The organism is Sphingopyxis sp. FD7, assembly GCF_003609835.1.
Lineage (GTDB): Bacteria > Pseudomonadota > Alphaproteobacteria > Sphingomonadales > Sphingomonadaceae > Sphingopyxis.
The window spans coordinates 171,087-228,757 of record NZ_AP017899.1 but is presented as its reverse complement, the minus strand read 5'-3'; the positions used below and the strand labels follow the sequence as shown (position 1 = coordinate 228,757).

At 62.7% G+C, this 57,671-nt stretch carries 47 protein-coding genes and 3 pseudogenes (1 of these 50 only partly in view); 20 read left to right on the top strand and 30 right to left on the bottom strand.

Features of this window, described 5'->3' with window-relative positions; genetic code table 11:
- Positions 1-2,104, bottom strand: the 5' portion of a protein-coding gene (locus SPYCA_RS18890; protein WP_120222576.1) for a TonB-dependent receptor domain-containing protein. Its footprint begins 752 nt before the window's first position; 2,104 of the gene's 2,856 nt are visible here — the first part of the coding sequence; it begins with the start codon at positions 2,102-2,104; its stop codon lies beyond the left edge, outside the window.
- Positions 2,105-2,328: 224 nt separating this feature from the next.
- Between SPYCA_RS18890 and SPYCA_RS18885 the strand changes: the two genes are divergently transcribed.
- The 7 genes from SPYCA_RS18885 (at position 2,329) to SPYCA_RS18850 (ending at position 8,719) form a co-directional block, all read left to right on the top strand.
- The gene (locus tag SPYCA_RS18885) at positions 2,329-3,384 is read left to right on the top strand and encodes an L-idonate 5-dehydrogenase (protein ID WP_120222575.1); all 1,056 of its coding nucleotides are present in this window, start codon (positions 2,329-2,331) and stop codon (positions 3,382-3,384) included.
- Positions 3,381-3,704 (top strand): hypothetical protein, encoded by a 324-nt coding sequence (locus tag SPYCA_RS18880; RefSeq protein WP_120222574.1) that lies wholly within the window; start codon positions 3,381-3,383, stop codon positions 3,702-3,704. Before SPYCA_RS18885 ends, SPYCA_RS18880 begins: the two co-directional genes overlap by 4 nt.
- 126 nt (positions 3,705-3,830) lie before the next feature.
- Entirely contained in the window at positions 3,831-4,841 is a 1,011-nt protein-coding gene (locus SPYCA_RS18875) for a LacI family DNA-binding transcriptional regulator (protein ID WP_120222597.1), read from the top strand.
- Positions 4,838-5,719, top strand: coding sequence for an NAD(P)-dependent oxidoreductase (locus SPYCA_RS18870; protein ID WP_120222573.1), 882 nt, complete (start codon positions 4,838-4,840; stop codon positions 5,717-5,719). The genes SPYCA_RS18875 and SPYCA_RS18870 overlap by 4 nt, the downstream gene beginning before the upstream one ends.
- The gene (locus SPYCA_RS18865; protein WP_120222572.1) at positions 5,716-6,243 is read left to right on the top strand and encodes a gluconokinase; all 528 of its coding nucleotides are present in this window, start codon (positions 5,716-5,718) and stop codon (positions 6,241-6,243) included. Before SPYCA_RS18870 ends, SPYCA_RS18865 begins: the two co-directional genes overlap by 4 nt.
- A gap of 40 nt (positions 6,244-6,283) precedes the next feature.
- The gene (locus tag SPYCA_RS18860; protein WP_172595178.1) at positions 6,284-7,615 is read left to right on the top strand and encodes a spinster family MFS transporter; all 1,332 of its coding nucleotides are present in this window, start codon (positions 6,284-6,286) and stop codon (positions 7,613-7,615) included.
- 369 nt (positions 7,616-7,984) lie between these two features.
- A complete protein-coding gene (locus SPYCA_RS18850) occupies positions 7,985-8,719 on the top strand; it encodes a sulfite exporter TauE/SafE family protein (RefSeq protein WP_172595177.1) in 735 nt (244 codons plus the stop codon).
- Here SPYCA_RS18850 and SPYCA_RS18845 read toward each other — a convergent pair.
- The 3 genes from SPYCA_RS18845 to SPYCA_RS18835 form a co-directional block, all read right to left on the bottom strand.
- Complete coding sequence (locus SPYCA_RS18845) at positions 8,716-10,062, bottom strand: sigma-54-dependent transcriptional regulator (protein WP_120222568.1); 1,347 nt, start codon at positions 10,060-10,062, stop codon at positions 8,716-8,718. The two genes, SPYCA_RS18850 and SPYCA_RS18845, sit on opposite strands and share 4 nt — an antisense overlap.
- Positions 10,059-11,729 carry a sensor histidine kinase gene (locus SPYCA_RS18840; RefSeq protein WP_120222567.1) on the bottom strand — a complete coding sequence of 557 codons (1,671 nt, stop codon included), beginning with the start codon at positions 11,727-11,729 and terminating at the stop codon, positions 10,059-10,061. The genes SPYCA_RS18845 and SPYCA_RS18840 overlap by 4 nt, the downstream gene beginning before the upstream one ends.
- 338 nt (positions 11,730-12,067) lie before the next feature.
- On the bottom strand, positions 12,068-12,832 hold the full coding sequence (locus tag SPYCA_RS18835) for an IS6 family transposase (protein WP_006949122.1): 765 nt from the start codon (positions 12,830-12,832) through the stop codon (positions 12,068-12,070).
- Between the two features lie 68 nt (positions 12,833-12,900).
- On the opposite strand from SPYCA_RS18835, the pseudogene SPYCA_RS18830 reads away from it, so the two are divergent.
- The 3 genes and pseudogenes from SPYCA_RS18830 to SPYCA_RS18820 all read left to right on the top strand — a co-directional run.
- Positions 12,901-13,230: pseudogene (locus SPYCA_RS18830) on the top strand (recombinase family protein); the annotation flags it as partial.
- Positions 13,231-13,249: 19 nt separating this feature from the next.
- A complete protein-coding gene (locus tag SPYCA_RS18825; RefSeq protein WP_232003707.1) occupies positions 13,250-13,696 on the top strand; it encodes a GNAT family N-acetyltransferase in 447 nt (148 codons plus the stop codon).
- Between the two features lie 4 nt (positions 13,697-13,700).
- Positions 13,701-14,081 carry a GFA family protein gene (locus SPYCA_RS18820; protein WP_120222565.1) on the top strand — a complete coding sequence of 127 codons (381 nt, stop codon included), beginning with the start codon at positions 13,701-13,703 and terminating at the stop codon, positions 14,079-14,081.
- 241 nt (positions 14,082-14,322) lie between these two features.
- Here the strand turns inward: SPYCA_RS18820 and SPYCA_RS18815 are convergent, their stop codons facing one another.
- Positions 14,323-16,044 (bottom strand): MFS transporter, encoded by a 1,722-nt coding sequence (locus tag SPYCA_RS18815; RefSeq protein ID WP_120222564.1) that lies wholly within the window; start codon positions 16,042-16,044, stop codon positions 14,323-14,325.
- A gap of 29 nt (positions 16,045-16,073) precedes the next feature.
- Entirely contained in the window at positions 16,074-17,405 is a 1,332-nt protein-coding gene (locus SPYCA_RS18810; RefSeq protein ID WP_232003705.1) for a DcaP family trimeric outer membrane transporter, read from the bottom strand.
- A 259-nt stretch (positions 17,406-17,664) separates the two neighbouring features.
- Here SPYCA_RS18810 and acs point away from each other — a divergent pair, with 259 nt between their 5' ends.
- Both acs and SPYCA_RS18800 read left to right on the top strand, forming a co-directional pair.
- Positions 17,665-19,602, top strand: coding sequence for an acetate--CoA ligase (acs, locus tag SPYCA_RS18805; protein WP_120222562.1), 1,938 nt, complete (start codon positions 17,665-17,667; stop codon positions 19,600-19,602).
- Complete coding sequence (locus tag SPYCA_RS18800) at positions 19,599-20,222, top strand: response regulator transcription factor (RefSeq protein WP_120222561.1); 624 nt, start codon at positions 19,599-19,601, stop codon at positions 20,220-20,222. The genes acs and SPYCA_RS18800 overlap by 4 nt, the downstream gene beginning before the upstream one ends.
- A gap of 3 nt (positions 20,223-20,225) precedes the next feature.
- On the opposite strand, the gene SPYCA_RS18795 is transcribed toward SPYCA_RS18800, so the two are convergent.
- Entirely contained in the window at positions 20,226-23,450 is a 3,225-nt protein-coding gene (locus SPYCA_RS18795) for a hybrid sensor histidine kinase/response regulator (protein ID WP_172595176.1), read from the bottom strand.
- Between the two features lie 356 nt (positions 23,451-23,806).
- Between SPYCA_RS18795 and SPYCA_RS18790 the strand changes: the two are divergent.
- The 3 genes and pseudogenes from SPYCA_RS18790 to SPYCA_RS19370 form a co-directional block, all read left to right on the top strand.
- Positions 23,807-24,667: pseudogene (locus SPYCA_RS18790) on the top strand (IS3 family transposase); the annotation flags it as partial.
- Positions 24,668-24,702: 35 nt separating this feature from the next.
- Positions 24,703-25,383 (top strand): annotated as a pseudogene (locus SPYCA_RS18785) (IS3 family transposase); the annotation flags it as partial.
- 674 nt (positions 25,384-26,057) lie between these two features.
- Positions 26,058-26,207: a hypothetical protein gene (locus tag SPYCA_RS19370; protein WP_155644913.1), complete on the top strand. Its 150-nt coding sequence runs from the start codon at positions 26,058-26,060 to the stop codon at positions 26,205-26,207.
- 85 nt (positions 26,208-26,292) lie between these two features.
- On the opposite strand, the gene SPYCA_RS18780 is transcribed toward SPYCA_RS19370, so the two are convergent.
- The 8 genes from SPYCA_RS18780 to SPYCA_RS18745 form a co-directional block, all read right to left on the bottom strand.
- On the bottom strand, positions 26,293-26,691 hold the full coding sequence (locus SPYCA_RS18780; RefSeq protein ID WP_120222559.1) for a MerR family transcriptional regulator: 399 nt from the start codon (positions 26,689-26,691) through the stop codon (positions 26,293-26,295).
- Between the two features lie 168 nt (positions 26,692-26,859).
- A protein-coding gene (locus SPYCA_RS18775) for an IS3 family transposase (protein ID WP_120222558.1) occupies positions 26,860-28,031 on the bottom strand; the annotation gives its coding sequence in 2 pieces (ribosomal slippage) (positions 26,860-27,767 and positions 27,767-28,031; 1,173 coding nt in all).
- A 256-nt stretch (positions 28,032-28,287) separates the two neighbouring features.
- Positions 28,288-29,562: an MFS transporter gene (locus SPYCA_RS18770; protein WP_172595175.1), complete on the bottom strand. Its 1,275-nt coding sequence runs from the start codon at positions 29,560-29,562 to the stop codon at positions 28,288-28,290.
- Positions 29,563-29,576: 14 nt separating this feature from the next.
- Positions 29,577-30,557, bottom strand: a complete 981-nt coding sequence (locus SPYCA_RS18765) for an alpha/beta hydrolase (RefSeq protein WP_120222556.1) — start codon at positions 30,555-30,557, stop codon at positions 29,577-29,579.
- Positions 30,558-30,567: 10 nt separating this feature from the next.
- Entirely contained in the window at positions 30,568-33,048 is a 2,481-nt protein-coding gene (locus SPYCA_RS18760) for a TonB-dependent receptor (RefSeq protein ID WP_120222555.1), read from the bottom strand.
- 142 nt (positions 33,049-33,190) lie between these two features.
- Positions 33,191-33,844, bottom strand: coding sequence for a TetR/AcrR family transcriptional regulator (locus tag SPYCA_RS18755; RefSeq protein WP_120222554.1), 654 nt, complete (start codon positions 33,842-33,844; stop codon positions 33,191-33,193).
- 83 nt (positions 33,845-33,927) lie between these two features.
- On the bottom strand, positions 33,928-34,680 hold the full coding sequence (locus SPYCA_RS18750; RefSeq protein WP_120222553.1) for an SDR family oxidoreductase: 753 nt from the start codon (positions 34,678-34,680) through the stop codon (positions 33,928-33,930).
- On the bottom strand, positions 34,677-36,374 hold the full coding sequence (locus SPYCA_RS18745) for an AMP-binding protein (RefSeq protein ID WP_120222552.1): 1,698 nt from the start codon (positions 36,372-36,374) through the stop codon (positions 34,677-34,679). The genes SPYCA_RS18750 and SPYCA_RS18745 overlap by 4 nt, the downstream gene beginning before the upstream one ends.
- A 260-nt stretch (positions 36,375-36,634) precedes the next feature.
- Here SPYCA_RS18745 and SPYCA_RS18740 point away from each other — a divergent pair, with 260 nt between their 5' ends.
- A complete protein-coding gene (locus tag SPYCA_RS18740; protein WP_120222551.1) occupies positions 36,635-38,242 on the top strand; it encodes a flavin-containing monooxygenase in 1,608 nt (535 codons plus the stop codon).
- A 156-nt stretch (positions 38,243-38,398) separates the two neighbouring features.
- Here SPYCA_RS18740 and SPYCA_RS18735 read toward each other — a convergent pair whose 3' ends face one another.
- The 4 genes from SPYCA_RS18735 to SPYCA_RS18720 are packed head-to-tail and all read right to left on the bottom strand — an operon-like array spanning position 38,399 to position 41,155.
- The gene (locus tag SPYCA_RS18735; protein WP_120222550.1) at positions 38,399-39,589 is read right to left on the bottom strand and encodes a lipid-transfer protein; all 1,191 of its coding nucleotides are present in this window, start codon (positions 39,587-39,589) and stop codon (positions 38,399-38,401) included.
- Positions 39,589-40,023 carry a Zn-ribbon domain-containing OB-fold protein gene (locus tag SPYCA_RS18730; protein ID WP_120222549.1) on the bottom strand — a complete coding sequence of 145 codons (435 nt, stop codon included), beginning with the start codon at positions 40,021-40,023 and terminating at the stop codon, positions 39,589-39,591. The genes SPYCA_RS18735 and SPYCA_RS18730 overlap by 1 nt, the downstream gene beginning before the upstream one ends.
- Positions 40,020-40,553 carry a MaoC family dehydratase gene (locus SPYCA_RS18725; RefSeq protein ID WP_120222548.1) on the bottom strand — a complete coding sequence of 178 codons (534 nt, stop codon included), beginning with the start codon at positions 40,551-40,553 and terminating at the stop codon, positions 40,020-40,022. The genes SPYCA_RS18730 and SPYCA_RS18725 overlap by 4 nt, the downstream gene beginning before the upstream one ends.
- Complete coding sequence (locus SPYCA_RS18720) at positions 40,550-41,155, bottom strand: MaoC family dehydratase (RefSeq protein WP_232003704.1); 606 nt, start codon at positions 41,153-41,155, stop codon at positions 40,550-40,552. Before SPYCA_RS18720 ends, SPYCA_RS18725 begins: the two co-directional genes overlap by 4 nt.
- Positions 41,156-41,740: 585 nt before the next feature.
- Here SPYCA_RS18720 and SPYCA_RS18710 point away from each other — a divergent pair.
- Both SPYCA_RS18710 and SPYCA_RS18705 read left to right on the top strand, forming a co-directional pair.
- A complete protein-coding gene (locus SPYCA_RS18710; protein ID WP_015449304.1) occupies positions 41,741-42,358 on the top strand; it encodes a recombinase family protein in 618 nt (205 codons plus the stop codon).
- A gap of 9 nt (positions 42,359-42,367) precedes the next feature.
- Positions 42,368-45,373: a Tn3 family transposase gene (locus SPYCA_RS18705; RefSeq protein ID WP_015449303.1), complete on the top strand. Its 3,006-nt coding sequence runs from the start codon at positions 42,368-42,370 to the stop codon at positions 45,371-45,373.
- A gap of 195 nt (positions 45,374-45,568) precedes the next feature.
- On the opposite strand, the gene SPYCA_RS18700 is transcribed toward SPYCA_RS18705, so the two are convergent.
- The 4 genes from SPYCA_RS18700 to SPYCA_RS18685 are packed head-to-tail and all read right to left on the bottom strand — an operon-like array spanning position 45,569 to position 51,117.
- A complete protein-coding gene (locus SPYCA_RS18700; protein ID WP_120222545.1) occupies positions 45,569-46,174 on the bottom strand; it encodes a carboxymuconolactone decarboxylase family protein in 606 nt (201 codons plus the stop codon).
- Position 46,175: 1 nt separating this feature from the next.
- Entirely contained in the window at positions 46,176-46,796 is a 621-nt protein-coding gene (locus tag SPYCA_RS18695; protein ID WP_120222544.1) for a CDP-alcohol phosphatidyltransferase family protein, read from the bottom strand.
- Between the two features lie 4 nt (positions 46,797-46,800).
- Entirely contained in the window at positions 46,801-48,066 is a 1,266-nt protein-coding gene (locus tag SPYCA_RS18690; protein WP_120222543.1) for a NupC/NupG family nucleoside CNT transporter, read from the bottom strand.
- A 15-nt stretch (positions 48,067-48,081) separates the two neighbouring features.
- Positions 48,082-51,117: a TonB-dependent receptor gene (locus SPYCA_RS18685; RefSeq protein WP_120222542.1), complete on the bottom strand. Its 3,036-nt coding sequence runs from the start codon at positions 51,115-51,117 to the stop codon at positions 48,082-48,084.
- 162 nt (positions 51,118-51,279) lie between these two features.
- On the opposite strand from SPYCA_RS18685, the gene SPYCA_RS18680 reads away from it, so the two are divergent.
- Entirely contained in the window at positions 51,280-51,666 is a 387-nt protein-coding gene (locus SPYCA_RS18680) for a TlpA family protein disulfide reductase (protein ID WP_120222541.1), read from the top strand.
- On the opposite strand, the gene SPYCA_RS18675 is transcribed toward SPYCA_RS18680, so the two are convergent.
- From SPYCA_RS18675 to SPYCA_RS18665, 4 genes are all read right to left on the bottom strand, one after another.
- On the bottom strand, positions 51,663-52,088 hold the full coding sequence (locus SPYCA_RS18675) for a hypothetical protein (RefSeq protein ID WP_037515557.1): 426 nt from the start codon (positions 52,086-52,088) through the stop codon (positions 51,663-51,665). The genes SPYCA_RS18680 and SPYCA_RS18675 overlap by 4 nt on opposite strands.
- 83 nt (positions 52,089-52,171) lie before the next feature.
- Complete coding sequence (locus SPYCA_RS19745) at positions 52,172-52,303, bottom strand: hypothetical protein (RefSeq protein WP_255490614.1); 132 nt, start codon at positions 52,301-52,303, stop codon at positions 52,172-52,174.
- Positions 52,300-52,638: a hypothetical protein gene (locus tag SPYCA_RS18670; RefSeq protein WP_120222540.1), complete on the bottom strand. Its 339-nt coding sequence runs from the start codon at positions 52,636-52,638 to the stop codon at positions 52,300-52,302. The genes SPYCA_RS19745 and SPYCA_RS18670 overlap by 4 nt, the downstream gene beginning before the upstream one ends.
- 62 nt (positions 52,639-52,700) lie before the next feature.
- Entirely contained in the window at positions 52,701-54,854 is a 2,154-nt protein-coding gene (locus tag SPYCA_RS18665) for an FAD-dependent oxidoreductase (protein ID WP_120222539.1), read from the bottom strand.
- Positions 54,855-54,920: 66 nt separating this feature from the next.
- Here SPYCA_RS18665 and SPYCA_RS19365 point away from each other — a divergent pair, with 66 nt between their 5' ends.
- On the top strand, positions 54,921-55,130 hold the full coding sequence (locus SPYCA_RS19365) for a hypothetical protein (RefSeq protein ID WP_159832243.1): 210 nt from the start codon (positions 54,921-54,923) through the stop codon (positions 55,128-55,130).
- Here the strand turns inward: SPYCA_RS19365 and SPYCA_RS18655 are convergent.
- From SPYCA_RS18655 to SPYCA_RS18645, 3 genes are read right to left on the bottom strand one after another with little or no spacing between them, the layout of a single operon-like run.
- Positions 55,103-55,708: a sigma-70 family RNA polymerase sigma factor gene (locus tag SPYCA_RS18655; protein ID WP_120222537.1), complete on the bottom strand. Its 606-nt coding sequence runs from the start codon at positions 55,706-55,708 to the stop codon at positions 55,103-55,105. The two genes, SPYCA_RS19365 and SPYCA_RS18655, sit on opposite strands and share 28 nt — an antisense overlap.
- Positions 55,709-55,906: a nitrate/nitrite transporter NrtS gene (nrtS, locus tag SPYCA_RS18650; protein ID WP_202600542.1), complete on the bottom strand. Its 198-nt coding sequence runs from the start codon at positions 55,904-55,906 to the stop codon at positions 55,709-55,711.
- A gap of 26 nt (positions 55,907-55,932) precedes the next feature.
- On the bottom strand, positions 55,933-57,045 hold the full coding sequence (locus SPYCA_RS18645) for an FAD-dependent oxidoreductase (protein WP_159832241.1): 1,113 nt from the start codon (positions 57,043-57,045) through the stop codon (positions 55,933-55,935).
- Positions 57,046-57,671 lie beyond the last annotated feature (626 nt).

Below are 57,671 nucleotides of genomic sequence, written 5' to 3'. Positions count from 1 at the left end.
TTTCCGGAGCCAGCGCGGGATTGGCGCCCGAGAAGGCGTTGACCTGGATCTGCGCGCCGTTGTTCAGCGGATCCAGCACCGTCGTGCGGCCCAGGGTGACCGGGCCAAACAGTTCGGTGAGGTTGGGCGCGCGGATGTCGCGCGACCGCGTTGCGCGGAACCGGATCTCCTCGATCGGTGCGAACACCACGCCCACCTTCCAGGTTGTGGCGTCGACTTCGGTTTCGCTCTGGCCGGGAGTTGAGCGCGTGTAATGCGTCTGGCGGACGGCGCCGTTGAGCTCCAGCGTATCGACGAAGCTCAGTCCGCCCAGCAGCGGGGCAGATGCCTCCACATAGCCTTCGACCACTTCGATGGTGCCGTTCACCGCCTTGGCGTTGAACGACCAGAAGGCATTGGCGGTGGACAGCGCGTCGGCCGCGCCGACCGCCTTGTCGCGGCGGAATTCGGCACCCGCGGCGATGGCAAATTCGCCGCCGGGCAGCGTGAACAGCGAGCCGGTGACATTGCCGGCAACCACGTGCTGGGTGGAATCGGTGGTCTGGAAACCCGAGGGGGCGACATAGGCTTCGGCGGCCGCGGATACATTGCCCGCGCCGAAGATGTTGAGCGGCTGGCAGTTCGGGTCGTCGTTGGTTGTGACAGCGTCGGTATTGATGCGGCACAGGACCTGGTTACCCACCCGCACCGCGTCGACCGCATTGGTCACGCGCGCATTGACAATATTGCCGGTATAGACCTGCTGGAATTCGTTGCGGCCATACTGGTAATAGGCATCCCAGCGCCAGCCGTCGGCAATGCGGCCGTCCAGCGACAATACGGCGCGATAGGTTTCGTTTCGCGCGGAGTTGACCGAGCCGTTCAGGTCCATGAACGCGCGCCCCAGCGTGAACGAGGTGATCGCGTTCGCGTCCATGATCGCTGCAACGCTGGCGGGAAGAAACTCATTGTCTCGGCGGATGGTCACCGTTGACCGCGCGACCGATCCGATGACCGTTCCGTCCACGCGGCCATAGGACAGATCCAGGTTCGCCCTGAGCGCATCCGAGAATTCAAAGGCGCCGCGCGCATAGGCGACGTATCGCTCCACGGGCGGGATGAGCAGGATACCGTCCAGGAAACCATTGCGCACCGATTCGGTCCCGCCCAGCGTGAACAGCGGCGACGGATTGGTCCCGAAGATCGTCCCGAAATCGTAGGGAAAAGTGGTGCGGTCCGGATTGAAGGCGATCCCGCGTAGCGGCCCGGAGTTGGCCACGATCAACCCGCCCGAGGACAGCGTACCTGTTCCCGCCGGACCGCCACGGATGCTGGCGGGAAGCCCCCCGGCGCCAGCGGGCGTGTTACCGATCAATTGTTCGGTCGGGCACCAGCTGCGCGTGTAACAGTCACCCAATCCGTCCGCATTGTCGTATTCGCCGGCGATCATGAAATGGCCGCGATCATCCGCGAAGCGCGTGCCATAGGCGAGTTGCACGTTCTGGCTGCCGAAATCGCCGCGCTCCGAAACACCGGCCTGGACAGCGCCCTTGAACCCCTCGAGACTGTCGTCGAGAATGAAGTTGACCACCCCCGCCACCGCATCTGAGCCGTAGGCGGCCGAGGCACCCCCGGTCACGACTTCGGTGCGAGAGACCAGCGAGCTCGGGATCAGGTTGACGTCGATCGTACCCTGCGTGGTCGAAGGGACAAAGCGTTTGCCGTCGACCAGCACCAGCGTCCGGGTCGCGCCGAGGCCGCGCAGATCGAGTATGCGTGCCCCCACGTTGCCGCCGGTCGCCTGCTGCGTGGCGGGCGTGACCAGCGGTCGGAAAGACGGAAGCTCGTTAAGCGCCTCGCCGACGTTCGTGATGGCGCGTTGCTCGAGCCGTTCCGCGCCGACCACGGTAAGCGGCGTGGGCGCCGCCGAGCCATCGCGCACCACCCGGCTGCCGGTTACGGTGATGGCCTGGTCTTCCGCCGCCTGCTCCTGCGAAAGCGGATCCGCGGGCACGGCATCCTGCGCGAAGGCCGGAGCGGACGCCATGACAACGCCAAGCGCCGTTCCGAGCGTCAGCTTTGCGAATCGAGCCGCAAACGGGGCGGGCGAATTTGACCGGTGCATTTCCCATCCTTTCCCTATCCTGCCGGTCTCCACGAGCGAGAAGCTCGCATGGCCAGCTGTGATATGATGTGACCGATAACATCAGAGTCGGACCGTGTCCACTGGCGGAATATTTTTGTTTTTCGGATAGACGAGGACGCATCACCGGCAATCATGTTGTCATACGGAATCCATCGTGATACCGAGCACATTGACAAGTTGAACGGTATAGAGAGGAACGCGCCATGCTCGCGGCTGTCTGCCACGGCGCCAAGGACCTGCGGATCGAACCCGTCCAGGATCGGCCCTTGCGGCCCGACGAGGTGCGAGTGGCGGTGGCTTATGGCGGGATTTGCGGGTCCGACCTTCATTATTACCACCGCGGCGCCGTCGGCGATTTCGCGCTGCGCGAACCGATGACCCTTGGTCATGAGATCTCTGGCACGATCGTCGAGATGGGCGAGCCCGCGGCCGAGCTAAAGGTCGGCATGAAGGCCGCTCTCGATCCCAGCCGTCCTTGTCTGATCTGCCGCCAATGCCGCAGCGGCCGCAGCAATCTGTGCGAGGACATGCTATTCCTTGGCAGCGCCGGACGCTTTCCTCATAGCCAGGGAGGTTTCAGCCAGCACCTGATCCTGCGCCGGGATCAGGTCGTGCCCGTCCCGCCGGAAACCGACCTCCTGCGCCTGTCGGTGGCGGAGCCCCTGTCGGTGGGATTGCACGCGGTGGCCCGCGCCGGGTCGCTCATGGGCAAGCGCGTTGTGGTCAGCGGATCCGGGCCGATCGGGTTGCTCACCGCGCGCTCCGCCGCACTCGCGGGGGCAAGTGCAGTGGTGTGCACGGACATCGAGGACGCTCCGCTCACGGTCGCAACACAAGCCATGGGCGCATCCGCCGTAATCAACGTGGCGCAAGATCCCGATGGCCTCGAGCGATTGGCTGCCGAGCAGGGTGAGTTCGATGTGGCCTTCGAAGCATCGGGTTCGCAAGCCGCGCTGGCGGCGCTGTTCCGTGTCATCCGTCGTGGCGGCCGCATCGTCCAGGTCGGGATGATGCCACCGGGCTTGGCACCCGTGCCGATCAATCTCCTCCAGGCACGCGAGATCGAACTGGTCGGTGCCTTTCGTGCGCATGACGAATTCCGGCAGGCGGTGGACCTGATCGTGGCGGGCACGGTCGACGTGTCGCCGATTCTGTCGGGCACCTATCCGCTGGAGCAGACAGCCGAGGCGCTGGAACGCGCTGGCGATCGATCGCGCGTGGTCAAGCTGCACATTGCCGTAACGGAGGATGCTGCGTGATTACCCGCACGGCAATCTTCGAAGGCACATTCGTCCTCGAGGGAAAGGCGCGCTTTTTCGAACTGGTGGAAGAGCAATTGGCGCCGCTGTGGCGCCAGTTCCCCGGTTCGCTGGGGGTGCGCTGGTACAAGATCGACCAAGCCGATGACACCGCGCACCCGATCGTGATGATCCAGCAAATCGACTACCCCTCGCGCACGGTGATGGAGCAGGCGCTGGCATCGCCGGTGCGGGACCAGGCGCGTGCGGTCACGCTCGAAATCATGCGATTTCTCGACGGAACGTTTTACCACTACATCAGCGAAGGCGGCGCGCGCTGATCGCGCGCTGGGCGGCTGGCGTATGCTGGGCGCGGCAAGGATCAATCGGCGATGACGGCAAACCAGGGTCTCGAATCGACCGCTCAGGGCACGCGCCGGCGGCCGGGCGGATCGGGCCGGCCCACCATCCGGGACGTGTCGCAGCTGGCAGGCGTGTCGCGCATGACGGTGTCGCGCGTTATCAGCGATCCCGAACTGGTGCTTCCCGCGACCCGCGAACGTGTGCTCAAGGCCATCGCCGATCTTGGTTATGTGCCGGACCGGGCAGCGGGCAGCCTTTCGAGCCGGCGCACGGGCTTCATCGCGCTGATCCTTCCGACCCTCACCAACGCCAACTTCGCCGCGGTTGCGCATGGGCTGACCGAGGTGCTGAGGGACGCCGACTATCACTTGCTGATCGCTTACACCGAATACGACATGGCCGAAGAGGAACGCCAGTTGCGCGCGCTGCTCGCACGCCGGCCCGAGGCTATCGTGCTGACCGGCGCGGTTCACAGGCGCAACGCGTCAAGACTGCTTATCGCCGCCGACATCCCGATCATAGAAATCGCCGATCTGCCCCAGCAGCCAATCGAGCATGCGATCGGTTTTTCGAACTACCATGTCGGCCGTACCGCGGCGCGGTACCTCATCGACAAGGGATTCAGCCGCATCGGTGCCATTGCCGCCGCCAACCAAGGTGACGTCGTCGATCATCGCGGCGAGGAACGTATGCGCGGGTTCGAGGAGGAACTGGCGATCGCCGGATTGGGCACCGAGCGGGTTCTGCGGCACGGCCATGCCCCGGTCAGTTTCGCTCATGGTGCTGCTGCAATGGCCGAAATGATTGATAGCAAGCCAGGGGTCGAGGCGTTGTTTGCCGTGTCCGACCTGTCGGCAGTCGGCGCGATCATGGAATGCGAGCGCCGCGGTCTACGAGTTCCCGGGGACATCTCGATAATGGGCTTCGGCGACTTCGAGATCGGCCGCGAGATCAATCCGCCGTTGACGACCATCCATGTCGATTTCGCCGCCCTGGGCCGGCGCGCCGCCGAAATGATCATGGGAGTTCTGTCGTCCGATATGCGCGAGCCGCCCCGCTTGGTCGACGTCGGCCTGCGGTTGATCGAGCGGGCATCCGTGGCGAAACCTGCATGAAGGTCGCCGTGATAGGCGTGGGCACTATGGGCTCGGCCATTGCAGAGCGTCTGCTGGCGACCGGTGCGACGGTCGCCGTCCACGACAGCGATCCGCAAGCCAGGGCTGCCGGCGAAGCGATGGGCGCGATTGCGGCCGCAAGCGGCGAAGAAGCGGCCGCGTTCGCCGATTATGTCATCATCAGCCTGAATACCGCGGGGATCGTGGAGGCGGCGGTTTTTGGCGAGGGCGGGGTCGCCCGCGCCGGCACGCCCGAGAAGATCCTGATCGACATGTCGAGCATCGACCCGGCGCGAACGTCCGAATTGAGCAGGCGGCTGGTCGAGTCCACGGGGATGCGCTGGGTCGATGCGCCGCTATCCGGGGGGGCACCCGCGGCTCGCGCGGGGCAACTTACATTGATGGTGGGCGGCGATAGCGCGGATTTCGATGCGGCGCGGTCTGTGCTCGAGCGCCTCGCGAGCCGGATCACCCATGTCGGCCAATCTGGAGCGGGACAGACCGTCAAATTGGTCAATCAAATCCTTTGCGCCCTCAATTTCCTTGCGGTGGCGGAAGCCGTCCGCTTTGCCGAGGCCAACGGAATCGATGCCGCAGCCATTCCCGATGCACTGGCAGGCGGACGCGCGGATTCGCGCATTCTCCAGGAATTCATGGCCAAGATGGCGCGCCGCGATTTCACGCCGACCGGACGGATCGACAACATGCTGAAGGATCTCGAGACGGTGCAGGCGGCCGCGTCCGCTCATCGAGTCGCCCTGCCTCTCACGTCGCTCGCCAGCGATCTGCATCGCATGCTCGTGGCCGCCGGGCACGGTCCGGCGGACAGCGCCGAATATATGCGCCTGTTCGACATGGGGCGTGGCAACAGCGGATGAGCGGGCCGATCGTGGTGATGGGGCCGAGTGGATGCGGCAAGTCGACCATCGCGCCCCTGCTGGCGCGAGCGTTGCTGCTGACCTTCGTCGAAGGCGACGACCTGCATCCGCCGGCCAATCGCGAGCGCATGGCGCGTGGGCAGGCGCTGACCGATGACGACCGGGCGCCGTTCCTCAACGCCGTGGCCGAGCGGCTCGCCCGCGAACCGCGGTCGGTGGTGAGCTGTTCGGCGCTCAAGCGCAGCTATCGCGATCAGCTGAGGGCCGGTGTGCCCGACCTCGTCTTCATCCACCCCGCCGTGCCGTTCGCGGAGCTGGCGAGGCGAGTGTCGGAACGCAGCAGCCATTTCATGCCCGCGAGCCTGCTCGCAAGCCAGCTTGCGGCGCTCGAGCCACTCATGGCGGACGAGGCGGGATTCACTGTCGATGGCGCGATGGAGCCGGCCGAGCAGGTTTTGGCGGTTCTGGATTACCTACCCGTAATCGCCTGGAGCGCCGGGACCGTTCAGCCATCGAACCAATAAAGCGCCGCCTCGATGTGGCCGAGCCGGAGAGGATATGCTGATGACGACACCAACGGCTGCGCCCATCGACGATGACGGCGACTGGCCTGCTCCGCGCCGGGGCTGGATGCTCGTGCTGCTGCTCGCGCTCGCCTCCATCGTCTCGCAGTTCGACCGGACCGTGATCAATCTGATGGTCGAGCCCCTGAAGGCCGATTTCGAACTGAACGACACTCAGTTCGGGATGTTGCAGAGCGTCGCATTCGGAATTTTCTACGTGCTGGCATGCATCCCGATCGGCCGCTTGGCCGACAACCACAGCCGCAGGGTGATCATTGGTTCGGCTCTCGCCTTGTGGAGCGTGTTTGCAATGTGCTCGGGCCTGGCGCGCTCCTATGCGCAGCTGTTTCTAACGCGCATCGGCGTGGCGGTCGGCGAGGCCAGCCTGACGCCCGCTGGCCTTTCCATGCTCGCCGACAGCTTTCCGCCCGAAAGGCTTGGACGACCGGTGAGCGGCTTCCTGTTGAGCGCACCGATTGGCCAGGGACTGGCGTTTATCGGCGGAGGCAGCTTGCTCGCGTGGCTGACCACGACGCCGCTGATGGACACGCCGATGTTGAACGGCTTCGAGCCCTGGCAGGTCGCCTTCCTGATTGTCGGCGCCCCCGGGCTGCTACTTGTCCCGTTCTTCTTTCTCGTGCGAGAGCCCCGCCGCCGCGGTTCAGGGTCCAAATCGCCGTTGACGAAACGCGAAGTGCTGGCGGTCATCATTAGCCGCCGTAGGGCGCTGGTGCCGATGTTCTGCGGGTTCGCGATGGTGTTGCTGGTGGCCTATTCCTTCGCGATCTGGACACCGGCCTTGCTCGAGCGGACATACGGCTGGGGTCCGGGCAAGATCGGCTTGTGGTATGGGCTGGTCCTCCTGGTATTCGGTACCAGCGGCGTGTTCGTGGCCGGCCTGCTCAGCGATTGGCTGAGTGCCCGTGGCCGGGCCGACGCCCCGTTGCGCGTCGCCGCGGGCGGATTTGCTGTTTGCGGGGTTGCCGGCGCGATCGCTCCGCTGATGCCGACTGCGGAGCTAGCGCTCGGTCTGCTGGCGATCGCCACCTTCTGCGGCAACATGCCCTTTCCTTGCGCCGCGACATCGCTGCAGGTGATCGTGCCAAATCGTGCCCGCGCGCAGGTGAGTGCCGTGTACGTCACCTTTACGACGCTCATCGGGCTCAGTCTGGGCCCCCTCGTCGTCGGGATCATGACCGACTTCGTATTCCGCGATCCCTCGCAAATCCGATATTCGCTGAGCGTTGTGGTGGCGACAGCGGCGCCTGTCATGGTCATCCTGATGCTCGTCGCGCTGCGTCCCTACGCCGCCGCACGCGCACAGGCGGACTAGCGGGAAATCATGGTGCGCAGTTGGTCGCTCGTGATCGCGACGGGCCAAACCTCCGACGCGGGCAAGCCTTCGAGACTCCTGTCGCCAATGGCCAATTTGGCCAAAGCGGCGCCGATCATTTGGGGTATATGAGCCCCTGCCGATATGTGCGGTGAGTCTAAGAATGTGTGACCGCGATCGGTTTGCGCAGAGGCGAGTACGGCGTGCATTCGCTGCGTCGGTCCAAGGGCGCGGTTCCTGTATTCGTCCAAGTCGTGCGGCCGCAAGTTGGGCCAACTCGCTGCCCATCGATTGAATTGTTCCCTGGGCACTGGCACCACTTCATCCAGCGCGATCTGATCGCGCTTCATGGGAGGGCGGACTTTGCCGATGGAGACCTGGTTGGTCCTATCGGGCTTCTTTGCCGCAGCGATCAACGCGGTCGCCGGTGGAGGTCCGGTTCTGACCCTGGCGGCCCTGGTGGCGGCGGGCATCGATCCGCGAATAGCCAACCTGACGTCGACGGTCGCGTTGTGTCCCGGGCAGTTGGTCGCGGGTTGGGAAGCACGCGATGGGCTCGCTTCACTGCGGAGCCGCGGTTACGCCCCTGCAACGGCGATCGCCATAGCCTTGCTCGGCGGAATGGCTGGCGCCGGCTTGCTGCTGGTCACTGCGTCGGATCACTTCAGAGAAATCATTCCTTGGCTGATCCTGATCGCTACCGCTCTATATGGGTTCAGCGGGCGAGCCGCGCACCTCTCGACCAGGCGCCGGTTGGCGCCGAGCACCCTTCAAGTAGCCATGGGAGGGTCGGCGATTTACGGCGGATATTTTGGCGGTGGAAACAGCTTCATCGTCTTGGCGCTGCTATCAGTTGCCGGACTGGAGGCTTCGCAGGGTGCCAGAGCGAAGAACGTCCTGGTGGCCTGTTTCAACCTCGGGGCGGTTACCGTCTTCGCCAGCTCGGGAGCGGTGGACTGGCGCGCGGCCGCGGCGGTCGGTGCCGGCGGGATCGCAGGCTCCTGGGTGGGCATGCGCGTCCTCAACCGCATCGATCCCAGACTTGTCCGCCCCATCGTGATTACGTGCGGCGTGGCTCTCGCCGCCTGGTTCCTGGTGAGCTAGCGCCTTCGGAATGTTCCGGGCACCAGGCCGTGCCGCGCCATCTTGTCGTAAAGGGTCTTGCGGGGGAGACTGAGGATCAGGCGCGCCTGCTCGATATCGCCGTGCGCCTTTGCGAGAACCTCCCGCAGATACTCTGCTTCGTAGCGCGCGACCGCATCCTTCAAGCTGCGGTTGTCGCCGCCGACAGGTCCTGGTTGCGCGGGGGCGCCCACGCCCTGTCCCGCCAAGACCGTTTGGTCGGCCAGGGCTTTCACCTCATGCGCATTTCCGAGCCAAGGGTTGGTCCGCAAACGGGCGACCACATCGGGTCCGACCACCGGAAACGGGGTACCCGCAAAATCGACTGCCTCCTTTAGAAACAAGCCGAACAAGCTCTGGATGTCGTCCCCCCGCGTCCGCAAAGGCGGCAGTTCGATCGTCGCCCCAGCCAGGCGGTGGTAAAGCGATCGGCTGAAGCGGCCGGCATCGACGTCCGCCTGCAGTCCGGGATCGGCGGTCGCGATGATCCGCAAGTCGATGGGAATGGGAATGTCCCCGCCCAACGGAGCGATGGCGCCGTCTTCCAGGACCCGCTCGATAACGGGCTGGAGCCGCTGCGGCAGGCGATCGACCCGATCGAGAACCACGGTGCCTTGATCCGCCCGGCGAAGCGCGCCCGAGCGTGGCGAATGTCCGCCGGGCATGGCGCCGCTCACATGGCCCGCAAGGAACGCCTCCGCCTGTTCGGGCAACGCGTCGCAATCGATGGTCACCAGGGTCTTGGCAGCGCGCCGTGAGTGTCGATGCACCAGACGGGCGCAATGCGATTTGCCCGTCCCGGGTTCACCAATGAGGAGCAGTGGTTTCTCCGTGCCGGCCAGCGAACGAAGCGAGCTGCGAATGTGTACAGAGACTGGCGAGACGCCAGCAAACTCCTGCTCGAACGCCGCCTGGGCAGCATCCCGGAGGCGGCGATTTTCCAGCACGAGATCACGCTTTTCCAGAGCGCGGCGCACGGTCGCCGCGAGCATGCCGGAGTCAAACGGCTTGGAGAGAAAATCGTAGGCGCCGCGACGCATGAGATCGACCGCCGTCGGCAGATCGCCGTGCCCGGTGATGATGACCACCGGCAGATCGGGGTCCATCGTGGCGAGGCGCGCAAAGAGTTGCGTGCCATCCATGCCCGGCATCCTGAGATCGGTGACGACGATACCAGGGAATTGCGCGTCGATGGCCGCCAGAGCTTCGTCGGCGCCTGCGAAGCCGAGTGGGCGCAAGCCCTCAAGTTCGAGTGCCTGCAACAGGGCTCGGCGCAGGTGCAGGTCGTCATCGACGATTGCCACCGCATCGCACGTCGTGCTCATCCCGCACGCTCCAGCTCGATCAGGAACGTCGTGCCGGCGGGGCCGCTTTCGACCAGCGTCAACTCGCCGCCGAATTCGGCCACGATGTCGCGGCTGATGACCAGGCCCAGTCCCAGCCCACTGTCCTTGGTGGTCATGAAAGGCTGGAAAAGGACCGTACGCACGGCCGGGTCGATCCCGGGACCGTTGTCGCTGACCGCGATCCGGACGCGCGCGCCCGAAACGATGGCGTCGCAGCGGATCAGGGTGCCGTCCCCGCCGGCATCCAGAGCGTTCTTGACCAGATTGACCAGGACCTGCTCGAGACGGGTCGCTTCCGCGCGCACCACGAGGCCATCTTCCGCGAACGAGAACTCCAGCCGCGCCTTCTTCTGGCGCACCGCGTCGCCGACCAGCAGGGAAACGCCGTCGCATACGGTTTTGAGAGACACCGCGCCTAGCTTGCGCTCGGAGCGGCGGGCGAAGTTGTGCAGTTCGCCGGTAATCGTCCCGATCCGGTCGACCAGCCCTTCGATCTCCTTCATCGCGGACCCGGCTTCGTCCGTCCGGCCCAGCGCCACGAGCCGCGCGGCGCTTCCGGCGCGCATTCCAATCGCGGCGAGTGGCTGGTTGATCTCATGCCCCACGCCGGCAGCCATCTGGCCGAGCGAGGACAGCCGATTGGCTTGTTCGAGCCGATCCCTGAGTTCTCCGATCTGTTGCTGGCGAATTGTCTCCTCACGCGCGGTGACCGCGCGGCGGCGGATCAGAAACGCCATCAATCCGCCCACCACCAAGACGGCGGCGAGAAGCACGGTCAGCCAGGCGACATTGCGCGCACCCACCGCGGCAGTGCGGATCGGGGCCAGGGCGACTAGCTTCCGTCCGCTGCCGAGCTCGGCGGCGGCGGCGAGCAGACGCTGTCCGCTCCATCGTCCGCTGGCGAGCACGTCGCCGGCGGCGAACGCCGGGTGCTGGGTGAGAGGCGCCTGACCGTAGCTCCGCCGGTCGCGCAGTTGCCGGCGCACGTTTTGGGGCACGGAAGCGACGGTGCGGAAACGCGTTTCGGGCCGGCTGGTGACGATGATCACGCCGTCCGCATCGGTCACGAACGCCTCGCCGATCGACTTCGCCCATTCGCGCTCGAGATTGTCGAAACGAATCTTGACGACGAGCACGCCGACGGGGCCGCTCTGGCTGTCGATCCGCCGGGTCAGGAAGAGCCCGGGAATGCCGCTTCGGGTGCCGAGCGCGAACTGGCTGGACTGGCCATCGGCGAGCGCCTGGGTGAAATAGCGCCGGAAACGGTAGTTTTCGCCCATGAAGCTGTCCGGCTGGCGCCAGTTGCTGCTGACGACGGTCGTTCCCTGACGGTTCATGAGGTAGATGACGGAGGCGTCCAACCGACCGGTCAGGGTCGCGAGGCGATCGTTGAGACGGGACGCCGCGGCCGGATCGCCCGGCTCGAGAACGCGCCTGACTTCCGGATCGGCGGACAGCGTGGTGGCGACGAGTTCGAACGTGTCCACCTGGCGCCGGAAGTTGCTCGCCGCCAGCGTCGCGATCTCGCCCAACCGCTCGCGCTCACGCTCGATCGTCCGGTCGACAGCGATGCGCTGCGCCAGCCACAGCATCGCCCCCAAAGTCAGACATCCCGCCACTAGAGCGACAAGGCGCCGGTCGATCATCCTTTCCCTCACATCGCCCAGAGTAGCTTCGACATCCGACGTGGCTATCAGTTTGTGCGGTTTTCCGCACAAATGGATACATGATTGACAAATAATTGTTGTAGATCAGATGCTTGTTGGCAGCCGGTGGCGCTTGCCGCGAGCTTCCCGGACCGTAGACTTACAAAAAATTGACATGGGAGAGAGATATCGTGGCGCATCCGGCCACCCCGTCCGCGCAGGCACGCAAGGGCCACTTGCTCAGCCACCTCTACGTGCAGGTGCTGCTGGCCATCGTCTCGGGGATGGCTCTGTTGCAAACATGGGGCACGGCCGCGCGGCGTCACCCAGTTGGGGGATTAGGCAGCATTGGCGAAATGCTTATTGAGCATAATCATGGTTTCGGTCAGGGCCGAGGGTCCAATTCCGAATGCTCTTTCAACCAGGCGCACCTCCCCCATGATACCTGGCTGCAGGCACCATGCCTGGGCCTGTCCTTTGCGTAGGGCGCGCATGACCTCGAAGCCCTTGATCGTGGCGTAGGCCGTTGGCATCGACTTGAAGCCACGTACCGGCTTGATCAGCATCTTCAGCTTGCCGTGGTCGGCCTCGAGCACGTTGTTCAGATATTTCACCTGCCGGTGCTCGGTTTCCGCCGCCAGTTTGCCTTCGCGTTTCAGCTCAGCGATTGCTGCGCCGTAGCTGGGTGCCTTGTCGGTATTGAGTTTGGCCGGCTTTTCCCAGTCCTTCAGGCCACGAAGAGCTTTGCCCAGAAAGCGCTTCGCCGCTTTGGCGCTGCGTGTCGATGACAGATAGAAATCAATCGTGTCGCCCCGTTTGTCGACCGCCCGGTACAGGTAGGTCCATTTGCCCCGCACCTTTACGTAGGTCTCATCCAGACGCCAGCTCGGATCAAAGCCGCGCCGCCAGAACCAGCGGAGACGCTTCTCCATCTCCGGCGCGTAGCGCTGCACCCAGCGATAGATCGTCGTATGATCGACATCGATCCCACGCTCGGACAGCATTTCCTCGAGATCACGGTAGCTGATGCCGTATCGACAATACCAGCGCACCGCCCATAGGATGACCTCGCCGGTAAAATGCCGTCCTTTGAAATCGTTCATCGCAACTGACCTTGACAGTACATGAGCCCAATCTTGGAAACCGTGTCAGAGTTTGCAACAGAGCCCTTGATCGCATCGAAGCAAGCAATGCGGGCTTCCGTTCCCTGACCGAGAGCATAGATACCACCACTCCAGCAGGCCGGATGATGATGCAGATGGTTGGCAGCTTTGCCGAATTCGAACGAGCGATGATCCGTGAGCGAACCCGTGCTGGGCTTGACCAGGCTCGGGCAGAAGGCCGCATTGGCGGCCGACGACCGAAGTTGAATACAAAGCAGCGATCCGAAATCGCCGAGAGCGTCTTGTCGGGCCGCAAAACGGCAGCCGAAATGGCACGCATATTCGGTGTCAGCCAACCCACTGTCTCGCGCATCGTCGCTGCGGTGCGCAATGCCTAGGCCGGTCTTGCGCAGAGCGGTGTTGGAGGATGTGCCGGATATTCAGGCGCTCACCATCCGAGCCTACACAAAGTGGCTGGACATCACGCCGCGGCCTCCTCGACCGATCACTGCCGACTATAATCAGGCGTTTTTCGACCACCGTTTCGACCTGCTGGTCGATCAAGGACAGATTATTGGCCTCGTAGAGACCACGCAACAGGGCGACGAGCTAATGATCGTCAATGTCGCGGTATCCCCCGATCGTCAGGGAGAAGGACATGGCGCTCTATTGATGCGTCATGCGGAACATATCGCCCAGAATGCCAGGTTGCGCGGCACGCGACTTTACACCAACAAATTGATGAGTTCGAATATCGCGCTTTATGAACGTCTTGGCTATGTGTTCGAGAAAGAGACAATCCACGACCTTGGCACAATCGCGGTGCACATGGTTCGGCCATTGATGAACCAGAAGGGGGCTTAGACCGATGCAGTCCGAAGCGGTTTGCAATTGTGGGCGATGCAAGGTGCGGTGCGCTGGGTCACCTGAGCGTGTGTCAGTTTGCCATTGCCTGAGCTGCAAGCGACGCACCGGCAGCGCCTTTTCATGGAACGCCACCTACAAAAGCGAAAATGTGGTCAGCGAGGGCAGCTTTGCTAATTTCTCACGGGCAACCGACACCGAGCGCACAAACCACTATTTCTTCTGCACCCATTGCGGCGCCGTCATGTTTTACGAAGTCGAGATGCGACCCGGCATGCTGTCGGTTCCGGCGGGGTTGTTTGCCGACGCCGCGTTTCCGGCCCCTCAAGCTGAAGTGTTTGATGAACGGCGCGTCGACTGGTGCACCGTTGATGCCTGCCGCTGATGCGATTTTCGAAACGGAGCATCTTACGCTGCGATCTCCGATGCCTGTCGATGTTTCGACGTTGTTAAAAGTCCGGGGACGACCGCTTTGTTGGGGAATCCGGAAAGGCAGTTTTGAAGGGGAAATGGCGGTGAGCAGCCGTTCGTTCATTTTCCGTTCGAAAGGCAACCCAAGCCCAATTGAACAGAAAAGGGCGGCCAATTGGCCGCCCCAGTCAGTGCTCCTTTTGGGGAGAGCTTGTTTAATCGTCGATGTTCTTTTTGAATGTTTCCGGCAAAAACAGCAGCCCTACGACGACCGTCAACCCGGCAACCACGATCGGGTACCACAGGCCGTAGTAGATATCCCCGGTGGCAGCCACCATCGCGAAGGCCGTCGTGGGGAGAAAGCCACCAAACCAGCCATTGCCGATGTGATAGGGCAAGGACATGGCCGTGTAACGGATGCGGGTCGGAAACATTTCCACCAGCATCGCGGCAATCGGTCCATAGACCATCGTCACCAGCAGCACCAAATAGGTAAGGATGGCAATCACAACCGGCTTGTTGATCTGTGTCGGATCAGCAAAGAGGATCTTCTTGGCTGCCTTGGGGTCCCTCGCTGCCGCAGGGTTGTCTTTTACTGGATAGCCTGCGGTTTGCAGTGCACCAATGACGGAGCCGCCAAAGGCCTTGATCGCAGCAGCTTTGTCATCACCCGTTACCTTTGCTGGATCGGGAACAGTAACGACTACTTCGCCAATTTTCACCGATGCCACGGTCCCGGCGGGTGCCTCGACAACACTATAGTTGATTGCGTTCTTTGCCAGAAACGACTTGGCAATGTCGCAGCTTTTGCTGTCAAACTTGTTCTTGCCGATTGGGTCGAATTGAACCGAGCAATCACCGTTATTGACTGTTACCGTTACGGGAGCGCTGATGCTCGCTTGGGTCAAGGCGGGGTTGGCCGCATTGGACAAGGCATGGAACGCCGGGAAGTAAGTCAACGCCGCGAGCGCGCAGCCAGTCAAGATGATCGGCTTGCGCCCGATCCGGTCAGACAGCCAACCAAAAAAGACGAAAAACGGTGTGCCGATAATTAGAGCAATGGCGATCATGATGTTGGTGGTTGCGCCATCAACGAGCAGCATTTTTTCGAGGAAGAACAACGCGTAGAACTGTCCAGTATACCAAACCACGGCCTGACCAGCGACAGCGCCGAGCAGCGCGATGAGCGCAAATCTCCCATTTTTCCAATTGCCGAACGCTTCAGAAATCGGCGCCTTGGAATTGGTGCCTTCGTCCTTCATTTTCTGAAAAACCGGGCTTTCCTGAAGCTGCATGCGGATCCAGAGCGATACACCAAGAAGTAGGATTGAAACGAGGAACGGCACACGCCAGCCCCAATCCTTGAACGCCTCTTCACCGATCAACGTGCGAGTGCCAATCACTACCAGAAGTGCTGCAAAAAGGCCGAGTGTTGCCGTTGTCTGGATGAAGCTGGTATACAAACCGCGCTTATTGTTGGGCGCATGTTCGGCCACATAGGTTGCAGCTCCGCCATATTCACCGCCTAACGCAAGGCCTTGCAGCAACCGCAAAACCACCAAGATGATGGGTGCGGCAACACCGATACTGGCATAATTAGGCAATACGCCAACAGTGAACGTCGCAAAGCCCATTAGGCCCATGGTGACGAGGAAGGTATATTTGCGGCCGACAACGTCGCCCAGCCGGCCAAAGAATAGTGCGCCGAAGGGCCGCACTGCAAAGCCTGCTGCAAAAGCGCCCAGCGCAAATATGAAGCCCGTGGTTTCATTGACGCCCGAAAAGAATTGAGCAGAAATTATCGTAGCCAGAAGGCCGTAAAGGTAGAAATCATACCATTCAAAAATTGTCCCCAGCGATGAGGCAAGGATGACTTTCTTTTCGCCGCCCGTAACCTCATGGTGCTTGGGGATTGCGTCTTCAGCTAATGTAGCCATTGCTTTTCTCCCACTCTCTCTCAGTTAAATCAGAAACTATATTTTGCTGCAAATTCGACGCGGTCGAGTTGCCCCGTGGCACCACTGACCAGTTCGCGTTCGCCGTGGCGATATTCGACCCCCAGATCGAGGCCAGCAACCGGCGACCAGAACAGATTTCCCGCAAGGCTCCATGCCTTGTTGTTGTAGGCAAGTAGCGATGCAACTGGGATCGAGTCCGCGTAACGCACATCCTGGTAGCCCGCCATCAAGGTGGAACGCAGTTTGGGTGTCCAGCCCAGCCGGACTGCGCCCAAAACCGAAAACACATCCACATTGCGGAGCTTATTGCTGCCCGGTACGAATACCGCATCAGGCGCGAAGTTCAGGCCGACATAGCGGCCAATTCCGCGACCATAGGTTCCCATGAAACGGACATCAAAGCGCTTGTCCTTGTCGAGGAAAATCTTGCCGCCGACACTAGCGCCATAACCCATCGCCTCATCGCTGACCGCGCCATTGTCGACCGACAGCTGGCGAGCCAATCCTGCGAACGACAATTCGCCAAAGCTGCCTGCATAATGAAGCCGCGCTGCGAAATCGGGGATCGAATCATCGTCATTTTCGATCAACGTAGGTGACCCCAAAGTTGCCGTCGCACTCTCCGGATTTTCCGCCGAGACATGGAGGGTAAATCCTTTGCCTGCCGGGATGGAGTAACGGACCAGTGGCTGGCGAACGAAGACCGTGCCCTCGGTGGGCCCAACAAAATCGGTCGATTCGGGTAGCGCGGCTACATATTGGAAAGTGCTCCAATCCTGGCCAACAGTCAGCTTGTCGAACTGCACATAGGCCCGACGCAATGCCAGATTATAACCATTGGTTGTCCGCTCTGAGCCTTGCGTGCCAGGCGCGGTCTGGAAGTCGGTTTCGATATAACCCTTGAGTGTATGGTCACCGACCTTGGTTTCCAGATTGAGCCAAAGCCGGGTCTGTTTCGCCGAGAAGTCACTGTCGGTCGATTCGCCCACTCCGCCTATGGGAATGGCCTGCGGCAGGTAGAAATCCCTGCCAAAGGTATTGGCAGCGACATCGCCATCGTTCCATTTGCTAAAAGTCGCGACGGTCTTGATAAAGCCCCCAATCTTTACGCGGGTTGCGCCACTCCCTGCAGTGAAGCCGTCCACCGCGGCTGGTGCGGGGGCCGGCTTGGCCTGTGCGACCGCTACTTCAGTTGCCTTGGCTTCTGCTCGTGCCGTCGCCTCGCGCAGCATCGCATTCTCCGCTTTGGTCGCGGTCAACTCGCCTTGAATGGTTCCAAATGCGCGCTCCAGCGCCTCTATACGCGCTTCAAGCTCTTTTTCTTTGGCAGTGTCCGCCATTGCGACACCCGGCAGAAAAGCCGCAACTGCGGCGCCTGCCAATAGCATATTCCTGATAGAATTTTTCCTCACAACACCCTCTCAACGCCGGTTCGACCGGTCCCTTTTTCGGAGGATTGCATGCTCAGACATTTTTTCGGCTGCGGATAGTTAGACCTTGGTCGAATAGGCGTTCGACTTTGGTCTAGGATGCAGAGCGGCTCGATACTTGCTAAATTGTGCAGCAAGGCAAAAACTGCCGGCAAATAGGAGAGGCGCTATGTCGGACAAATATCCCGTCCCAGCCGAATGGGCCGCCAAGGCCTATATCAACGAGCAAGGCTATGCGGACGCCTACAACGCATCAATCAACGATCCCGATGCCTTTTGGCGCGGTGAGGCAAGTCGGATCGACTGGATGAAGCCCTTTACCAAAGTGAAGAGCACCAGCTTTAACGAGGCGGATTTTGGCATCAAATGGTTTGAAGATGGAGTGCTGAATGTTTCCGCCAATTGCCTTGATCGGCATTTGCCACACCGCAAGGATGATGTCGCGCTCATCTGGGAAGGGGATGACCCCTCACAGCAGCGACGCATCACTTATGGTGATCTTCATGCAGAGGTGTGCCGCTTTGCCAATGTCCTGAAAGGGCTTGGCGCAAGAAAGGGCGACCGCATCACCATCTATATGCCGATGATCCCCGAAGCGGCAATGGCGATGCTCGCCTGCACGCGGATCGGCGCGATCCATTCGATCGTGTTCGGCGGCTTTTCGCCCGACGCCCTTGGCGGACGCATTCAGGATTGCGATTCGTCGATCGTGATCACTACCGATGCCGGCATGCGCGGGGGAAAACTGGTGCCGCTGAAGGCCAATGTCGATGAAGCCCTTTCCCTCTCCACCTCGGTGCAGAAAGTGCTCGTCGTGCGTCATGTCGGCAATGATATCGACATGAAACGGGACCGTGATGTCTGGTATGACGAAGCCCGTGAAAGCGTGACCAACGACTGCCCGCCAGAACCTATGAATGCGGAGGATCCGCTTTTCATTCTCTACACATCGGGGTCAACCGGAAAACCGAAGGGCGTGTTGCATACAACGGGCGGCTATCTGGTCTGGGCGACGATGACGCATCATTATGTGTTTAACTATAAGCCGGGACAGATCTACTGGTGTGCGGCCGACATTGGCTGGGTCACGGGCCATAGCTATGTCGTTTATGGGCCGCTTGCCAATGGCGCGACGACAGTGATGTTTGAAGGCGTTCCCAACTATCCGACGCATAGCCGTTTCTGGGAAATAGTGGACCGGCATCAGGTCAACATCTTCTATGGCGCACCCACCGCATTGCGCGCGCTGATGCGCGAGGGTGATGAATGGGTCAAAAAAACCAGCCGTGCTTCGCTGCAGCTTCTTGGTAGTGTCGGTGAACCGATCAACCCGGAGGCATGGGAATGGTATTACCGCGTTGTCGGCGAAGAGCGCTGCCCCATTGTCGATACCTGGTGGCAAACCGAAACCGGAGCCTGCATGATGACGCCCTTACCCGGCGCTCATGTCCTGAAACCCGGGGCTGCGAGCTTCCCAATGTTTGGCGTTAAACCGCAGATCGTGGACAGCGACGGCAAGCCACTGGAAGGAGCATGTGAAGGGAATCTCTGCATTACCGATAGCTGGCCCGGACAGATGCGCACCGTCTGGGGCGATCATGAACGTTTCTTCCAAACCTATTTCACGACCTATCCTGGCAAATATTTTACCGGCGATGGCTGCAAGCGTGACGAAGATGGCTATTATTGGATCACCGGTCGCGTCGATGATGTGATAAATGTGTCCGGCCACCGCATGGGAACCGCCGAGGTTGAAAGCGCACTTGTCGCCCATGCCAAGGTCGCCGAGGCCGCGGTTGTCGGCTATCCGCACGATATCAAGGGGCAGGGCATTTATGCCTATGTCACGCTGAACGCCAATGAAGAGGAGACCGCAGAGGTTCGCGCTGAGCTAATCAAATGGGTTCGCCATGAAATCGGCCCCATCGCGACACCGGACGTCATCCATTTCGCGCCGGGCCTGCCAAAGACCCGGTCAGGCAAGATCATGCGCCGCATCCTGCGCAAGATTGCCGAGGGTGATGTGTCCAATCTAGGCGACACCTCGACGCTGGCCGATCCGTCGGTCGTTGACAGTCTCGTCGGAAATCGTTCATTGGCGGCATGACCGGAACGATCCTCATCGCTGACGATCATCCGCTGTTCCGGCAGGCGCTGGCGATGGCGGCAGCGCAAGTGCGGCCAGATGCCCGCCAGGTTGAGTGCGCCAATCTGCCGTCGGCGTTGAACGAGGCCGTAGCGGCTGACGACCTGATCCTCATCCTGCTTGATCTGAAAATGCCGGGTGCAGAGGGCTTTTCGGGCGTTGCCCTGCTCCATGCTGAAAAACCGCAAGTTCCGATCTTGGTGGTTTCCAGCGCTGGCGCAGCGCAGGCTAGTCTTGAAGCAGTGCGTTTTGGCGCTGTCGGTTTTATCAGCAAGGATGCCGACCTGTCCGTAATTGAACAGGCCATTGCCGACGCGCTGGCTGGAAAGACAATTGCGGCCCCGGTTGATGCCGCCATTGATCCTGTGGCTGCACAAATAGCGTCGCTCACGCCCACCCAGCTGAAAGTACTGTTGGGTGTCATGCGGGGCCGCCTCAACAAGCAGATTGCCTATGATCTGGGGGTCAGCGAAGCGACTGTGAAGGCGCATATGACAGCAATTTTTAAGAAACTTGACGTCCAGAACCGGACCCAGGCTGTGCTGGCGGCGAAAGCGCTGGGTATCGAACTGGCGCATTGAGCCTTACTCGGCGGCAAGCGTCTCGGGAGTTTGTGTCAGCCAGCTATCGAGCTGCGGCATGGACACAGGCTTTGTGAAGACAGTGATGCCCATGGCTTGGGCGCTGGCCTGATAGTCCTGCGACCGAGCCGCCGTGATCAACGCGATCCGGCCGACGCGGTTCTGCTCAGTCAACAGCCGGGCCAGTTCCAGCCCATCCATCCCGGAGCCAAGGTTGAAGTCGATCAGGGCAATGTCATAGGTGCCGGCTCCCGCCGCCGCTGCTTCGCCGTCCTGTGCAGAATTGGTCTGATGCCCCAGCGGTTCCAAATAGCTTCGCAGTGCTTCAATGTTGGTTCCGTCATCGTCGACAATCAGGATTGAAAGCGGCCCCGTCGGCGATGCGGAACGCGGCACTTCTACACTTACATTCGCCACTGCCAGCAAAGACACCGGAAGCGAGACGCTGAAGCGGCTTCCCTTCCCGCTGCGCGAACGAAGCGATATGCGGGCATCGAGCAAACGCGCTGTTCGCTCCACGATCGCAAGGCCCAGACCAACGCCGCCATCGCCTGCATTGGGAAGCCTTTCAAACTCGCGAAAAATGATAGTCTGCTTTTCTTCTGGGATACCGGGCCCTGTATCAATCACGTCGATCCTGGCATTGGAACCGCGCCGTCTGATCCCAACCAATATGCCCCCCCTGTCCGTATAGCGCACCGCGTTGGCCAGAAAGTTTTGGACGATCGAACGGAGCAGGCCGGGATCGGTCTCAACCGTCGCGTCGCCGGGACCTATGCGAATGTCGATGCCTTTTTCGCGCGCCAATGGAGTCATTGTCTCAACCATCTCGACCAGCAAGGGCCGCAGGCGGAAGACTTGCTTTTCAGGCATTACGCCGCCTGCATCCAGTTTCGAAATGTCGAGCAAGGATCGCAATAGCGCCTCCGCAGAGTCTATCGAACGGTCAAGCTTACCCAGTAGCCCTTGTTGTGCGGCATCACTTTCCCGCTTCAAGGCCGCCGAAAAAAGCCGCGCCGCGTGGAGCGGCTGCAACAGGTCATGGCTGGCTGCAGCCAGAAAGCGCGTCTTTTCGGCATCGGCATCAGCCAGCGCCAGATTGGCTGCGTGAAGCTCACCAGTGCGCTCCTTCACCCGTGTTTCCAGCATCGCACGGGCCTTTTCAACCTCCGCCAGGGCCTTGGCCTCAGCAGTTACATCGGTGAAGCACATGACATAACCGCCGCTGGGCATCGGCCCGCCAACCGTCTTGAAAACACGCCCATCGGGGCGGACGCGTTGGAAACTGTGCGGCTGACCCCGTCGCATATGGCCAAGCCGCTTTTCGACATGCTCATCGACTTCACCGGGACCGCATTCGCCACGCTCCGCATTATAGCGGATCATATCCGCAATCGGAGCGCCAACGCGGACCATAGCAGCCGGATAGTCGAACATTTCGAGGTAACGGCTGTTCCAAGCGACGAGATTCAGTTCGCGGTCGACCACGCTGACGCCGGGATCGATATTCTCAAGCGTTGCCGCGAGTAGGCCTTTGGAAAAGCGCAGACTTTGCCCGGTGTCTTCCAATAGCCGGGTCACTTCATGATGGGTCAGGTTCGATCCATGCAAGGCCGAACCCAGAAAAGCCCTTGCAGACGGCAGTCCTACGATGCTGGCAATCAAGCGTTCGGCATTGCGCGTTGCCGAACGGTTTATGGGCTGCTCCGGATGGAGCGCCCCAAAATGGCCCTCGGCAACCTCTCTGCCTACGAACCTGGCGACAACGCCTTTCAACTCCCCAACCGTCGCAATGGAACCTGTTGCGGGCGTTGCATCGCGCAACAACGCCGGGATCGCGGCCGTTCGAACCCGCCGCATGGTGACAATCGCAAGTGCTGCGAGGTTGGCACCTAGGCTCCACAATGTCCCATGGCTGATCGGGCTGAGGCCATCGATTCCGAACAATGCCGTTGGATCAAAAAGGGTTCCCGCCAGCCCGTCGAGGACGGATGGCGGCAGAACTTGCGGTAGAGCCAGCGTGTAGGCCCAAAACACAAGCCCAACGCTCATCCCGGCCTTGGCTGCCGTCGCGTCCCGGTTCCCGCCATAAACGGCTAGGATCAGGATCGGCGCAAACTGTGCCATGGCCGCAAAGGCGACAAGGCCAATTGATGCGAGCTGCTGGTTTACAGGGATGGCAAGCGCCCAGATGAGTGCCGCCCCCATGATCGCAAATATCGTTGCGCGCCGCGCGCTGGGTAGCAACCCACTCAGATCGTCCTTAGTGGCGAACTTCGGATTGCGGAGCAGTGCAGGAGCGATCAGGTCATTGGAAACCATCGTTGCCAAGGCGATTGTTTCCACCACTACCATGGCGGTAGCGGCCGAGAACCCACCCAGGAACACGGCCAGCGCGATCAGTTCCTGCCCTTGCGACAACGGCAGTTGCAAGACAAACAGATCGGGTCGGCTCTGATCAGGAAGCAAGGCAAGTCCTGCTGCTGAAATCGGCAAGACGACCAGCAAGGTCAGCAGCATGTAGAGGAGGAAAGGCCAGCGAGCCCGGGTCACATCATCGCCCGATTCCGCCTCGACCACCGTCACATAAAATTGTCGCGGAAGGCAGAATATGGCGGTCATCGACAGCAAGGTGATGATGAAGAAATCCGTGTTTATGGCAGACGGCGCGAAGTTGGAGGCAAGCTTGGACATTCCGGCTGTGGCAACTTTCCCATCGAGCCCAATCACCAAGAAGATGGCCAGCGCGCCGGCGATCAGCAGCGCTCCCAGTTTCAGCAAAGATTCGAACCCGACAGCGAACAACACGGCGTCGTTCCGGCTTGCGGGATCATAGCGCCGCGTTCCGTAGGCGATGGCAAAAACGGCGAGGCCGAAAGCAGCAAATGCGATGGTGACAGCCGGTGTTTCGATCCCGGATATCAGGCCAAAGGTAGTGCTCAACGAACGCAGCTGAAGCGCGATATATGGGATGCTACCCAATAACGCCAATGTTGTAACCAATGTTGCAACACCCCGGCTGCTGCCGAACCGACCACCAATGAAATCCGACAATGAGTTTGCGCCATCTGCCTTAAAGGCATCCACGAGCCGCCTCAAGAAGCCATGCGCGAAAAGAAAGACCAGTATTGGTCCCAAATAGATGGGCAGATAAGACCACCCATCGGCAACCGCACTGCCGACGGCACCATAGTAGGTCCAGCTGGTGCAATAGACGGCAATGGCCAACGCGTACGTTGAAGGGCGTAACCGCCGCATGAACGGCTTTGATCCCGCCCGATCCGCCCAGGATGCGAAGGCGAATAGCGCAAAGGAGTATAGCAATGCCACGACCAATGGCAGCATGATATGCTCTGACCTCTCCCGCGCAGCAGTGAATCTGCTGTCTCTAAAACAGGCTGCTACGCAACAGCTTTAAGATCAACCAATATCTTGTCTCGTCGACTTCCCGGAGCTCAGTCACCGATGAACGAATGACCGGTATCGGGAGATCGGTTTGCAACATTGAACGCCGGCTTGGTTGTCGCTAGCTGCCGGTCAGCGGTCTACCGTGAATCTGTGTCCCAATAATGCACTGAGGCCACATCAGAAGGATGATGCCGGTGTCCGAGCGGCGACTATGCCGCGTGCTCGGGCAACACCGGTCGACACAGCGCAAGGCGCCACGCGGGGCGGATGACGAAGCAGCTCTGACCGAGGACATCATCGCGCTGGCCCGGCAATATGGTCGTTATGGCTATCGCCGGGTGACGGCGTTGCTGCGCGATGCGGGCTGGCATGTGAACCGCAAGCGGGTCGAGCGCATCTGGCGCCGCGAGGGACTGAAGGTGCCGCAGCGGCAGCCGAAGCGCGGGCGGCTCTGGCTGAACGATGGATCGTGTATCCGGCTCCGGCCGGAATATCCCGGCCATGTCTGGTCATACGACTTCGTCGAGGGCCGCACCCATGACGGTCGCAAATACCGGATCCTGTCGATCATCGACGAGGCGAGCCGGGAGTGCCTGGCGTTGCCGGTAGCGCGCAAGCTCAGGAGCGATGACGTGCTCGCAGCGCTGGCCGAACTGTTCGTCACGCGCGGCCCGCCGGCGCATATAAGGTCGGACAATGGCCCGGAGTTTATCGCGACGGCGGTGCAGCAATGGCTCGCCCAGATCGGCGTGAAGACGCTCTATATCACGCCCGGATCACCGTGGGAGAATGGCTATTGCGAAAGCTTCAACGGATCGCTGCGCGATGAATTGCTCAACGGCGAGATCTTCTACTCGCTCGCTGAGGCCCAGATCCTGATCGAAGCCTGGCGGCGACATTACAACACCATCCGGCCGCACAGCTCGCTCGGATATCGACCACCGGCGCCGGAGGCCGTTCCATCGCCAGTGTCGCCCTCCGGTTCCGCTTCGCTCCACCTACGGCCAACACTGGCGATGGAGGCGTCAATGCACTAACAATCCGCCCGGACCACTCGGTGGGGGCCGGTCAGCGCCGCGATGGGATCGACGTCGCCAAGTGCACCGTGGAGCGGCTGATGCGCGCGATGGGCTTGGCAGGGATAAGGCGCGGTAAAGCCTGCGTTACCACCGTCAGTAATCCGAAGACACCGTGCCCGCTGGACAGGGTCAACCGTGCGTTCAAGGTCAAGCGGCCCAACGCGCTGTGGGTCGTCGACTTCACCTATGTTCATACCTGGACCGGCTTTGTCTACGTGGCCTTCGTGATCGACGCCTTCGCCCGGCGGATCGTAGGCTGGAAGGTCAGCACCAGCGCCACAGCAGGGTTCGTGCTGGATGCCCTGGAGCAGGCAATCCATGCGCGCAGGCCAAATGCCGAGGATGGCCTGATCCACCATAGCGACAGGGGTGTGCAATATCTGGCCATGAGCTACACCCAGCGGCTGTCCGAAGCCGAGCTGGTGCCCTCTGTGGGCAGTGTCGGTGACTCGTATGACAACGCCCTCGCCGAGACCATCAACGGCCTCTACAAGGCCGAAGTCATCTGGCGGCAACGATCATGGCCAAACGCTTCAGCGGTGGAAATGGCAACCCTGCGCTGGGTAGATTGGTTCAACCATCACCGCCTGTTTGGCCCAATCGGACACATCCCGCCCGCCGAGGCCGAAGCCAATTACTATGCAGCCACCGACAACCTCAATATGGTTGCATGACCCAAATGAAACCGCCTCCGGGAAACCCGGGACGCTTCACCATATTTGCCGTGAGCAAATGCGGTCCATTCATCCAATCGGATTACGGGCGACTTACATACCTCCGCTCTCCTGCCTTCCGCATCTCGTTTAGTGTTGAGGTCAATGAAGGGGCGGTTGAGGCGAGAATTGTCAGTGACGCCAATCTCGTCTTTGACCCGGATCACCGGGGAGCTGATGGTTTTGCGAAGACAATTTGCACTGCTCGAAGCGACGAGGAGCTTACCGGATAGCTGTGTAACTATATCTTTGATCACGGCGGATACAGCAGTATGGTCCACCCAGTGACACAGCGCCTCTTTCTATATCTTGCGGCCTTTTTGGTCGCAATGCTCCCCGTAGAGGCAACCTATGCAGCGAACGGTTGCGCACCCATGGCAGAGATGGCCGCAGATGCAGGCGAATGCGGCGATTGCATGGATGATGAGCGCGGGCAGTGTCAGAGCTATTGCTTGGCCATGTGCCAGATGCTTCCGGCAGAGCGCATTTCGTCGCTCGAGCCCCGTGATTTATCGCCACTCACGTTTCTTGCGCTTCTTGGAAAGTTTCCGCCTCTACCTATTGGAGGGCCGGAGCCACCGCCTCCCCGAATGCTCCGCTGATCCACGCAATTAAATTTCAACGGAGATAACATCATGAAGAAGTACATCATCACGGCAGCAGTGCTGCTCGGTTCCAGCTCGGCCGCTTTTGCCGCCGCGCCGGATCAGGTCGCATCGCTGGCCATGTCCTGCTGCGACCTCGTGCTCGCATGCTGCGAGGCTGCAATGGACTGCTGCCCGTAAGGGACTAGCCAAGACATAAGTGCGGGCGTCTGGTCACTGACCGGGCGCCCGCTTTTTTGTGATCTCTTCGCTGCGCGCGGTTCGCTTATGCTAACGAGCACGGGGCCAGGGTCTCGATGATTTTGCAGTCGGCGACTGTCCCGTGGCGGCAGGAACCGACCACCCGGTCGAGCTCGCCGCGCAACGCGCTCAGATCGGCGATCTTGCGGTCGATTTCGGTGAGGTGGACGCGCGCGATTTCGTCGATTGCATCGCAGGATTGGGACTTGTCATCCGACAGCGTGAGCAGTTCGCGAACCGCTTCGAGCGTGAAACCGAGATTGCGGGCGCGGCGGATGAACGACAGACGCGCCAGATGATCATGGCCGTAAGCACGATAGTTGGCGCTGGTCCGCGCAGGCGGCAACAACAGCCCGATCTTTTCATAATAGCGCACCGTCTCGACCTTGGTCGCCGTGGCGCTTGCCAGTTCGCCAATTTTCATTGCCACTCCTTCGGGGTTGACCCTGTAGTTGCTACAGGGTGTAGATAGAGTGCCGACTCGCAGATTGTCGAGAAGGTAAGATAATGGCTGATGATTGCTGCAAGGCCGCGTGCGGAACGACCGCAACGCTGAATTGACCGGCCCCCACCGAGTGGTCCGGGCGGATTGTTAGTGCATTGACGCCTCCATCGCCAGTGTTGGCCGTAGGTGGAGCGAAGCGGAACCGGAGGGCGACACTGGCGATGGAACGGCCTCCGGCGCCGGTGGTCGATATCCGAGCGAGCTGTGCGGCCGGATGGTGTTGTAATGTCGCCGCCAGGCTTCGATCAGGATCTGGGCCTCAGCGAGCGAGTAGAAGATCTCGCCGTTGAGCAATTCATCGCGCAGCGATCCGTTGAAGCTTTCGCAATAGCCATTCTCCCACGGTGATCCGGGCGTGATATAGAGCGTCTTCACGCCGATCTGGGCGAGCCATTGCTGCACCGCCGTCGCGATAAACTCCGGGCCATTGTCCGACCTTATATGCGCCGGCGGGCCGCGCGTGACGAACAGTTCGGCCAGCGCTGCGAGCACGTCATCGCTCCTGAGCTTGCGCGCTACCGGCAACGCCAGGCACTCCCGGCTCGCCTCGTCGATGATCGACAGGATCCGGTATTTGCGACCGTCATGGGTGCGGCCCTCGACGAAGTCGTATGACCAGACATGGCCGGGATATTCCGGCCGGAGCCGGATACACGATCCATCGTTCAGCCAGAGCCGCCCGCGCTTCGGCTGCCGCTGCGGCACCTTCAGTCCCTCGCGGCGCCAGATGCGCTCGACCCGCTTGCGGTTCACATGCCAGCCCGCATCGCGCAGCAACGCCGTCACCCGGCGATAGCCATAACGACCATATTGCCGGGCCAGCGCGATGATGTCCTCGGTCAGAGCTGCTTCGTCATCCGCCCCGCGTGGCGCCTTGCGCTGTGTCGACCGGTGTTGCCCGAGCACGCGGCATAGTCGCCGCTCGGACACCGGCATCATCCTTCTGATGTGGTCGATACAGCGCCTTCGGCGCGCGGGGCTTAGAAGTTTCCCCGGGCGGCCTCCTGCAGGATCAGCTTGTCCAGCGTCAGGTCCGATATCGCACGACGAAGCCGCGCATTCTCTTTCTCCAGATCTTTCATCCGCCGCGCCTGGTCGGTCTTCAGGCCGCCATACTCCTTGCGCCAACGATAGTAGGTCTGCTCGCTGATCGCGATCCGACGGCACGCCTCCGCAGTCGTCGCCCCCTGCGCCAGCACAACCTCCGCTTCACGCAGCTTGCCGATAATCTCTTCCGCGCGATGCTTCTTGCTCGGCATTCATAATCTCCTTCGTCATCCAAAATATCATCAATTTTGGACCACTCAGAAGGGGGCAGATCACTAGGAGGAATGGCAAAGTCTTCGGTAAATGTACGCAATTGCCGGATGTTCGCATCGCCAGTCGCGAACTCGGCGCTCAGAGCATTCGGCAATTCCGCAGGTGCCAGCGCGGCGTAGGCTATCCGATCAGCAAGCGACTGGGCACCGGCCTATGGCTCAACCCTTGATGTGTTAAGCCATGCGGATTCGATTTTCATCTATCGCGGGTTGGTCGAAACAACACCAAGATTATCACCGCGCCGAGCAGCGGCCCCATCCCCATGACCAGGGCCGTGGAGGGAAGGCCGAAATCCGCCGCGAGCATCGCGCCCGCCATCGCCGGGCCCAGCGCCGCGCCGGCGCGGCCCACACCCACACCGAACCCGATGCCGCGGCCGCGCAGTTCGGCTGGGAAGGCATTGGCGAGGAGCGCGTAGAATGCGACCCCGCCGGAGTTGAAGAATATGCCCACCAGCGCAGCCGCGATAGTCAACAGCATCAGGTCCGCTCCCACCCGCGCAAACAGATTTACCGCCAGCGCCGCGCCGAGCAGCACCAGGATCGACGCGCGCGGCAGGGTGATGCGACCGGCGAGCAGCCCGAACACCGGGCCCGCGGCTGCGCCCGCCAGCATCGCGACGATCAGCATATCGGCTCCGGCCTGCGCCGGGTGCCCAAGGTCGACGACCAGCTTGGGCAACCATTTGAAAATGAAATAGTAGCAAGACATATGCCCGACATAGGCGAGTGTAAGCAGTACGGTGGTGCGCGCCAGCCCGTGGCGGAACAGTTCGAGCAGCGAGCCCGATCGTCCGAAATCATTCGTCGGCTCGCGCGCACTTGCCGGCGGCAGGCGAAACCGCTGCAGAACCGCGTTGGCCTGCGTCAAATGGTTCCGCGACCGCGCCAGCCAGACGGGCGATTCAGGTAGCAGCGCGAACGCCAGCGGCAATGCAGCGACAGTCACGGCAAACCCGAACAGGAACACATCGCGCCAGTCGCCCGCGGCAACCAGCTGACGCGCAACCAGTCCGCCCAGCACCGTGCCGATCGGGTAACCGACGATCATCGTCGAGATCACCACGGGCCGCCAGCGGTCGTTGGAATATTCCGCCACCACCGCCGTCAGCGAGGCGAGCATACCGCCGATCCCGAGACCCGTGACGATGCGATAGGCGGAAAGCTGTTCCACGTTCTCCGCATAGGTCGCGCCAAACATTCCCCCGGCCATCAGCACCAGGCACGCCAGGATGCAGGGCCTGCGCCCGTACTTGTCCGCCGCCATCCCGAACGCGAGCGAACCGGCAGCCATGCCGATCAGTTCCATCGACAGCACCCAGCCCAGCACGGCGGGTCCGAGTCCCCAATCCGCGGCGATACCCGGTGCGGCGAAGCTGATCGACGCCGCATCATAGCCGTCGAGCCCGTTGAGGAACACCGCCAGTGCGATCGCCACCCAGCGACGCGCGCCCATCGGTGTGTCGCCCAAGGATCTTTCGGGAGTCATGCGGTGGTCCGTTTCGGTTCGGCGATACCAATAGCTAACAGGGCATCGAGCCATGCGCCCAGATCGCGGCGATATTGCCGCGCGAGGCGGCTGCGGCGCAACAGATCGAAGCCGTGGATCGCGCCACTGTAGGTGTGGAACTCGGTCGCATTGCCCGCCGCACACAGCCGGCGGGCGAACTCGAGGTTCTCGGCCAGAAACAGATCGAGGCTGCCGGTTGCGAGGAAAGTCGGTGGGAGCCCGGCGAGCGACTTCGCCGTGGCGGGCGAGAACCAGCCGACCTGGGCGCGATCGATCGATTGTCCGCCCCGGAGTGCGTCCCAGCCATATCGATTGCGCATGGCGGTCCAGATGAACTGCCCGGCTGGTCCGTGATCGTGCGGGTCGTTCGCCCCACCGGTTCGGTGATCGAGCATCGGGTAAGTCAGTATCTGCCCAGCCAGCCCGGGTCCGCCACGGTCGCGCAGGCGCAGCGCCAGCGCCGCCGCCAGGCCGCCACCGGCGCTCTCGCCCATGAGCAGAATCCGAGCAGGGTCTACGGCGAGATCGCTCGCTTGGGCGATCAGCCAGTGCAGTGCCGCCTCGGCATCGTCGAGTTGCCCCGGAAACACCGTTTCGGGCGCAAGGCGATAATCGACGGACATCACCACCAACTCGTGGCGCAAGGCGATCTCGGGCATGAAAATCCGCGCCATATCGGGCGACCCCATGACCATGCCACCACCGTGCAGGTGCAGGATGGCGCCGCGGGCGCGGGCGCTGCGCGGAGGATCGAACAGCAGCGCGCCCACCGGCGGGCCATCGTGCCGCTCTACCTCGACCGCCCTTGGCTCGAGCTGGGTGTCGAACAGGCGAGGATCGACTCTCCCACGCTCTCTCGCGGTGGCAAGGGCCGCGTCGCTGAGGTCGATCAGTGGCAGTGTATCGATCAACACTGCCACTTCGGGATCTACCAGCGCGCGACTTTCGTCGGTCATCGCGTCACGGTCAGAACTTGAACGCGAGTTGCAGCATGACCTCGCGCCCCCGACTCACGACCGCGCGCTGCTCTCCGATCTGGCCTGGCACGCTGGCACCGCCCGTCCGGTCCGCAGCGTAGAGCAGGAAGTTCTCATCGCTAAGGTTGCGGCCGACCAGAGAGGCCCTCCAGCGGTCATCATCCGGCCCGAACGAAACGCTGGCATTGAAGCGCCAGAAATCCTCCTGAAGGCTTGGCGGGGCAAGTGTGTCGGAGGCGAAGTAGCTGCCACTGTAGAAAGCATCACCGGTCACTCCGAGGCGGAATTCGCCGACCGGGATGTCGAATTCGAATCCTGCATTTCCCGCCCAGCTGGGTGAACGCGCCGGCGCTCGTCCGCCGTAGTCCTGTTGCAGCGTCAGCGCAGTCGCATTGACGAACGAACAGTTGGGCGGTGGCACGGCGGTCGCTCGCGTCGTGCCGGTCGGGAAAGTGAAGGCGTAACACTGCCCGATGAAGTCCTCGAAGCGGTTCCGCGTGTAAGCGACTGCTGCATGGAGCCGCAACACGTCGCTGGCCTTGAAATCGCCCTCGACCTCGAAACCGCGCTGCTTCACCTTACCGGCATTGTTGATGGTAAACGCAATTCGCGCCGGGTCGAAGGTGTTTACCTGAAGATCCTTGAATTCATAAGCGAACACCGCCGCCGAAAGCGACAGTCGGCGATCGAGGAATGAACCTTTGGCACCCAGTTCGAAACCCCGCGCCTTTTCCGACTCATAGTCAACGTCGGAAATCCGCGTCGTGGTCTGGAGCGGGTTGGTCAGCCCGAATCCGCCCGACTTGAAACCGGTCTTGTAAGCCAGGAAAATCGTCGCATCGCCATGCGGGCGCCAGGTCAGGGTCGCTTCGGGCGAGATGTTGCTGTCCTCGAACTCGCCTTTCAGCACGCCGACCTCGTCCGAGCCGGGGAACATCGTCGTAGCTGTGTTGAAGCCGAAGATGCCGTATAGGTTCCGCTTGGAATAGTCCTTGCGCTCGCGGGTGTAGCGCGCGCCGCCCGCCAATTCGACCGTCGGCGAGATGTCGAATATTGCTTGACCAAAGAACGACAGCGTCGTGCCGTCCTGCACGTTGAGATCCTCGTATAGAGCAAAACGACCGCTCGACGCTTGGTAGAACGAATCCCTCACTTTGACGTCATTGGTGTCAAACAGCGAGTTATCCTGATAGAAACCGCCGATCATGAAATTGAACGGACTGTCGAAATCTGACACAAGTCGCAGCTCCTGGCTCCAGGTGCGATTGCGCTGCTTGTTGTAAAAGGCGAGCTGCGAGTAAGTCGTCTGATCCAGGCCCGAAAGAAATTCGTAGGTCACTTTGTTGTAGCCACTGGTCGAAACCAGCGTCAGTCCGTCTGCCAGGTCAAAACCCAACTCGGCCGAAACCACGAAGGCCCGGAGTCGACCATAGGCACGGCCATTCTCGCGATCGCCCGCCATCGTGCTCGAAATCGCCGTCGGCAGGTCGCCGTTGGTGGTGCGGTTATCGGCAATGCATTCGGCGAACGGGTCGGCGATGCCGATGACGCGCGGATTCGGGCCGGTGCAGGGGCCGATGTTCTGGGTGGCAACGCCAGGGCCGGAATCGTTACCCGTCGCGCCGAATACCTTGAGACGCGCGGTGATCCGATCCCCCAATTCTCCCTTGAGCGTCAGGCGGCCGAGAAACTCCTCATCTCCTGGGCGCGGATCGGATGTGCCGGGAAGCTGTGCCGCGCCAGCAGGAGCGCCTGTGGCCGCACTGTAGAACGGGTTGGCGATTGGTTGTGCGGTATTGCGCAGCCAGCCGTCGAGGTTGCGGTAGCGCACGGCGATGCGCGCGCCGAAGGTGTCGGACAGCGGCCCGGACACGGCCGCGTCGGCGACCACTTCGTCGCCGACGAACTCGTACCCCACGCGCCCGCTCACTTCGAGCGAGTCGGTCGGATCCTTGGTCCTGATCGCAATCACGCCGGCGGGGCTGTTCTTGCCGAAGAACAGCGCCTGCGGGCCCTTGAGGATTTCCACCTGGCTGACATCGAAGAACCCGAGCTGGGCGACGCGTCCATCGCTGGTCTGAACCCCGTCGATCGCGACCGACACAGCCTGCTCAAATCCGGCCTGGTTCGCCGGTGAACTGATCCCGCGGATGGCGATCGTGCCGCCGCCGTTGGATTTGTAAGCTCCGACGATAACTGTTGGGGTAAGTTCGGCAATCTTGACCAGATCGGTCGCGTTGGAACGGGCAATATCTGCCTCGCCGATCACCGAGACGACGACCGGCACGTCGTTGAGCGTTTCCTCGCGCCCGCGCGCCGTGACGACAATTACCGTTGCCGGCTCCTCTGCGCCAGCAGCCCCGCCACCGGAACGGCTATCCTGGGCAACCGCCGAAACACTCGTGGCCAGCGCACTGGCGGCAAGCAGGTAAGCCGCGGCTCGGCGGCTACGGATGGAACGATCAAGCATCGCGCGTCTCCCAACTGCCCTACGGATGCCGCGGGCTGATGCGACATCAACACTGTCGTGGAATTTTTGTCAACATGGACGTGGAAAATTTATGCGTGCTTGTTCGACCGGGGGCCCGGCTTCGATTCCAGCACTCACACCATCAGTAGGGGGATTCGAGCCCGCTCAGGGCGACTTCGGCCATCGTCTTGCCGATTTCATCCGGGCTCTCGCTACCATCAGGCCGATACCAGCGATGAGTCCAGTTCAGCATTCCGAGCAGCGCGCGCGCCACAGTCTCGGGCGACCCCACTTTACGGAAAGTCTGGTCTCGCTGACCCTCGGCAATGATCTCGACGAACGCTTGTTCGATACCACGGTTGAACCCGCGCATACGTTTGGACCATTCGCTGCGCGCGTCGCTGACCTGTCGCAGATCTTCGCGGACGTAGATGTAAAGCAGCGGATAGTTTTCGCCGTAGGACACCATCATCGCGGTAACGAGATCGCGCAACTTGCGACGCGGGCTGATCTTGCTCTCCGCAATGCGCCGGGCCAGTGCATGGTTGCGTTCAAGGACTGCGCCGACAATCTCGTCGAACAGATCCTCTTTCGACGAGAAGTAGTAATACAAAGTGGCGCGGTCGAGCTCGAGTTCCTTGGCGACTTTGCTCAAGCTCGCGTTGGCGAAACCCTGCCGGTTGAACACGTTTATCGCTGCATCGCGAATTTCCTCGCGGCGAGCCTTGTAGGAGGCGCGCGAGCCTTTGTTGGCTGCCGACCTGCGGCGTCCGAGTACGGATGAAGTCTTGGTCATGTCGCGATGTTCCGGTTCGTCCGACGGGCAGGCATCGCGACCTTTCCCGATTCCGGGTGCGCGTGGCAAGTCGGCAGGTGGGTTCATCCCCGTGGAGCGCCCGCCACGTACATCGTCTGGCCTGTCACATAGGACGATCGCAGATCGGCGAAGAACGCGACTGCGTGGGCGATATCGGCCGGCTCGCCGACCCGCCCGACCACCGTTTCGCGCGTCATCTGGGCCACCATCTCATCGAATTTCACTCCGCTACGCTGTGCGACCTCGCGGGTCATGTCGGTCACGACGAAGCCGGGAGCCACTGCATTGGCGGTTATCCCGTGGCGCCCGCCCTCAATCGCCAGCGTACGCGTGAGGCCGATCACCCCGGCCTTCGCGGCGGAGTAGTTTGCTTCGCCATAAGTGCCCAGCGCGGCAGTGCTCGAAAGGTTGACGATCCGACCGCCGCCTTCGCGGCGCATGATCGGAAAGATCTCGCGGCAAGTAAGGAAGGCGGCCTTCAGGTTGACGTCGATCACCGCCGACCAGTCCGCCACGCTGAGATTGGCGATGGTACGATCGCGCAGGATGCCGGCATTGTTGACCAGCACGAAAGGAGCTCCAAGCTCCCCCTCGACTTCCGCCACCATGCGCCGAACGTCCGTCTCGCTCGAAACGTCTGCGGCGAAAGCCCGCGCCTGCACACCGCAATCACGCGCGGCGGCAACTGCGTCGTCGCAAGCGTCGCGCGACAGGTCGACCAGCGCCACGTCGTGTCCATCCTGAGCGAGACGCAGCACAATCGCCGCCCCGATACCGCGCGCCGCGCCCGTCACGATGGCCACCGGGCGGGTCATCGCGGGCCGAGCCTTTCCTGCGCCATCCCGGTCAACTCGAATTTCTTCGCACGCCCTGATGCGGTCGCCGGAATTTCGCTTTCCGTGATGAAAATCACATGACGCGGGACCTTGAACCGGGCGAGCCTTGCCCGGGCCTGCTCGATGATCGCATCCTCCGATAGTGCCGAACCGGCTGCACGAACAACGAACGCGACACCCACCTCGCCCATCCTCTCGTCGGGCAGCGGCGCAACGTGGACCATGTGGACGCCGGCGAATTCGGCAATTACATCCTCGACCTCGCTCGGCAGAACCTGTTCGCCGCCGCAGCGGTACGATTCCTTGGTCCGCCCGAGAAGCGTGATGTAACGATCCGCGTCGATCGAGCCGAGATCGCCCGTCCGCAGCCAACCATCGGAGGTGAATGCCTGGGCAGTCTCCAACGGTTTCCTGTAGTATCCCTTGGTAACACCGATCCCGCGGGCCTGAAGCTCGCCCATTTCGCCCGGCGGCAATTCAGCACCACTGACCAAGTCCACCACCCTGTAATCGACCAGAATTCCGTCGAGCGCCGGATCGGCCGCGGGGCCGACCTCGCGCAATCTGCCGTTGGTTGTGAGCAGGCGCTGGTCAGGGTCATCCGGCTGCGTAACCGTTGTCGAGGCGGTAGTCTCGGTCATGCCATAACCAGTGGTGATTTCCGTCACACCGAGCCGTTCGCGCAGCAACGACCACAGCCTCGGTGGCGCTTTGCCACCCGATGCGAGTGCATAATGAAGTGACGAAAGATCGAATTGTTCGGGCTCCACAGTTTCAATGAGCGCCAGTGACATGGCCGGTATGAGGAGCGCATCCGACGCCCGGTGCCGCTCGATCCCTTGTAGAGTGTCGATCGGATCGAACTTCAGTCGGGGGATGATCGCTCCGCCGACGAACGGCACAGCCAGCATTCCCTCGACGTAACCGAACACATGATACAACGGCAGCGAGAAGATGATTCTCCGCCCATCCTCGAACGCACGGGCATAGGCGCTGCCGTAGGCGGTGCGCATAAGCATATCGTGGGTGAGCTGGACACCCTTGGGCGGGCCAGTGGTGCCCGAGGTGAACAGTATGTCGCAGATCGCATCGGCGGCGACCGGGGGCATTGCCACCGGTGCAGCATCCAGACTGCGGAAGGTGCGGCACCCTTTCCGGGGTTCTTTTTCCCCCGTCTCGAACACTACCACGTGTCGCAAGGCAGGGAGCGCCGACCCGCCATCATCGGCCCAACCCGGACAAGCCGCGTCCAGGATCGCCAGATGATCTACCCCGCGAAAACTGTCCATCGTGATCAATGCCACGCTGTCGGACTGGCGCAGGACATACGCCAGTTCGTCCGCCTTGAGCAGTACGTTGACCGGCACCGCGACCGCGCCGATCCGGGAAATGGCGTATTTCAGCGCGACGTAATCGGGAAAGTTGCCCATCACCAGCGCAACCTTTTCACCCGGTCGCACCCCCATTGCTATCAGCCCGGCGGCGATCCGGAGCGAATGGCGGACCACGTCGGCATAGGTGCGGACGCGATCGTCAGCCAGGACCAGGGGCCGGTCGGGAAAGGCGAGCGCCGCGTCATCGAGCACCTCGTGGATCGTGCGAGGGTGCCAGCGCGGTCCCCGCGCGACCAGGTCCTCCCGGCGATCTGCAATCGGCTTACGCCCAGTCGGCACGGTTCCCTCCCTTGGACATCTTCACGATCAGCCTGCGCCTGCAAGCTCGAACCCGGCAAGCAGTCAATGCAGCCGTTGAATTAACTGCACCGAGCATTTTCCGAAGCAGCGACACAAACGGCGATTTTGGCCCATCCATACAGCGTAATACGCGGCCCGTGACCCCGCTTTTCAAACAGCATCGCTCAATCGATCATCGAGAGGGCAAAAAATGTCAACACCTATGTTGACAAAACCGACCGTTCGTGGACAACGGGGGTATGGCAGAGGGTGACGCTGAAATTGCACTGGATGCGCTCGTGGTCGGCGCCGGATTCGCAGGCTTGCGGGCGCTGTGGGGGCTGCGCGAAAAGGGCTTCCGCACGCGGGTGATAGAGGCGTCGGACGAGATCGGCGGGGTGTGGAACTTCAACCGATATCCCGGCGCCCGCTGCGACGTGGAAAGTTTCGACTACTCCTATCGTTTCTCCGAGGAACTCGAGCAGGACTGGCGCTGGTCCGAACGCTACGCCCGTCAGCCGGAAATCCTCGCGTATATCAATCACGTGGCGGACCGGTTCGACCTGCGCAACTCGATCGATCTCTCGACCCGCCTCGAAAGCGCGCGCTATTGCGAGAAGACGCAGGTGTGGATCGTTTCGACCGGCAGCGAGCGCGAGTACCGCGCGCGTTACCTGATCCTGGCGATGGGGCAACTGTCGCGCCCCAAGAACACCATCTATCCCGGGCAGGAGAATTACCGCGGCCGCGTGCTCTACAGCGCGACTTGGCCGCGCGATGGTGTGGATCTGTCGGGCAAGCGGGTCGCTATTATCGGCACCGGGTCGTCGGGTGTGCAGATGACCCCGATCGTGGCCGAGCAAGCCGAGCACCTGTCGGTGTTCCAGCGCACCGCGAACTACTCGATCCCGGCCGCCAACGCCCCTGTCACCGACGAGGAGGACGCTGAGATCAAGGCCAACTATCGCCAGCGGCGAAAGGACGCGCGCAATTCGCCTAGCGGACTTGGCTTCATTCCTAACGGCAAATCGGCGCTGGATGTCACGCCCGAGGAGCGCGAGCGCGAGTACGAGAAAGCTTGGCACAAGCTCGGATTCGGCTTTGCGTTGACCTATAAGGACATTCTCCTCGACCTCGAATCCAATCGCACAGCGTCCGAGTTTATCCAGCGCAAGATTGCGGCGAAGGTTCACGATCCGGTGCTACGCGAAAAGCTGACCCCGCAAGGCTTCCCGTTCGGCACCCGGCGCCCCTCGGTCGACGATGGGTTCTACGAGACCTTCAATCGCGACAACGTGGCGCTGGTCGACCTTGCTGAAACCCCGATCGTCGAGTTCTATTCTGAGGGGATACGGACGAGTGCCGCCGAAATTCCGTTCGACGTGGTGGTATATGCAACCGGGTTCGACACCTTCACCGGCTCACTGCTGGCCCCGGCCATCATCGGCCGCCACGATGTCACGCTCGCCGAGAAATGGGAGGCCGGACCGGTGACGCAGCTCGGGCTCGCCGTAAACGGCTTTCCCAATATGTTCATCGTCGGCGGCCCAGGCAGCCCCTCGCTGCTGAGCAATGTGCTGCTGTCGAGCGAGGAACAGCTCGACTGGCTCGCCGACCTGTTGGTTCACGCGCGCGAACACGGTATCGGTGAGATCGAGGCAGACGAGGCTGCCGAGCGCGCCTGGGTCGAGCACGTCAACGAGCGCGCCGCCGAAACGCTCTACCTGATGACCCCGTCGTATTACGTCGGCGCGGAAATGCCCGGCAAGCCACGGGTCTTCATGCCCTATTCGGGCGGGGTACGCTACTATCGCCGGATCATCGAGAATGTCGCGGCCGAGGGCTATAGCGGCTTCACACTGCGCTAGACTCGTTTTAAGCTTCGCTGAATCGGCACCGGCCCACACCCCCACCCGGCCACCCATAGGGTACTATCATTGGGTGGCCGGGTGGGGGTGTGGGCCGGTGCCGCTTAACTGAAAACGAGGCTAGGGCTGCGGTGCTTCCCGCTCCATGACCACGCACTAACGTTGCAGGATCACCGAACCGCCGTTGGCGCCTAGGCCGAGCACCGCCGTCATCCCGACTTTCGCATCGGGTACCTGATGCCCTTCAGCCTCGCCGCGTAGCTGCCAAGCGACTTCGCACACCTGTAGCAGCGCCTGCGCGGTCGTCGCCTCGCCAAATGACAGAAAACCGCCGCTCGGATTGACCGGCAGGTCGCCATCGATGCCGAGACGTCCGTGCTCGAGCATCCAGTCTGCCTGCCCAGGCTCCGCGAACCCGAACAGTTCGGGCCAGGCAAGGATCTGCCACACCGAATTGTCCGCAATCTCGAGCAGATCGACGTCAGCGTGGCCGATCCCCGCCATCGCCATGGCGCGGTTCACAGCGTTGACCACTTCGCTGGTGTGCGTCCCGCCTTCGCGTGGATTGCCCGAGACCATGGGAATCCGCATTGCCGGATCTCCGAAAGTGCCCGTCGCAGCAGCGCAGCCCGCAACGCGGAGCGCCCTGCCCCCCGATTCACGCGCATACCGTTCCGAACCCAGCACGACCGCAGCGGCGCCATCGCTGACCGCGCAGATTTCGAGCAGGTGCAGCGGGTCTGCCACCTCGGGCGAGGCGAGCACCTCCTCCACCGTGCAAGCCTTGCGATAGCGTGCCCGCCGATTGCCGATCGCGTTGTCGTGCATCAGCACCGATGCCTGTGCGAACGTACGCGCGCTGGTGCCGTGGTCGTGTTGTCTCCGCCGCGCCTCCATTGCCCAGTACACAGGGTTTGTCGCGCCAAGCGCCCGCCAGCGAACGAAGTCGTGATCCCCGGCATCGTCCGCCCCGCCCGGCGGCCGCGCGATGAACCCTTTCGGCATCCGTTCCGCACCGACCGCGATCGCAAGGTCGCACTGGCCGCTGGCGACAAGCGCATGGGCAGTGGTAAATGCGATCGCTCCTGCCGCGCACGCCCCGCCGACGTTGATGCAGGTCATACCGTGTTCGGAGGAGTTCTGAACGATCTCATTGGCGTGGAGCCCCCAGCCCATGCCGCCCTCGAAGCGCGAACTTGCCGCGACCATCGCCTCGACCTCACGCCACTCACGCCCGGCATCGCCGAGCGCTTCGGCGATGGCGAAGCGCGCCAGTTCGACCTGCGACTTGCCGGGAAACTTGCCCCACGGATGGGCGCCCGCGCCGAGGAGATGTACCGACCGCATCAGTTTGCCGCCCCCTGGCGGAAAACATATCCGATGACGGGTGCGTCGTCGGTCCGTGCAAGGACATCTGCGCCAAGCTCCAGCACCATGCCGATGCTGAGGTCGGAGCGCGGAACGTCGAGCCGCGAAAGCACCCGCAAGCCAGGGCTCAACTCGACCGTGCCGAGCGCGTAGGGCTGCCAGTCGTCAGCCGGATACAGGTCGGGCGGGCGATAGGCCTGCCAGCTATAGCTGTAGAGGGTGCCCGAGCGCGGCAGCTCGCAATCGGCGAGTTCGCCGCTGGCACAGGACGGATCGCGGCACCCCTCGACGCGCGGGAAATATTGCGCCCCGCAGCCTGAACAGAGCGAACCCGTCAGCGCGATCCTGCCGTCCGCGAACGTGAACAGTCCCTCTACCACCGGCTGTCCAGTCGATGGGGAATTGCCGGTCATAGCGACATGATATCCCGCTGCTCGCGGAAGTAGAGCGTGCCGTTGACGATGTCGGTTACCGTGACCTGATGCCTAACGTAGCGCCGTCCGCGCTTCTCGAACTTGTCGGTGGCGCGGGTGCGAATCTCGACCGTTGTGCCCACCGGGATCGGCGCAAGAATCTCGGATTCGTGCATCGTGTGGATGGAACCGATCGCGAACGGCTTGGTATGGTCGAACTGCACCGCCAGCACGAAGTGCGACACCAGCAGCGGCGGGACGATCGCACCGCCGAAGGGCGAGGAGCCTGGTCCCCGCCAGCCGTTCATCGTCCACCCTTCGTACCACGGATTGAAGTCCTCGACGCCGTCGGCGTAAAGTATGATCAGTTCGGGAGAGAGCATCAGCTCGCGGGCCAGTTCGTCGCCAATCTCGACCGCATCCCAGTAGGGCACCGCCCCCTGCTCCAGTCCGTCGATGAAGGCACGGGTCTGGGCAATCTGGATTTCGCTCATCGGCTTTAGCGAGTCGGTCGCAACGTCCTTCGTCATCGTGCGGCCTCCTCGGTGCGAAGATCCCTTGGAATGGCGATTTCGAGCGTGCCGGCGGTCTTCTTCTCACCGCGTTCGTTCTGCGCCCACAAATCGACCGTGAAATGCACCTTGTCGCCCTCATCCCGCTTGGCGGTAATCACTCCATGGGTCGAGATGACCTCGTTGGCGAGCGTCGCGGCGATATACTTGCAACTGATCCGAGCGCCGGTGAAGAACCACTTGCCGAAATGGTTGACGCACATTTCGGCGATATAGGCCGAAGACATTTCGCCGGTCTGGATCGGCGCGTCGAGGCCGGTCTTGGCGGCGTAGACCGGGTCCCAGTGATTGGGATTGAAGCGTCCCCATAGCCGCGAGCCCATGAGCTGGATTGCCGCCTTCTTGGTCACGCTTTGCAACGCGAAACCGACCGGGGTCTGCGCAGTTACCCAGTCCTGCGGCCGCGTGCCGGGCGGATAGGCATTGTTCGTTTCCAAGCTCGACTCTCCCACCACCATTCGCTGTTGGCATGAGGCAAAGTTGCTGACTGCGGGAAATTTGTCAACGTAAACGTGGAATATATCGCCGCGACCAGTCAGATTCGCTTTCGGGGTTTGCACGCAGAAAACGCCCTGTGGAACAGGGGTAGGCGTATCTGGGGGTTGAGTAGCAACGGAACAGAAAACCTACATAAGGCAGCACGCCTCAAGGCCGCGGGCCATTCCGGAAGGGCGCGAAGTGGTGGTTAGCTGCCGTCCCTCCGACGCCCCTTGATCCAATTTGTTAGCGACCGAACACCCAAACCAACCGCTGCGGCTATCGCGATTGCCCCACCTAGCAGCGGCCAGTCTAAGCCTCTGTGGCATTCGGCATCTGGCGCACAGTCGCCGAGCGAACTCACGATGAAGACGACCCCGATGAGGGGAACACCGACAAAGGCCGCCATACCGCAGCCGATCTTTCCACCTAGCGTGCTGCTGTCCCGATACTCGCTCATGGGCTCGAAGCTATCGCTTTCCGCGACGTCCGCAATTGGGGCGGAAGCGGCCGTCTGGTTTTTCCAATAAACCCCGGTTTGATGCGAAGCGGTCCGACGAACGCGATCGACCCACTGGACGGCCTTCAATCTCACATCTACCCGTCCAGAAACCTATAGCCGGTAAACCCATCGTTCGATAGATTGATGCAAGAGGGAGCGGGCGTCGATGCTGATCGGGTACATGCGGGTGTCGACGGGCGAGCAGAATCTCGATCTGCAACGTGATGCGCTCGATCGTGCCGGATGCAACCGGATCTTCGACGACGTTTGCTCGGGCCGTACGACCGAACGGCCTGGGCTCGACAAGGCAATCGATATCATGCGTGATGGCGACGCTCTTGTTGTCTGGAAGCTCGACCGAATTGGACGGTCGCTGCCTCACGTCGTCGGGCTGGTCGGAGATCTGCAGAAGCGCGGCGTCGGCCTGAAGGTGCTGACCGGCGATATCGATACGACGACCGTCACGGGCCGGTTAGTGTTCGGCATCTTCGCAACCCTGGCCGAGTTCGAGCGCGACCTGATCCACGAGCGCACGATGGCAGGGCTGGCTGCGGCCAGGGCCCGTGGCCGCGCGGGCGGGCGGCCACGGGTGATGACGAAACAGAAGTTGAAGGCCGCAATGGCGTTGATGGCAGACCGCGACAATGCCGCGCGCGACGTCGCTGTCCAGCTCGGAGTATCGGTGTCGACACTCTATGCCTATGTCGACGCCAAAGGACAGCCGCGAGAGCGGGCCAGCGAACTGTTGGCCAAGCGCGGGACCAGATCCGCGGCAGCGGCATAGCGTGAAGCGGTGCCAGTCAGCTTTCTCTCGGACGACCAGGCACTGCGATATGGTCGCTTCGTAGGCGATCCGACCTCGGAACAGCTGGCGCGGCACTTTCATCTCGACGATGCGGACCGGGCGTTCATCGGCGCACACCGCGGCGACCACAACCGGCTCGGTGTCGCGGTGCAGCTTGGCTCGTTGAGGCTGCTCGGCACTTTTCTCGAAGATCCGGCGCAAATACCTGCGTCCGTCACGCGATTTGCTGGCGACCAACTGGCGATCGACGGATCGGCCGAACTAATGGCGCGATATTGCGCGACCAAGGGACGATGGCGGCACGGCCCGCGCATCCGCATTCATTATGGCTACCGAGTCTTCTCCGATCCCGGCGTCGCGTTCCGATTGCATCGTTTCCTGTATGCGCTGTGCTGGACGGGCACCGATCGACCGTCGGCCCTGTTCGACGCAGCCGCGACATGGCTGCTCGAGTTCAAGGTGATGTTACCGGGATTGTCCGTCCTCGAGCGCGATATCGCACGGGTCCGCACGCGAGTCGCCGCGCACGTCCATCGCCGCCTGGTCGACAAGCTGACGTCAGAGCAACGTACCCGGCTCGATACGCTCGTCGCTGTTGCCGAAGATGGACGGCAAAGCCCGCTCGATCGACTCCGTGATGGGCCATATCTGCAAAGCGGCCCTGAGATCAGCCGGGCCATCGACCGACTGACCGAAATCCGTACATTCACCACAGGCTTGCCCGAACTCGACCGCGTACCGCCCGGCAAGGCCGCCGCATTAGCGCGATTTGCCGGCGCCGCGAAAGCGCAGGCCGTCGCCCGGTTGCCGGACGATCGCCGCGCGGCGACCCTGGTTGCCTTCATCCGGACGCTTGAAGCGTCGGCCAGCGACGATGTCATCGACCTGTTCGACGCCGTGTCGACCAAGATGTTCTCCAATGCGCGCATCAACGCCAAGGAGGCGCGGATGCGCTCACTGCGCGATCTCGACGCCGCATCGCTCCGGCTTCGCGATGTCGGGGCGGTGCTGCTCGATGACAGTATCGGCGACACCGAGGTCCGCGCAGCCGTGTTCGCGCTCGTCGACCGGGCAGCGCTGACCGAGGCCGTCGCGCAGGTGAACCTGCTCGCCCGGCCGACCGACGAGAGCTACTTCGTCGAGTTGCGCCAGCAGACTGGCACGATGCGCTATCTGCCGAAGATGCTTGCTGGGCTCGATCTTGCGGCGGCGCCAGCGGGGCAGCCGCTGTTGGACGCGGTCGATCACCTGCGGAGAGTTCACCAGGGTGAAAAGCGCCGTGGACCGGTACCAACATCTTTCGTACCCAAGGCCTGGGCCCGCCAGCTGAAGACCGCGGACGGTGCATTCGATCTGATCGGATACCGGCTTTGTACGCTCGACCGACTACGCCGCGCCATCCGTCGCCGCGACGTCTTTCCCGTTCGCTCACTTCGCTATGCCGATCCTCGCAAGGGCCTACTGACGGGAGCTGGCTGGGAGGCGGCGCGACCGACGGTATGCCGCACGGTCGGCGTGGCGGTCGCTGGCGACGAGGAAATCGCCAAACTTTCGGCGCGGCTCGATCTTGCCTACCGCGAAACAGCCGCGCGCGTGCCGGACAACGATGCCGTGACAATTACGAAGACCGCGAGCGCCGCCGACCTATCAATCGCACCGCTCGATAAGATCGACGAGCCATTGAGCCTCACCAACCTGCATAATGCGATCGATGCGCGACTGCCGCGGCTCGATCTCCCCGAGCTGATCCTGGAGATGCACGCGCGAACGGGGTTCGGGGCAGCGTTCACTCATGCCAGTGAGGGCAATGCGCGCGCTGAGGATATAGCGACCACGATCTGTGCAGTGCTTGTCGCGGAGGCAACCAATACCGGGTTCGAGCCGCTTGTCCGCTCGGAGGTCCCCGCCTTGCGCCGGTCGCGGCTGAGCTGGGTGAAGCAGAACTTCATGCGGGCCGAAACGCTGACGGCGGCCAACGCGCTACTGGTCGCCGCGCATAACAGGATTCCACTGACCCGTGCCTGGGGCGGCGGCGAGGTCGCCTCGGCCGATGGGCTGCGATTCACCGTGCCGGTCCGCACGATCCACGCCGGCCCGAACCCGCGCTATTTCGGGCGCGAACGCGGCGTCACCTGGTACAATCTGGTTTCCGACCGTTTTTCCGGGCTGAATGCCGTGACGGTCCCCGGTACGTTGCGCGACAGCCTCCATCTGCTGGCGGTCGTGCTCGACCAGGAAACCGAATTGCGGCCAAGCGAAATCATGACCGATACGGCCGGCTATACCGACACAATTTTCGGCGTTTTCTACCTCCTCGGGCTCCAGTTCTCGCCGCGCATCGCCGATATCGGCGGCGCGCGGTTCTGGCGTGTCGATGGAAAGGCCGATTACGGTGTGCTGGACGACCTCGCGTCGAACAGGATCAACACCAAGCTGATCGTCGAGCACTGGGATGACCTGCTGCGCCTGGCCGGATCGCTGAAACTCGGCGTCGTGCGCGCGACTGGGCTCACCCGTGTCCTTCAGACCAACGATCGCCCGACCAAGCTAGCGCGCGCGCTCCAGGAACTTGGCCGCCTCATCAAGTCGCTCTACATGCTGCGGTTCATCGATGACGAAACCTACCGGCGACGCATCCTGGTCCAGCTCAACCGGGGCGAGAGCCGTCACCAGCTCGCCCGCACCGTATTCCACGGCAAGCGCGGTGAGCTTCGTCAGCGTTACCGCGAAGGGCAAGAAGATCAACTCGGCGCGCTTGGGCTCGTCGTCAATCTGGTCGTGCTCTGGAACACGATCTACATCGACGCCGCGCTCAACCAGCTCCGCACCGAAGGTCATGTGATCCTCGACGAGGACGTCGCGCGCCTCTCGCCGCTCGGCTCCCAACACATCAACATGCTCGGGCGCTACGCCTTCACCATCCCCGACATGGTCGCGCGCGGCGAGCTGCGGCCGCTCCGTGATCCCAGCGTCACGGGCATCGACGATGCCTGAAGCCGCGCCTTATGTAGGTTTTCTGTTCCGTTGCTACTCAACCCCCGACATCGACGCGCTGAGGGGCAAGAGCCAATCTGAAGCCGAGCCGTCAGGTCCTGCGTCGACCGATAAATCCGGGATTACGGCACGATCCTGTCTGGGGAAGAGGGAAGCGTCACCGGGCGGTGGTCCCGAATAAGCGGGAGCGATGGCTCAATCCTTGCGCCCCGGCTCGATGCCCCACCGCGCGGCAAGGCGCGCATAGATGGGTTCGCCGCGATGCGGATCACTGGTCGCTCCGCCCATACGCTCCATGCGGGCCTCGATTTCCGCGCGGTCTGCGGCGAGCGGGTTGCCCTTGATCCCTGCGCCTTCGACGATGCGGTTCATGAAGTTGAACAGCGCGCAGATGCTGATCGCGTCGAATAGCGCCTCCTCGCTCCAGCCAGCCGCGTAAACCGGCTCGGCGTCGGCGTCGCACATCTGGCTGGGATTGCGCGTGAGCTTGGCGACATAGGCCAGCAAGGGCTTCAGCCGCTCGTCGATCTTGCTCGACGCAGCGTCGGCCATCAGATCCTCGAAAATTTCTGAGTCGATGCCAAAGGCGCGCGCCGCGACGACATGCGCGCCATGGCAATAGGTGCAGGCGTTGAGACCCGATACATAGGCAGCGATCAGTTCGCGTTCCGCGACCGTCAGCGGCGAGGGGTCGCGCAGCACCCTGTCGTGATATTCGAGCAAAGGCAGGACCGCGTGCGGAAAGCGGCGAAAGAGCTTGTCGAGCGCTGGCTCGCCTTCGATCGATGGAAAGACAGGCATGCTATTTCTCCTTGTCAGGCGAGCCAAAAACCTGCCGCGCTATCCAGGTTCGTTGTATTACGGTCAGGAGGCACAAAGCTGCAAAACCCCAGGCGAGCGGTACGAAATAGGAGGGGAAAATGGCCATGAGGATGAAGCACAGGATCGTCTCGCTGCCTTCGGCCAGGCCGCTGTTGTAGAAGAAGCTTTTCCGGCCATGGGCCTGGGTTTCAAGGCCCTGTTTCGCCGCAAGCGTCGCATAGGCGAGAAAGCTGGTCCCAGTGACGGCAAAGGCCGCGACTAGCACCAGCGCCGGCAAGAGATTGTCGGGGTCGGCGATTCCGAAGCCCACCGGAACTGCGACATAGAAGATGAAGTCGCCCACAATATCGAGAAAGCCGCCAAAGTCGGTCAGCCTCGTCGCCCTTGCGACCGCGCCGTCAAGGCCATCAAGAAGGCGATTGGCGAGGATCAGCGCGAGGCCTGCATGATAGTCGGCAAGCGCAATCGCTGCCGCGGCCGCAAGGCCAAGCAGGATACCCATGAGACTTATCGCGTCGGCGCCGATGCCGCGACGCGCAAGCCATCGGCCCATCGCATTGAGCGGCGGGTCGATAAGCGGACGAAGGCGGGCGTCGAACATCGTCCTAGGCCCAGGTCACGAGCCCGATGACCGCGCCGGTCATCGCCGATGCCATATTGCCTGCGACCCAGCTCTTCATCCCGAGCTCGGCGACATCGCGGCGGCGCGCCGGCGCCAGCGTCGCGACGGTCGAGACGAGGAGGCCGACACTCGCGAGATTGGCGACCCCGCTCAGTGCGTAGGTCGTGATCAGCAGGCTGCGCGGATCGAGCGTTCCCGCGGGCATGGCGGCAAGGCCGAGATAAGCCACATATTCGTTGAGGATCGCCTTGGTCCCCATCAGCCCGCCCGCAGCGGGCGCCTGCTCCCAGGGAATGCCGATCGCCCACATCACGGGGGCGAACAGCCAGCCGAACAGGCGCTGGAGCGTCAGCGGCGCCCCATTGGCCGGCGGCAGCAGCGCGAGCAGCTGGTCAGCGAGATTGACGAGCGCGAAGACGACGATGATGATGCCGATCACCGCGAGGACGAGCTGAACGCCCTCCATGGTGCCGCGAATGACAGCGTCGATGCTGCTCTCATAGGCAAGGTCGGGCTCGGCGGCATCGGCGCCCGGCGATCCGTCGCCCGGCACCATGATCCGGGCGACCAGCACCGCGGCGGGAAGCGAAATGAGGGAGGCGACGATCATGTGGCCGACCGCGTTCGGCACGGTCTTCGCCAGGGTGGTGGCATAGAGGATGAGGATCGCGCCCGAGATCGTGGCCATGATCATCACCATGATCATGAACAGTTCGGCGCGGCTCATCCGATCGAACCAGGCGCGTAGCACAAGCGGCGATTCGACGACGCCCAGGAAAATCGTCGCGCCGCCGCCGAGGCCGACGACCCCGCTAACGCCAAGCGTCTTGCGGAGCGCCCATGATAGCCCGCTAACCAGCGCGCGCAGCACGCCCCAGTGCCAGAGCAACGCCGAGATCGCCGAAAAGACGATGATCAGCGGCAGGATCTGGAAGGCGATGACGACCGGCGGCTCGGCGCCGGGCTTGAGCAGGAAGGGAATCGGGGCGCCGCCGGTATAGCCGAACATATAGCTCGATCCGACAAGCGTCGCCTTCTCGATCGCCGCCACCGCGCTATTGGCAAAACCGACGAGGGTCCAGACGAAGGGGATACGGGTCACCGCGAAGGCGATGGCGAGCTGGAGCAGCAGCGCGCCGCCGATCCAGCGCCAGCCGGGCCGCGCGCGGCGATCCTCGGAGAGCAGCCAGGCCAGCAGTAGAATCACCGTCAGGCCGACAAGCCCCTGCAGGTTTGCAAGCCATGCCATCCGCCTTTTCCTCCCCTAGAATTTCCATGCCGCGCCGAATTGGAACTGGCGCGGCGGCCCGGCATTGCGCTGCACGAAGGGCGCCCCGCCTCCGAACTGCACCTGATTGGACGTTGTCGCGGCATTCGCAAAGCCCGATTCATTGTTGGCGTTGAAGAGGTTGAAGACATCGGCGCTGAGCTCGATCCGGCCGTCGAAGGCCGGAACCGCATAACGCACCCCGACATCGACCGTCGCCGACCAGGGCAGCCGCGCCGAATTGCGCGCGGCGCCCGGATAACGGTCCGAATTGCCGAGGAAATTCTCGCCGAACGAGGCGCCGTCGCCATTGAGATCCTGCGTCCCGAAGATCCGCGCGTCGGGGACGAGGTTCACCGGCTGGCCGGACTGGAAAAGACCGGCGACGCTCAGCGTCAGACCCTCAAGCGGATAGAGATAGCCGACCGCCGAGATAACGTGGCGGCGGTCGTTGGCCGACGGTCCCCATTCGGCCGAAAAATCGTTGGAATTGGAGGCCCGGAAGTTGATGTCGTCGGTATCGTTGCTGAGCTTCGACAAGGTATAAGATAAGCGGAACGCGTAAGCATCGCTGCCGCGTGCCTTGGCGAGCTGCAGGATCAGCGCCTTATATTCAGACTCGCCCGCGGTTTCCGACACGGTGATCTGGCGCGCCCCGCCGGGCACGAGCGCCACCGGCCGCGTCGCGTCGGCGGCCGCCTGCGAGCGAACAAGACCGAGCGTCTCGGCGAGCGCGAACCGCGCCGCATTGTCAGCCTGTGCCCGCAGCAACGCGATATTTGCGGCGGTCAAATTGGCAAGATTGGGCGTGAAGGGCGCGGGCGCGTTGAGGTCGCGGAGCCGGGCGAGATTGTGCGTGCGGCTATAGATGACGTCGGCGCTCAGGGTCAGCGTGTCGTTCGCCTGATATTGATAGCCGCCGCTCAGCTGGAGACTCCACGGGCTGCGATAACCGGTCGGGCTGAGGATGCGCGCTTCGCCAAGGGTCGCGGTCCCGCGCAACGCCTGAACCTCCGCGGGGGTCGGGCAGGCCGAGACCGTCGTACAGGGCGGCGACACGCCAAGATTGCCGTCGAAGGTCAAGGCGGACAGATTGGTACCCGCCGGAATCAAGCCTTGCGCCTGCAGTGACCCCAGCTGGGTCAGAAATCCAGCCGAGGTTGTATTGCGCTGGAGCGCGTCCGAAATCACTGCGTAGGAGAGCTTGCCGGTGAAGATGCCCGCGCCGAAGCGCAATGTCGAGCGCGCATCAGGCCGGTAGTTGAGCGCAAAGCGCGGCGCGACATTGTCATAATCGCCATCCCCGCCGCCCTTGGCGGTCAGGCTGTCATAGTCCCAGCGCACGCCAAGGGTCGCGGTGAGGCGCGGCGACAATTGCCACTCATCCTCGACATAGAAGGCGACCTGGGTCTGACCGGTGCCGAAGGACTGCGGCCTGAGCTCCACCGAATAATTGGCGACCGCGGGATCGAGCGCGAGGACATCGCCTGCCGACAACGCGAGTCCCTGTCCACCCGCCGCAATTGCGGCAAGCTGGGCAGCGGTGAGATCGACGGTGTAGTTGCCGTCGGGATTGCCGCCTCCGAGAAGCGAAAAATCGGAATGGATGAGGTCGGCGCCGAAGCGCAAGCGGTGGTTGCCGAGCCGCCGCTGCAAGCGGTGCGTCGTCTGCCAGCTCTCCTCGACATCGTCGAAGACAAAACCCGGGTGGCCGACGACGCCGACCGTGAGCCCGCTCGGATCGCGGATGGCGACCTGCGGTCCCGCGGGCCCTTTCGGCTTGCCGTAATTCCAGCGAAAGCGGCTGAACTGGAGCGCGCCGTCATAGCTCCAGACATCGCCCGAATAGCTCGCGGTCGCCGCAACCAGGGTCGAGAAGCGGTCCTGGTCCGACCCCGCCGACGGAAAGGTGACATTGCCGCCGCCGAGCGCCCCGCCGGGGCGATCGATGGTAACGCGGCCGACATTGGCGCGCAGCCCGACCGTCCAATCGTCGGTCAGGCGGTGATCGAGCCGCACCGAACCGAGGTAGAATTGGTTGTTGCCGGTCACATTGGCAACGGTGCCGAGCGCGGGCGCATCGACGATCTGGACATTGCGATCGCGCGTATATTCGAAATTGGCGTAAAAGAAGGTACGGTCGCGCGCGATCGGTCCGCCAAGGCTCGCACCGGCCTGATAGCGCTCGAAGCTCTCACCGACCGCGTTGCCCGAAAGGTCGCGGCGCGGAAAGGGCGAGCGGGCATCGAACGGACGCCCCGGCCGTACCAGCGCATAGACTTCGCCATGATAATCATTGGTGCCCGATGGCGTCGTATAGTTGACGATGCCGTTGGCGGTGCGGCCATAGGCCGCCGAATAGCTGTTCGCGAGCACGGTCACTTCGCGCGTGAAGCCGAGCGGCACCGGGAATTTGATCCCGCCGAGGAAATTCTCGTTATTGTCGAGCCCGTCGATCAGATAATTGGTGTCGAGGCCGTTCGACCCGTTGATCGATATCGACGGCGCTTCGGGGAAGAAGCCGGTTGACGGTACGACGCCCGGGAGCCGGACCAGCGCGCCGAGCACGTCGCGCCCCTCGATCGGCAGCGCGGCAAGCTCCTCTTCGCCGAGCGATGCCGACACCTCGGCGTTGACGCTGTTGAGCGCGGTGATGCCGCGCTTGCCGGTCACGACAATCGCGGCCCCGGCGGGGGCAAGCCGCAGCGTCACGCTGCTCGAAAAATTGGCACGCAACGAAAGGCGCGCGGGCTCCCCGGACTCAAAGCGCTCGTTTGCCAGCGCCGACACGCGATATTCGCCGGCGGTAGTCAGTCCTTCGATCCGCGCCAGTCCCTGTGCGTCGCTTCGCACAACCCGGCGCAAGCCGATGCCCGGGTTCTCGACCAGCACGTCGATATCCGCCAAGGGGCGCCCATCGTCGGCGACCACGGCAATCTGGATGCCGGCCTGCTGCGCCGCGGCGGGAAGCGCGAAGCCGATTGCAAGGACCGATGCAGTTGCACCGGCCGTGAGACGCGGGAAAAGGGTCAAGTTTTACTCCATGGACAAGGCGCCGTTGCGCATTTTTCTGATTTTTCGCCTGTTGGTCGCCGTGCGGCGCCATTCCTTACAGTCGCTGCAATGCCGATTTGGGGCGACGTCCTGTAACCGGCGCGCGGCCCCGGGCGTATTGATGACGAAGGAGATGCGTATATGGCGCCCATCTGGCCCGCGCTTGGAATTCTGCTCGCCGCAACCCCGGGCGCCGTGAGCGCGGCTTCCGCAAGCCCCACGGCCTTCGACGCGGTCCGATTCACCGAGGCGCAACGCGAAGGACGAACCATCGTCGTCGAAACCTATGCGCCCTGGTGCCTGCCATGCCGCGTGCGCGGCCCCGTCCTGTCGGGGCTGCTGCAGCGCGAACGGTACCGCGACACCCTCTTCTTGCGCATCGGCGAAAAGACGACCGATGCCGATTGGAAACGGATCGGTGCGAAGCGCTATGGCATGCTCCACATCTACAAAGGCTCGCTGCGCGTCGCGGCAAGCGCCGCGACGCGTGAGGACGAGATTGTGGCGATGCTCGAACGCGCCCGCTAGCCGCGCCGCGCCAGCATGCGATCGAGCGCAATCCGGTCTTCGTCGCGAAAAGCGAGCAGCACGAGGGTCGCGCCGGCGACCGCGAGGGACGGAAAGAAAAGGACCTGGCTGCTGTCACGATCAAGGAGCCAGAGACCGAGGGGGTCGAGCAGATATTTCCATATCGAAAGCGCCCCCGTCACCAGAATGACCGCTTGCGCTGTATAGGCGAACCGGCGGAAGAGCCCGAGAATCGTGAGCAATCCGACGACCAGCAGGATCGCGCCCCAGACGAGCTGGATCGTATCGCTGGCGCCGAGCCCGGCATAATATTTGACGCTGACGCCCGCGCCCTTGTCGGGGCTGGCGAGGCGGATCATGCCCCACACGACGAGCAGCAATCCGGTTCCGATCCGGAGCAAGAGCAGCGATTGGGCTTTCATCGGTCGTCCTTCTTTTCGAGATTGAGCGCACCTTCGCGCGCTTGGGCGGGGGCCGGATGCCCGGCCCCCGCCCGCCTAGAGTCTTAGCAGCACGGCAAACCGCAGCACGCGGCAAGCGCGCAGCAGGCCTGGACCACGGCCACAGGAGCCGCCGCATAGGCGGTTCCCGAAGACAGCAGCGCCGTGATGGCGATAAGTTTTGCAGCAAATTTCATGTCAATTCTCCTGATGTCGATTTGTTGAAGTCGGATATCGCGAAGCCGCGCGGCGGGGGAACGGGTGGATTTCGCGTCAAGGAATTCAAGCGAACCGCCGCATCGCGCTCGGTGAAGGCAAGTGGCGCCGGCGCGTCCGGTTGTGGGTTGGCGGGGAGAATTGCGGCCGAACAGGCGCGCTTGCACGCCATCGAGGCTTGCTCACAGCCGTCAGGCAGAGGGCAGCCGCTTTCGCAGCATTGCGCGCTGGATATGGCATCAAAACCGCTTGCGGGCATCACCGTGGCGGTCACGCCTGCAAACAGGATCAGCAAAAGGAAAAACAGGCCGCGCATCTTTGCAGGTTCGAAGCCTTTTCCCGCACGGTTACACCGCTGCGACAATTTCCCGTCACGCCTCATCCGCGCCGCCAGTCATGATAGCGCCCGACCAGCTTGAGGAGGCGCTCGGGCGCATGCGCCCGCTTCCACTCGCCCGCGGCATATTTGTTCGCCTCGGCCATCGTCGGATAGGTGTGGATGGTCCCGAGAATCTTTCCGAGGCCCAGACCATGCTTCATGGCGAGCACATATTCGGCAAGCAGTTCGCCGGCATGTTCGCCAACGATCGTGACCCCGAGGATCCGGTCCTTGCCCGGCGGGGTCAGGACCTTGACGAAACCCGTTGTCGCCGAGTCCGCGATCGCGCGGTCGAGTTCGTGGAGCGGATAGCGTGTGACTTCGAAAGCAACGCCCTTCTCGATCGCCTCGGCCTCGCTGAGCCCGACGCGAGCGACTTCGGGGTCGATGAAGGTCGTCCACGGGATGACGCGATAATCCGCCTTGAAGCGCCGGAACTGGCCGAACAGCGCGTTGACGCTGGCGTACCAGGCCTGGTGCGCCGCGCTATGCGTGAACTGATAGGGTCCGGCGACATCGCCCGCGGCATAGATATTGGGATAGACGGTCGCGAGATATTCGTCGGTGACGACGGTGCGCTGCGTTTCGATGCCGATATCCTCGAGCCCATAGCCCGACAGGCGCGCCTTGCGCCCGACCGCGACGATCAGCGCGTCGAATGCGATCGCGCGTTCGCCGCTGGCATCGCGAACGATCAGGTGCCGATCGCCCTCGGTCCCTTCGACGCGCAAGGCTTCATGCCCGGTCAAGACCTCGACGCCAGCGCCTTCGAGCGCATCGCGCGCCAGCTGCGACACCTCATCGTCCTCGCGCGGCAGCAGACGAGCGCCGCGTTCGACCTGCGCGACGTCGGCGCCGAGCCGCGCGAAAGCCTGAGACAGTTCCGAACCGATCGGCCCGCCGCCCAGGATGATGATGCGCTGCGGCATGGTGTCACGCGCAGCAAATTCCTCCCACAGCGTATCGCTGGTCAGATACCCCGAGTCGGCAAGCCCAGGCAGATCGGGGACGACCGGCTCCGCCCCTGCCGCGACGACGATCGCGCGCGTCGTGAGCCGCTGGATTTCGCCGTTATTGCGCGCGATTTCGACCGTCCAGGGATCGACGATCCGGGCATAGCCTTGCACCACATCGACCCCAAGCTCGGTGTAGCGTTCGACGCTGTCGTGCGGCTCGATCGCTGCGATGATGTCGTGGATGCGCTGCATCACCGAGCGGAAACGGATCTGCGGCGACGCCGACACAAGTCCGTAACGGTCCGCATGCCGCATCTGCTCGGCAATGCGCGCCGACTTGATCAGCGCCTTCGACGGCACGCATCCATAGTTGAGGCAATCGCCGCCCATTTTTGACGCCTCGACGAGCGTCACCTTCGCCTTCACCGTCGCCGCGATATAGGAGGATACCAGTCCCGCCGCGCCAGCGCCGATCACGACGAGATTGCGATCGAAGCGGCGCGGGCGGTTGAAGCGCGCATATACGCGGCGACGCTTGATCGCCGCCATGATCCACTTGCCGATCCAGGGCAGCAGCCCGAGCGCGGCGAAGGAGGCGAGCAGGCCCGGCGAGGCGATGTCGGACAGCGCATCGATGCGCGCGAGCTGGGTGCCTGCATTCACATAGATGATGGTCCCGAGGAACATGCCGAGCTGGCTGACCCAGAAATAGGTGACGGTGCGGATCGGCGTCAGCCCCATCAGCAGATTGACCGCAAAGAAAGGAAAGACCGGCACGAGCCGCAGCGAGAACAGATAGAAGGCGCCGTCGCGGGCGATGCCCTCATTGACGCGCCGTAGCCGGTCGCCGAAGCGTGCCTGGACGGCGTCGCGGAACAGATAGCGCGAGGCGAGAAACGCGAAGGTCGCGCCGATCGTCGAGGCAAAGGAGACGATCAGCGTCCCCCAATAGAGACCGAAAATCGCCCCTGCGGCGAGCGTCAATATCGCCGCGCCGGGGACCGAAAGCGCTGTCAACACGACATAGACAAGGAAGAACAGCCCCGCCACAAGCAGCGGGTTGGCGCGAAAATAGCCGTCGATCGCCGCCTGCTGCGATTTCAGGGCCTCGAGCGTCAGCCAGTCGCCAAGGTCGAAATGCACCCATGCGGCAAGCGCCAGCACGAGCAGCAGCAGCAGGACGAAACGCTTGTTCATGATCTTCCTTCCGGCGGGAGGCCTTTGGCGAGATTGGTCGCACGAGACGGGCAATGCTTACACAGCATGATCATCCTCTTGCTCCGCGAGGCGTTTCGCGGCCTCGCCAAGGAGCGGGAGCTGCCGTTCGAAATTGGCGCAGTGGCGGCACATGCCCGCGTGCAGCCGCAGCTTCATGCGCTCCGAAAAGCTGAGATCGCGCTCGCGGCGCTGCGACATCAGGAATGTCGTATCGTGGCAATTGAGCATCATCGCACTGCCTCCGCAAACCAGTGATGCTGGAGACAGGCGCGCAGCGCGAGCCGCGCGCGGTGCATGATGACATGGATATTCCCGCTGGTGAGCCCGAGCTCGTCGCAAATTTCGTCGGTAGCCAGTTCGACCACCTCGCGCATCATGAACACCTGCCCCTGCTGGGCCGGCAGCCGGTTGAGGCAGGCGTCGAAGATGGCGAGGAACTGGTCGCTGTGCAGCCCCGCCTCGGGATCTTCCCATGCTGCGGGCCGCGCCGCCTCGCGCCACATGCCGCGCTCGTCGAACAGCGCCGGAAGCGTGCCGCCATCCTCCTCGGCTGCCATCTCGCTTGCCCCGAGCGGCCGGCGTCGGCGCTGGCGCAAGAGGTCGGCGATCTTGTTCTTCAGAATCGCGATCACCCAGGTCTTGAGCGCCGCCTCGCCGCGAAATTGATCGCCGTTGCGCAACGCCGCGGCGAGCGCTTCCTGTACGGCATCCTCGGCCTCGTCGTCACTGCCGAGCTGGAGACGCGCGAAACGAAGCAGGTCGCCGCGCACGCGCGCAACAAACGCCGGATCGATCGGCGTTGATGATGGACGCGGTTGCGGCGGGCGCTTCATTCAGCCCTCCATCACCTGGCAAACACGCGCCGCACTGTAACTGGCGACGAGGAACGGCACCGCATAGTTGAGCGCAAGACGCGGCCAATCGATGCCGACGCCAGTCCAGATCGAGGAGCCCTGGTTGATGACATTGAGGATGGTGCCGACGACGGCGGACACGCGCAGGGCATTGGCGACCACGGGGCGCGCCATCATATGTTGAAGCAAAGCCGCGACCCCCTTCATGAGCGAAACTGCCCGAACCCGGCGTAGCGCTCGACGAAGCGGCGGTCGATCCAATCCTTGAGCCGCCAGACCAGATGTCCCCCGGCGGTCAGTTTTCCCCATGACAGGATGGCGCGCCTGTCGCCGGTTGCCAGCAGATAAAGGGTTCGACGCCGCGGGATATAGTCGTGCATCGGCGTACCGGCCAGCGCCGCTTTCAAATTGGCGGCGATCACCGGACCGGCCTTCACCGCATGGACCCCCGAGCGCTCGACACGGCGGTCGCTTCGAGAAACAATGTCGCCCGCCGCGAAGATGTCAGGGTGCGACACGCTACGAAGGTCCGAACCGACCGCGACAAATCCGCCCTCGCGCACCGCGAGACCGGTATCGGCGATCCAGTCGGGGGGGCGGCTTCCGGTCGCCGCGATGACCGCGTCGCAAGCCAACATCGTCCCGTCGGGCAGCATCAGGCCGTCGGGCGCGCCTGCCGCATGTCCCTCGTGGAAAGCAATACCGCGAGCGCGAAGGACGTCGCCTGCCCGGCGGCGGACCTCCTCGCTGTGGCCGGCGAGCAAAGCGTCGCGCGGCGCAACCAATATCACTTTGGTCGTTCCGCCGATCTGGCGGCGCAGCGACCGCTCGGCGGCGAGCGCAAGTTCGACCCCTGCGGCGCCGCCGCCAACCACCGCGACGCGCGTCAGCGTGCGCCCTTGCCTTCCCGCCACAAAGGCTTCCCAACGGGCCATGAAAGGCAGAACGGGACGGACCGGCAGCAGGCGGTCACCAAGTGCCGCCAGATGCGAAACATCGCTTTCGCCGCCGGTGGCAAGCGACAGCAGATCGAAGCCGAGGCGCACTTCGGTCGAAAGATCGAGGAGATGCCGTTCGGGATTGAGGCCGACGACGTCGGCGATCACCAGCCGCGCACCGGCCAGCCGCGCGAGCGGTTCAAGATCGATCGTGAGCGCCTCTGCCGGGTAATCCCCGGCCATCCAGCCGGGGAGCATGCCCGAATAGGCGGTCTGGCGATGCGACGTCACGAGCCAGCGCTCGGTGCCCTCGGGCGGCACACCGATCCAGTCGGCGAGCACCGCGAGATGGGCATGACCGCCACCTGCGAGGACCATCCTTATTGTCATTCCACTTGCCGCCCCTTGCCTTCATTGCCTTCATTGCCTCGTCACATGCCTTGGTCGCTGCGGACAGCGATATCTTACACGGGAGGCCAAAGATTATTGCCCGCATCCCAAGCGCGGGTCGCGCGGCTTGGATGCTGGCAGTCATATCCCGGACGGGGGACGGGAGACGTCGCGGGGCGCGGCGACCGGTAGGGGGGATGGGACCGGGTACGCTGCAAATGTCTGCCAGCATCCGCGGCGACCCAGGGCTCCCCTGGGGGTGGCGGCTGCCGGATGCGAGGGCTTCGAATGACCCATTTTGGACTTACGCACGGCAGCCAGTTTGGCCGTTCGCGCGCAGGCTGCTCCCGGCACATGCTGATATCCCATTCGTGCCCGGGCAGGCGCCGGTTACAATCTCCCGTCATTTAATTGGCGTCGCGGCGCCAGGACTGGCATGGAAATCGGCGTTTGACGGCGCGGGGCCGCAATTCGGGGAGGAATGGACCGTGGCGAGATCGAAATGGGGGCCGGTGAGAGGATGGTCGAAAACGTACGCTCTCATGACTGCCATCCGAGACGCTGGCCGAGTTTACTCCTTCGCTGGCCTCGAGACCAGCGGTCGCATTGACCTT

Coding starts and splice junctions, on each gene's coding strand:
- SPYCA_RS18700 (WP_120222545.1), bottom strand. CDS start 46,174: ATGCCTGTCTTTCCATCGATCGAAGGCGAGCCAGCGCTCGACAAGCTC.
- SPYCA_RS19370 (WP_155644913.1), top strand. CDS start 26,058: ATGAAGAAGTACATCATCACGGCAGCAGTGCTGCTCGGTTCCAGCTCG.
- SPYCA_RS18780 (WP_120222559.1), bottom strand. CDS start 26,691: ATGAAAATTGGCGAACTGGCAAGCGCCACGGCGACCAAGGTCGAGACG.
- SPYCA_RS18680 (WP_120222541.1), top strand. CDS start 51,280: ATGGCGCCCATCTGGCCCGCGCTTGGAATTCTGCTCGCCGCAACCCCG.
- SPYCA_RS18800 (WP_120222561.1), top strand. CDS start 19,599: ATGACCGGAACGATCCTCATCGCTGACGATCATCCGCTGTTCCGGCAG.
- SPYCA_RS18755 (WP_120222554.1), bottom strand. CDS start 33,844: ATGACCAAGACTTCATCCGTACTCGGACGCCGCAGGTCGGCAGCCAAC.
- SPYCA_RS18750 (WP_120222553.1), bottom strand. CDS start 34,680: ATGACCCGCCCGGTGGCCATCGTGACGGGCGCGGCGCGCGGTATCGGG.
- SPYCA_RS18850 (WP_172595177.1), top strand. CDS start 7,985: ATGGAGACCTGGTTGGTCCTATCGGGCTTCTTTGCCGCAGCGATCAAC.
- SPYCA_RS18690 (WP_120222543.1), bottom strand. CDS start 48,066: ATGGCATGGCTTGCAAACCTGCAGGGGCTTGTCGGCCTGACGGTGATT.
- SPYCA_RS18735 (WP_120222550.1), bottom strand. CDS start 39,589: ATGCGGTCGGTACATCTCCTCGGCGCGGGCGCCCATCCGTGGGGCAAG.
- SPYCA_RS18740 (WP_120222551.1), top strand. CDS start 36,635: ATGGCAGAGGGTGACGCTGAAATTGCACTGGATGCGCTCGTGGTCGGC.
- SPYCA_RS18760 (WP_120222555.1), bottom strand. CDS start 33,048: ATGCTTGATCGTTCCATCCGTAGCCGCCGAGCCGCGGCTTACCTGCTT.
- SPYCA_RS18730 (WP_120222549.1), bottom strand. CDS start 40,023: ATGACCGGCAATTCCCCATCGACTGGACAGCCGGTGGTAGAGGGACTG.
- nrtS (WP_202600542.1), bottom strand. CDS start 55,906: ATGATGGCGCGCCCCGTGGTCGCCAATGCCCTGCGCGTGTCCGCCGTC.
- SPYCA_RS18845 (WP_120222568.1), bottom strand. CDS start 10,062: ATGAGCACGACGTGCGATGCGGTGGCAATCGTCGATGACGACCTGCAC.
- SPYCA_RS18870 (WP_120222573.1), top strand. CDS start 4,838: ATGAAGGTCGCCGTGATAGGCGTGGGCACTATGGGCTCGGCCATTGCA.
- SPYCA_RS18675 (WP_037515557.1), bottom strand. CDS start 52,088: ATGAAAGCCCAATCGCTGCTCTTGCTCCGGATCGGAACCGGATTGCTG.
- SPYCA_RS18695 (WP_120222544.1), bottom strand. CDS start 46,796: ATGTTCGACGCCCGCCTTCGTCCGCTTATCGACCCGCCGCTCAATGCG.
- SPYCA_RS18765 (WP_120222556.1), bottom strand. CDS start 30,557: ATGACCGACGAAAGTCGCGCGCTGGTAGATCCCGAAGTGGCAGTGTTG.
- SPYCA_RS19365 (WP_159832243.1), top strand. CDS start 54,921: ATGATCATCCTCTTGCTCCGCGAGGCGTTTCGCGGCCTCGCCAAGGAG.
- SPYCA_RS18810 (WP_232003705.1), bottom strand. CDS start 17,405: ATGGCGGACACTGCCAAAGAAAAAGAGCTTGAAGCGCGTATAGAGGCG.
- SPYCA_RS18815 (WP_120222564.1), bottom strand. CDS start 16,044: ATGGCTACATTAGCTGAAGACGCAATCCCCAAGCACCATGAGGTTACG.
- SPYCA_RS18885 (WP_120222575.1), top strand. CDS start 2,329: ATGCTCGCGGCTGTCTGCCACGGCGCCAAGGACCTGCGGATCGAACCC.
- SPYCA_RS18645 (WP_159832241.1), bottom strand. CDS start 57,045: ATGGTCCTCGCAGGTGGCGGTCATGCCCATCTCGCGGTGCTCGCCGAC.
- SPYCA_RS18835 (WP_006949122.1), bottom strand. CDS start 12,832: ATGAACGATTTCAAAGGACGGCATTTTACCGGCGAGGTCATCCTATGG.
- SPYCA_RS18710 (WP_015449304.1), top strand. CDS start 41,741: ATGCTGATCGGGTACATGCGGGTGTCGACGGGCGAGCAGAATCTCGAT.
- SPYCA_RS18860 (WP_172595178.1), top strand. CDS start 6,284: ATGACGACACCAACGGCTGCGCCCATCGACGATGACGGCGACTGGCCT.
- SPYCA_RS18670 (WP_120222540.1), bottom strand. CDS start 52,638: ATGCGCGGCCTGTTTTTCCTTTTGCTGATCCTGTTTGCAGGCGTGACC.
- acs (WP_120222562.1), top strand. CDS start 17,665: ATGTCGGACAAATATCCCGTCCCAGCCGAATGGGCCGCCAAGGCCTAT.
- SPYCA_RS18725 (WP_120222548.1), bottom strand. CDS start 40,553: ATGACGAAGGACGTTGCGACCGACTCGCTAAAGCCGATGAGCGAAATC.
- SPYCA_RS19745 (WP_255490614.1), bottom strand. CDS start 52,303: ATGAAATTTGCTGCAAAACTTATCGCCATCACGGCGCTGCTGTCTTCG.
- SPYCA_RS18655 (WP_120222537.1), bottom strand. CDS start 55,708: ATGAAGCGCCCGCCGCAACCGCGTCCATCATCAACGCCGATCGATCCG.
- SPYCA_RS18665 (WP_120222539.1), bottom strand. CDS start 54,854: ATGAACAAGCGTTTCGTCCTGCTGCTGCTGCTCGTGCTGGCGCTTGCC.
- SPYCA_RS18865 (WP_120222572.1), top strand. CDS start 5,716: ATGAGCGGGCCGATCGTGGTGATGGGGCCGAGTGGATGCGGCAAGTCG.
- SPYCA_RS18840 (WP_120222567.1), bottom strand. CDS start 11,729: ATGATCGACCGGCGCCTTGTCGCTCTAGTGGCGGGATGTCTGACTTTG.
- SPYCA_RS18820 (WP_120222565.1), top strand. CDS start 13,701: ATGCAGTCCGAAGCGGTTTGCAATTGTGGGCGATGCAAGGTGCGGTGC.